General features: G+C 66.8%; 35 protein-coding genes and 3 pseudogenes (1 of these 38 only partly in view). 18 read left to right on the forward strand and 20 right to left on the reverse strand.

Annotation, left to right across the window (positions count from 1 at the left end; genetic code table 11):
- The 5 genes from pqqD to ACYVD0_RS23390 form a co-directional block, all read left to right on the forward strand.
- Positions 1-68, forward strand: partial view of a pyrroloquinoline quinone biosynthesis protein PqqD gene (gene pqqD, locus ACYVD0_RS23370; protein ID WP_460429009.1) — the 3' end only. It extends 211 nt beyond the left edge of the window; 68 of the gene's 279 nt are visible here — the last part of the coding sequence; the start codon falls outside the window, past its left edge; the stop codon is at positions 66-68.
- Positions 40-1,194, forward strand: a complete 1,155-nt coding sequence (gene pqqE, locus ACYVD0_RS23375) for a pyrroloquinoline quinone biosynthesis protein PqqE (RefSeq protein WP_460429010.1) — start codon at positions 40-42, stop codon at positions 1,192-1,194. Before pqqD ends, pqqE begins: the two co-directional genes overlap by 29 nt.
- Positions 1,195-1,273: 79 nt before the next feature.
- Positions 1,274-3,262: an alpha/beta hydrolase family protein gene (locus ACYVD0_RS23380; RefSeq protein WP_460429011.1), complete on the forward strand. Its 1,989-nt coding sequence runs from the start codon at positions 1,274-1,276 to the stop codon at positions 3,260-3,262.
- A gap of 11 nt (positions 3,263-3,273) precedes the next feature.
- Positions 3,274-5,808 (forward strand): insulinase family protein, encoded by a 2,535-nt coding sequence (locus ACYVD0_RS23385; protein ID WP_460429012.1) that lies wholly within the window; start codon positions 3,274-3,276, stop codon positions 5,806-5,808.
- Positions 5,809-6,115: 307 nt separating this feature from the next.
- Entirely contained in the window at positions 6,116-7,087 is a 972-nt protein-coding gene (locus ACYVD0_RS23390; protein WP_460429013.1) for an ATP-binding cassette domain-containing protein, read from the forward strand.
- Positions 7,088-7,165: 78 nt separating this feature from the next.
- Here ACYVD0_RS23390 and ACYVD0_RS23395 read toward each other — a convergent pair whose 3' ends face one another.
- The 4 genes from ACYVD0_RS23395 to ACYVD0_RS23410 all read right to left on the reverse strand — a co-directional run bounded on the left by ACYVD0_RS23395 (position 7,166) and on the right by ACYVD0_RS23410 (position 9,262).
- Positions 7,166-8,044: a YsnF/AvaK domain-containing protein gene (locus ACYVD0_RS23395; protein WP_460429014.1), complete on the reverse strand. Its 879-nt coding sequence runs from the start codon at positions 8,042-8,044 to the stop codon at positions 7,166-7,168.
- Positions 8,045-8,106: 62 nt separating this feature from the next.
- Entirely contained in the window at positions 8,107-8,526 is a 420-nt protein-coding gene (locus tag ACYVD0_RS23400) for a YsnF/AvaK domain-containing protein (protein WP_460429015.1), read from the reverse strand.
- A 47-nt stretch (positions 8,527-8,573) separates the two neighbouring features.
- Entirely contained in the window at positions 8,574-8,750 is a 177-nt protein-coding gene (locus tag ACYVD0_RS23405) for a Kazal-type serine protease inhibitor family protein (protein WP_460429048.1), read from the reverse strand.
- Positions 8,751-8,920: 170 nt separating this feature from the next.
- Positions 8,921-9,262, reverse strand: coding sequence for an FKBP-type peptidyl-prolyl cis-trans isomerase (locus tag ACYVD0_RS23410; protein ID WP_460429016.1), 342 nt, complete (start codon positions 9,260-9,262; stop codon positions 8,921-8,923).
- Positions 9,263-9,998: 736 nt separating this feature from the next.
- On the opposite strand from ACYVD0_RS23410, the pseudogene ACYVD0_RS23415 reads away from it, so the two are divergent.
- Positions 9,999-10,442: pseudogene (locus ACYVD0_RS23415) on the forward strand (IS3 family transposase); the annotation flags it as partial.
- 1,435 nt (positions 10,443-11,877) lie between these two features.
- Complete coding sequence (locus ACYVD0_RS23420) at positions 11,878-12,366, forward strand: hypothetical protein (RefSeq protein WP_460429017.1); 489 nt, start codon at positions 11,878-11,880, stop codon at positions 12,364-12,366.
- On the opposite strand, the gene ACYVD0_RS23425 is transcribed toward ACYVD0_RS23420, so the two are convergent.
- Positions 12,348-12,680 carry an integrase core domain-containing protein gene (locus ACYVD0_RS23425; RefSeq protein ID WP_460429049.1) on the reverse strand — a complete coding sequence of 111 codons (333 nt, stop codon included), beginning with the start codon at positions 12,678-12,680 and terminating at the stop codon, positions 12,348-12,350. The genes ACYVD0_RS23420 and ACYVD0_RS23425 overlap by 19 nt on opposite strands.
- A gap of 237 nt (positions 12,681-12,917) precedes the next feature.
- On the opposite strand from ACYVD0_RS23425, the gene ACYVD0_RS23430 reads away from it, so the two are divergent.
- The 6 genes from ACYVD0_RS23430 (at position 12,918) to ACYVD0_RS23455 (ending at position 18,478) form a co-directional block, all read left to right on the forward strand.
- Entirely contained in the window at positions 12,918-13,046 is a 129-nt protein-coding gene (locus ACYVD0_RS23430; protein WP_460429018.1) for a hypothetical protein, read from the forward strand.
- Positions 13,047-13,082: 36 nt separating this feature from the next.
- Positions 13,083-14,603 carry an outer membrane factor lipoprotein domain-containing protein gene (locus tag ACYVD0_RS23435; RefSeq protein ID WP_460429019.1) on the forward strand — a complete coding sequence of 507 codons (1,521 nt, stop codon included), beginning with the start codon at positions 13,083-13,085 and terminating at the stop codon, positions 14,601-14,603.
- A complete protein-coding gene (locus ACYVD0_RS23440; protein ID WP_460429020.1) occupies positions 14,596-15,738 on the forward strand; it encodes an HlyD family secretion protein in 1,143 nt (380 codons plus the stop codon). The genes ACYVD0_RS23435 and ACYVD0_RS23440 overlap by 8 nt, the downstream gene beginning before the upstream one ends.
- Entirely contained in the window at positions 15,728-16,771 is a 1,044-nt protein-coding gene (locus tag ACYVD0_RS23445; RefSeq protein WP_460429021.1) for a DUF2955 domain-containing protein, read from the forward strand. Before ACYVD0_RS23440 ends, ACYVD0_RS23445 begins: the two co-directional genes overlap by 11 nt.
- A gap of 33 nt (positions 16,772-16,804) precedes the next feature.
- The gene (locus ACYVD0_RS23450; RefSeq protein WP_460429022.1) at positions 16,805-17,209 is read left to right on the forward strand and encodes an ion channel; all 405 of its coding nucleotides are present in this window, start codon (positions 16,805-16,807) and stop codon (positions 17,207-17,209) included.
- A 150-nt stretch (positions 17,210-17,359) separates the two neighbouring features.
- Positions 17,360-18,478 (forward strand): AI-2E family transporter, encoded by a 1,119-nt coding sequence (locus tag ACYVD0_RS23455; RefSeq protein ID WP_460429023.1) that lies wholly within the window; start codon positions 17,360-17,362, stop codon positions 18,476-18,478.
- On the opposite strand, the gene ACYVD0_RS23460 is transcribed toward ACYVD0_RS23455, so the two are convergent.
- The 10 genes from ACYVD0_RS23460 to ACYVD0_RS23505 are packed head-to-tail and all read right to left on the reverse strand — an operon-like array spanning position 18,470 to position 31,745.
- Positions 18,470-19,054, reverse strand: coding sequence for a PqiC family protein (locus tag ACYVD0_RS23460; protein ID WP_460429024.1), 585 nt, complete (start codon positions 19,052-19,054; stop codon positions 18,470-18,472). The two genes, ACYVD0_RS23455 and ACYVD0_RS23460, sit on opposite strands and share 9 nt — an antisense overlap.
- Positions 19,051-20,670: a PqiB family protein gene (locus tag ACYVD0_RS23465; RefSeq protein WP_460429025.1), complete on the reverse strand. Its 1,620-nt coding sequence runs from the start codon at positions 20,668-20,670 to the stop codon at positions 19,051-19,053. The genes ACYVD0_RS23460 and ACYVD0_RS23465 overlap by 4 nt, the downstream gene beginning before the upstream one ends.
- Positions 20,663-21,289 (reverse strand): paraquat-inducible protein A, encoded by a 627-nt coding sequence (locus ACYVD0_RS23470; RefSeq protein ID WP_460429026.1) that lies wholly within the window; start codon positions 21,287-21,289, stop codon positions 20,663-20,665. The genes ACYVD0_RS23465 and ACYVD0_RS23470 overlap by 8 nt, the downstream gene beginning before the upstream one ends.
- Complete coding sequence (locus tag ACYVD0_RS23475; protein WP_460429027.1) at positions 21,286-21,915, reverse strand: paraquat-inducible protein A; 630 nt, start codon at positions 21,913-21,915, stop codon at positions 21,286-21,288. Before ACYVD0_RS23475 ends, ACYVD0_RS23470 begins: the two co-directional genes overlap by 4 nt.
- On the reverse strand, positions 21,902-25,111 hold the full coding sequence (locus ACYVD0_RS23480; RefSeq protein WP_460429028.1) for an efflux RND transporter permease subunit: 3,210 nt from the start codon (positions 25,109-25,111) through the stop codon (positions 21,902-21,904). The genes ACYVD0_RS23475 and ACYVD0_RS23480 overlap by 14 nt, the downstream gene beginning before the upstream one ends.
- Positions 25,112-25,124: 13 nt before the next feature.
- A complete protein-coding gene (locus tag ACYVD0_RS23485) occupies positions 25,125-26,402 on the reverse strand; it encodes an efflux RND transporter periplasmic adaptor subunit (RefSeq protein ID WP_460429029.1) in 1,278 nt (425 codons plus the stop codon).
- Between the two features lie 44 nt (positions 26,403-26,446).
- Positions 26,447-27,229 carry an enoyl-ACP reductase gene (gene fabI, locus ACYVD0_RS23490; RefSeq protein ID WP_460429030.1) on the reverse strand — a complete coding sequence of 261 codons (783 nt, stop codon included), beginning with the start codon at positions 27,227-27,229 and terminating at the stop codon, positions 26,447-26,449.
- Positions 27,230-27,240: 11 nt separating this feature from the next.
- Positions 27,241-28,428: an acetate/propionate family kinase gene (locus tag ACYVD0_RS23495; protein ID WP_460429031.1), complete on the reverse strand. Its 1,188-nt coding sequence runs from the start codon at positions 28,426-28,428 to the stop codon at positions 27,241-27,243.
- Positions 28,429-28,432: 4 nt separating this feature from the next.
- Positions 28,433-29,395 (reverse strand): phosphate acetyltransferase, encoded by a 963-nt coding sequence (locus ACYVD0_RS23500; RefSeq protein ID WP_460429032.1) that lies wholly within the window; start codon positions 29,393-29,395, stop codon positions 28,433-28,435.
- Between the two features lie 25 nt (positions 29,396-29,420).
- Positions 29,421-31,745, reverse strand: a complete 2,325-nt coding sequence (locus ACYVD0_RS23505; RefSeq protein ID WP_460429033.1) for a DUF3141 domain-containing protein — start codon at positions 31,743-31,745, stop codon at positions 29,421-29,423.
- Between the two features lie 233 nt (positions 31,746-31,978).
- On the opposite strand from ACYVD0_RS23505, the gene ACYVD0_RS23510 reads away from it, so the two are divergent.
- The gene (locus tag ACYVD0_RS23510; protein ID WP_460429034.1) at positions 31,979-32,338 is read left to right on the forward strand and encodes a DUF5064 family protein; all 360 of its coding nucleotides are present in this window, start codon (positions 31,979-31,981) and stop codon (positions 32,336-32,338) included.
- Between the two features lie 48 nt (positions 32,339-32,386).
- On the opposite strand, the gene ACYVD0_RS23515 is transcribed toward ACYVD0_RS23510, so the two are convergent.
- On the reverse strand, positions 32,387-33,079 hold the full coding sequence (locus tag ACYVD0_RS23515) for a DUF3313 domain-containing protein (RefSeq protein ID WP_460429035.1): 693 nt from the start codon (positions 33,077-33,079) through the stop codon (positions 32,387-32,389).
- Between the two features lie 390 nt (positions 33,080-33,469).
- Positions 33,470-34,156 carry a polyamine aminopropyltransferase gene (locus ACYVD0_RS23520; protein ID WP_460429036.1) on the reverse strand — a complete coding sequence of 229 codons (687 nt, stop codon included), beginning with the start codon at positions 34,154-34,156 and terminating at the stop codon, positions 33,470-33,472.
- A 465-nt stretch (positions 34,157-34,621) separates the two neighbouring features.
- Between ACYVD0_RS23520 and ACYVD0_RS23525 the strand changes: the two genes are divergently transcribed.
- Both ACYVD0_RS23525 and ACYVD0_RS23530 read left to right on the forward strand, forming a co-directional pair.
- The gene (locus ACYVD0_RS23525) at positions 34,622-35,407 is read left to right on the forward strand and encodes a PhzF family phenazine biosynthesis protein (protein ID WP_460429037.1); all 786 of its coding nucleotides are present in this window, start codon (positions 34,622-34,624) and stop codon (positions 35,405-35,407) included.
- A gap of 217 nt (positions 35,408-35,624) precedes the next feature.
- On the forward strand, positions 35,625-35,864 hold the full coding sequence (locus ACYVD0_RS23530) for a type II toxin-antitoxin system RelB/DinJ family antitoxin (RefSeq protein ID WP_460429038.1): 240 nt from the start codon (positions 35,625-35,627) through the stop codon (positions 35,862-35,864).
- Between the two features lie 137 nt (positions 35,865-36,001).
- Here the strand turns inward: ACYVD0_RS23530 and ACYVD0_RS23535 are convergent, their stop codons facing one another.
- The 3 genes and pseudogenes from ACYVD0_RS23535 to chrA all read right to left on the reverse strand — a co-directional run bounded on the left by ACYVD0_RS23535 (position 36,002) and on the right by chrA (position 38,186).
- Positions 36,002-36,361, reverse strand: coding sequence for a helix-turn-helix domain-containing protein (locus ACYVD0_RS23535; protein WP_460429039.1), 360 nt, complete (start codon positions 36,359-36,361; stop codon positions 36,002-36,004).
- Positions 36,361-36,661: pseudogene (locus ACYVD0_RS23540) on the reverse strand (type II toxin-antitoxin system HigB family toxin). Before ACYVD0_RS23540 ends, ACYVD0_RS23535 begins: the two are co-directional and overlap by 1 nt.
- Positions 36,662-36,833: 172 nt before the next feature.
- Positions 36,834-38,186 (reverse strand): chromate transporter, encoded by a 1,353-nt coding sequence (gene chrA / locus ACYVD0_RS23545; RefSeq protein WP_460429040.1) that lies wholly within the window; start codon positions 38,184-38,186, stop codon positions 36,834-36,836.
- A 437-nt stretch (positions 38,187-38,623) separates the two neighbouring features.
- On the opposite strand from chrA, the gene ACYVD0_RS23550 reads away from it, so the two are divergent.
- Positions 38,624-39,814 carry a trans-sulfuration enzyme family protein gene (locus ACYVD0_RS23550; protein WP_460429041.1) on the forward strand — a complete coding sequence of 397 codons (1,191 nt, stop codon included), beginning with the start codon at positions 38,624-38,626 and terminating at the stop codon, positions 39,812-39,814.
- A gap of 288 nt (positions 39,815-40,102) precedes the next feature.
- Positions 40,103-40,727: pseudogene (locus ACYVD0_RS23555) on the forward strand (transposase); the annotation flags it as partial.
- Between the last annotated feature and the right edge of the window lie 108 nt (positions 40,728-40,835).

A 40,835-nucleotide genomic window follows, 5' to 3' on the forward strand; every position in this document is an offset into this window, starting at 1 on the left:
GCATCGAGGCGGACATCCTGGAATTCCTGGAGGTGGCGCGTGAGCGATTCTGGATCGAGCTTCGCTAAGCCCGGCTACACGCCCGGCCCGCCGCTGTGGCTGCTGGCCGAGCTGACTTACCGCTGCCCGCTGCAGTGCCCGTACTGCTCCAACCCGCTGGACTTCGCCCGGCAGGGCGAGGAGTTGTCCACCGCCGAGTGGATCGAGGTGTTCCGCCAGGCCCGCGAGCTGGGCGCCGCGCAGCTCGGCTTCTCCGGCGGCGAGCCGCTGGTGCGCCAGGACCTGACCGAGCTGATCCGCGCCGCCCGCGCGCTGGGCTACTACACCAACCTGATCACTTCCGGCATCGGCCTGACCGAGGCGCGCATCGGCGAGTTCGCCGAGGCCGGCCTCGACCATATCCAGGTCAGCTTCCAGGCCGCCGACGAAGAGATGAACAACCTGCTGGCCGGATCAAGCAAGGCTTTCGCCCAGAAGCTGGCCATGGCCCGCGCGGTCAAGGCCCACGGCTACCCGATGGTGCTCAACTTCGTCACCCACCGGCACAACATCGACCAGATCGAGCGGATCATCGAGCTGTGCCTGGCGCTGGAGGCCGACTTCGTCGAGCTGGCCACCTGCCAGTTCTACGGCTGGGCCGAGCTGAACCGCGCCGGCCTGCTGCCGACCCGCGCCCAGCTGGAGCGCGCCGAGCGCATCACCAACCAGTGGCGAAAAAAGCTCGCCGCGCAGAAGCATCCGTGCAAGCTGATCTTCGTCACCCCGGACTACTACGAGGAGCGGCCCAAGGCCTGCATGGGCGGCTGGGGCAGCCTGTTCCTCGACATCACCCCGGACGGCACGGCCCTGCCATGCCACAGCGCGAAGATGTTGCCGGTGCCGTTCCCCAACGTGCGCGAGCACAGCCTCCGGCACATCTGGTTCGACTCCTTCGGCTTCAACCGTTTCCGCGGCGACGACTGGCTGCCCGCGCCGTGCCGCACCTGCGACGAGAAGGAGCGCGACTTCGGCGGTTGCCGCTGCCAGGCCTTCCTGCTCACCGGCGACGCCGAGGCGACCGACCCGGTGTGCGGCAAATCGGCGCACCACGGCCTGATCCTCGACGCCCGCCGTCAGGCGGAAGAGGCGCCGCTCGGCCTCGACGAGCTGGTTCGCCGCAACGTCCGCGCCTCGCAGATCATCTGCAAGGGCTGAGGGGCGAGGCAGATGAGCAGTGCCGGGGTATCGGGTAGGGTGGAAAACCGCGTCAGCGTTTTCCACCGTGGGGACCGTGGTGGATAAGGCTGCGCCGTTATCCACCCTACGCCCCGTGGCGCTGCCGACACCCTGTGGCGACTGGCCCAGTCGCTGGGCGGCCAGCGACGCCGCCGCGGCCAGCCGCGACTTCGCCGAGCTGCAGGTCGGCCTCGGTGGACTGCTCTGGCTGGAATACCGCCCCGAGGAGGGCGGCTGTAGTCTGTGGCTATGGCGGGACGGCGTCGCGCAGTGCCTGACCCCGCCGGGCCTGTCGGTGCGCAGCCGGGTCTACGAATACGGCGGCGGTGCCTTCTGCGTCATCGAGGACGGCGTGGCCTGGGTCGACGAGGCTGACCAGCAGGTCTACCGCATGAGCATCGCCGACGCCACCGCCCCCGAGGCGCTGACCGTGCGTTCCCATTGCCGCTACGGCGACCTGCACTACGCGCGGGGCTGGAGTGCCGTGCTGGCGGTCGAGGAAAGCCACGAGACGGAGGCGGTGGTGCATCGGTTGGTCGCCCTATCACTGCATGACGGCACGCGGCGGGTACTGGCCGAGGGCGCCGACTTCTATAGCGCGCCGCGCCTGAGCGATGACAGCTGCCGCCTGGCCTGGATCGAGTGGGGTCGTCCCGAACTGTCGTGGACCGCCACCCGCCTGTGCCTGGCTGCCGTGGAAACGGATGGCCCGGTCGGCAAACCAGTGACAGTGGCCGGCGTCAGCAGCGACGAGTCGCTGCAGCAGCCCTGCTTCGCTGCTGACGGTCGCCTGTACTGCCTGAGTGACCGCGCCGGCTGGTGGCAGCCCTGGGTGGAGCAGGGCGGTCGGTTGCAGGCTGTCGACCGGGTGGACGAGAACGCCGGACGTAGGGTGGACAACGGCGCAGCCTTGTCCACCAGCGGCGTGGACTGGAGCGAACCACGCCTCCTGGCCGCCGCCGACCATGCCCCGGCGCCTTGGCTGCTGGGCATGGTCAGTTATTTGCCGCTGGCGGGCGGCGGCCTGCTGCTCGCCCGTCAGGAGGAAGGCTGGGGCTTGCTGATCGAGCGCGATGCCTCGGGCCGTGAACGGCATCTGGCGCCGGAATTCAGTCGCTTTCGCCAGCTGGCTGCCGACGACCGGCACTTCTACTGCATCGCCGGCTCCCCGGCGCGGCTGCAGGCAGTACTGGCCATCGAGCGGGCCAGCGGGACGGTGCGCATCCTCGTCGGTGGCGACGAGCCGCTGGCCGAGGCCGAACTGTCGCGGCCGCAGGCGATCCGCTTCGCCAGTGGCGATGGCGAATCCGCCCAAGCCTTCTTCTATCCGCCACGCAATGCCGCCTGCTCGGCGCCCGCGGACGAGAGGCCGCCACTGGTGGTGTTCCTCCACGGCGGGCCGACCTCGGCCTGCTACCCCGTGTTCGATCCGCGCATCCAGTTCTGGACCCAGCGCGGCTTCGCCGTGGCCGACCTCAACTACCGTGGCTCCAGCGGCTTCGGTCGTGTCTTCCGCCTGCGTCTCCAGGGTGAGTGGGGCCGCATCGAGGTGGACGATGCCTGCGCCCTGGTCCGCCACTTGGGCGATGCCGGACTGATCGACCCGGCGCGTGCCTTCATCCGTGGCGCCAGCGCCGGCGGCTACACGGCGCTGCGCGCCCTGGCCTTCCACGACCTGTTCCGCGGCGGCGCCAGCCTGTACGGGGTCAGCGACCCTCTGAGCCTGCGCCGGGTCACCCACAAGTTCGAGGGCGACTACCTCGACTGGCTGATCGGCGATCCCGAGCGCGACGCCGAACGCTACCGGCAGCGCACGCCGCTGCTGCACGCCGGGCGCATCGAGGCGCCGGTGATCTTCTTCCAGGGCGGCCTGGATGCGGTGGTGGTGCCGCAGCAGACCGAAGCCATGGTCGCCGCCCTGCGCGCGCACGGGGTGCCGGTCGAGTACCACCTTTATCCCGACGAGCGCCACGGCTTTCGCCAGGCCGCCCATCTGGCCGATGCGCTGGAGCGCGAATGGCGCTTCTATCTTCGCCTGCTGGACTGAGGAGTCAGGCCATGCGGGAATTGCCGCCGCTGCGCCAACGCAGCCTGCGCCTGGACAACGGCGTGCAGGCGACCCTGCTGCACGACCCGCAGGCCAGCCGCGTGGCCCTGGCCGCCGGGGTGGATGCCGGCAGCCTGCACGAGCCGCCGGCGTGGCCGGGGCTGGCGCATTTTCTCGAGCATTGCCTGTTCCTCGGCAGCGCCGGCTTTGCCGAGGCGGACGCCTTCGCCAAGTATGTGCACGGCCAGGGCGGCCGCTACAACGCTTGCACTCTCGGCCTCTATACCCAGTACTACCTGGAGATGCCGGCGCGCGAGCTGGTCCCGGCCCACGAGCGGCTGTGCGCCCTGCTGGCGCGGCCGCTGCTGCTGCCCGAGCGGTTGCTCGCCGAGCGCGAGGTGCTGCATGCCGAGTACCTGGCGCGCTGCCAGGACGGCGACAGCCAGCTGTTCGGCGCGGTGGTGGGGCTGCTCGACCCGGCCCATCCGCTGGCCCGCTTCCATGCCGGCGCACGCGATACCCTCGATCCGCAGGCGTCCGGCTTTCTCGCCGACCTGCACGCCTGGCATGCCCGTCATTACCGGGGGGAAAACCTGCGCCTGCTGCTCTGCGGGCCGCAGTCCCTGGCGGAGCTGGAGGCGCAGGTCCGCGCCGTCGCCGGCTCGCTGCCGGGCGGCGCGCGGCTGCCGGCGCCCGCCTGGCCGGCACCCTGGCCGGCAGGGCAGGGCCGTCTGCGCCTGGAGCTGGAGCAGCCGACACGCCGGCGCATGAGCCTGTGGTGGTCGCTGGAGCATGTCGCTGGGCGCGATGAGCCAGCCCTGGAGCTGCTGCGCCAGGTCTTGCTGCGCAGCGACGCCGGCAGCCTGCTCGGCGTGCTGCGCGCCCGCGGCCTGGCGCAGCAGGCCCGTCTGGAGTTGCATCCGGCTGCGGCCGGGCAGGCGCTGCTGGCCCTGCATCTGGAACTGCTGGCGGACGGTTGCGGTCGCGAGGATGAGATCGCTGCCTTCTGCCGTGACTGGCTGGCCTGGCTGCGAGACACGCCGGAACGGGTTTGCGATCCGGCCCTGGCCAGGGGCCTGCGCATCACCCAGGCCTGGGACGAGTACGAGCGGGCACCGATGGAGCGCGCCGCGCTCTGGCTGGCGCGCTGGCAGCGCCAGGGCGGCGCCGTCCCGACGCTGTGGCCAGCGCCACCGGCCAGCACCGTGCTGGGCGAGTGGCTGAAACCTCTGGCGCAGCCGCCGCTGCTCCTGCAGTGCAGCCGCGCCTCCCTGCCGCAGGGCGAGCTCACCCCGCGCTTTCCGGTGCGCCGGGTCGTGATGCCGCTGGCCGAACTGCCGCCGGTGTATAGCGCCTGGCAGGCAGCGCCGATCAATCCTTTCCAGGCACCACCGCTTCAGGCTGATGAGGGAGACTGGCCGACGGGCTGGCGCAGCGGTGGCGCGGACTTGCTGCGTCCCGGTCATGCCGCACTGCTGCTCGCCTGGAAGGCGGCAGAGCCGGGGATGGACGCGCAGCTGGCGGCCGAACTGGCGGAGCTGGCGCTGGCCGATCGGTGGGCGGCATTGATCGGCGTGGCGCGGCCGTTCGGCTTCGACTGCCAGGTGTCGAGCCGCGTGGGATGCCTGAAGCTGTGCCTGAGTGGACCGCCGGCGGCTCTGCCGCTGATGCTGGCGCGCCTCCTGGCGGTCCTGCGCGAGGGTGGTGTGACACGCTGGCGCGAGGCCTGGCGGCAGCGGTGCGACGAACAGGCCCAGCAGATCCTCCTGCGCCGCCTGCTGGCGTATCCGGCTGTCCAGACGCGCGAGCTGCCCGCCGACGAAGCCGTGCTCGCCGGTCGGCTGGCGGCGCTGGACGCCACCGGCCTGGCAGCACTGGTTGCCGACTACCTGGCGGGCGCCAGCCTGCGGGGCTGGCGCCTGGGCGAGGTGCCGTCCGCCGTGCTGCCGCTGCTGCAGGGGTTGGGCTGCCCCGCGGCGGCGGCGCCGCAGCGGCAGGCCGCAGGCGGCGAGCGGGAGCTGCACCTGGGAATCGCGGGAACCGAACAGGCGGTCCTTTTGCGCCTGCTGGCGCCGCCCGGCGATCCCCGGCTGGAGGCGGCCTGGCGCCTGCTGGCGATCCTCCAGCAGAGCGCCTTCCATCACGCCTTGCGCGTCGAGCAGGGGCTCGGCTATGCGTTGTTCAGCCGCTTCGTCTCCGCCGAGGAGGGCGCCGAGCTGCAGTTCGGCGTGCAATCGCCACATGCTTCGGCCGCGTGCCTGCAGCAGGCGATCCGGGGCTTTCTTGCCGAGCAGAGGCGAACCCTCGCCGGTCTGGACGCCACGCGCCTGGAGTCGGCCCGCCGGGCGGCGCTGGACGCCCTCGACGAAGGCAGCCGCCCGGCACGTCTGCAGCGTGCCGGCACGGCCTGGCTCGGCGGCCAGCCGGACGACTGGCTTCAGCGGCTACGTGCCGAACTGGGGCAGCTCCGGGCCGGCGACCTGCACGAGGCCGTGCAGGCATTGTCGAGGCCGGACACAGGATGGCAATGGGTGATTTCCAGCTGACCGCGCGACATGACGAATTTGCCAACGGGCCGGGTAGAGGCGCCAGCGGTTTTCTGGACAATATCCGTAACCATCGGGCTTTCCCCGAGGCGATTGCTGTGGAGCACGGCGTGGACAAGCGGAGCGGGCAGGAACTGCAGATCGTGCAAGCCTTCTCCTCCGTGGAGGTTTCGGAGCGGATCATCCGCTCAGCCGATATCAAGGACTTGGTCGGCGGCATGCTATCCGCCCAGGAAGAGGTCGGCAGGAGTGCCGAGATCCTGGAGGGGGCACGGCAAAAGAAAGGCGGCAGCCTCTTCGGCAACTGGTGGAGGGACCGCGACGACAAGCTCCAGGACGCCCGACGAGGCATGAGTCGCGGACGAGGTCGGCGCGGACGGATCAGGCCTTCGGCAGATCGCAGAAGCAGGCCTTCATCCCGCTTCGTGCGCCTGCAACGGCCGCCCAGGAGAGCGCCTACTGGGCGCTGAAGGAGGCGATCGATACCGCCCTGGCCGATGCCGAGCCCGGCGGCGGCAAGCGGGTTCCCAGCCTACAGGACGAGATCGTCTTCGAGCGCGTGTCCTTCGGCTATGGCGAGCGGCCGATCCTCGATGCCGTCGACCTGACGATCCCGGTGGGCACCTTCACCAGCCTGGTGGGCCCCTCGGGAGCGGGCAAGACCACGCTCCTCGACCTGCTCTGCGTGCTGCTGACCCCGCAGTCCGGGCGCATACGGGTCGACGGCGTCCCCCTGGAGGCGCTGGACCGCAGGCGCTGGCGGCGGCTGATCGGCTACGTGCCTCAGGAAACCCTGCTGCTCCACGACAGCATCCTGGCCAACGTGACCCTCGGCGATCCGGCGCTGACCGCCGCGGATGCGGAGCGAGCGCTCAGGCAGGCCGGCGCCTGGGAATTCGTGGAAAGGACTTCCCACGGCCTGCAGACGATCGTGGGCGAGCGGGGCGGCAAGCTGTCCGGCGGCCAGCGCCAGCGCCAGCGCCAGCGCATCGTCATCGCTCGGGCGCTGGTCCACCGGCCCCGGCTGCTGATCCTGGACGAGGCGACCAGCGCCCTCGACCCGGAGGCGGAAGAGGCGATCTGCCGGACCATGAAGCAGCTGACCCCGGAGATCACCGTCATCGCTGTCTCGCACCGGCCGGCGCTGATCAACGTCGCCGACCAGGTCTGGCGCCTGCAGGAGGGACGGCTGGTGCGCATCAAGGGGCCCCGCGAGACCTGGCGGCGTTTCGGCGAGCGGGCCCCGATCGGGCCGGAAGGCGGCGCGCCCACGGCCTGAGGGGCAACCAGGCGCCTGCGGACTGCGAAGAAAGGAGCCCTCTCCCACAGATGAGAGAGGGGCGATGGCGAGCAGGCTTCAGGGCCGGTCGCGGAAGGGCGTGTCGGGATTGATCGGCCGGTCGCCGGCGGTCGGCCGGGTTTTGCGGATGTCGCTGTCCCTCTCGATGTCCACGTCGGTACGCCGCACCGTGTCGTGCACGGTTTCCTCGCGCTGGGTGGTTTCCTTGCCGACCATGACCTCCTCGACCACCCGGGCGGTCTTGGAGACCACGGGTTCTTCGGAGGTTTCCTGGATCTCGACGGTGCCCTCGTGGAAGGTGGACAGCTCTTCCTGCGAGGCCGGGCGATCGACCGGGCGGCGCTCGACCACGGCGTGCTGCTCGGTCAGGCTCACCGTCTCCTCGACCGGGCGCTCGCTCATCCGCGACACGATGCGGACGCGCCCCAGGGCGTTCTCCCGCTTGCCGACCTTGAGCTGCTCCTCCATGATCGGAATGGCCGTGCGCTCGGCCGTCCCGCTGGTGGTCGTGGCGGTTTCGGCCGAGCCGACCTGTTCCGTATGCTGCAGGCCCCAGCCGGCGCTGCGCTCGTCGATGTCGATGGCGCCGTTGCGCTCCATGATCTCCTCGACGACGGGAACCTGGTCGTCGTCGTTGACGGTGACGGTCACCACGGTGGAGCCGTGGCGTACCGCCTCGGCATAGCGCCGGCTGGTGGCGTCCTCGTCGCTGAAGATCGAGTGGAAGAACTCGCTGATCCTGTCGCCCAGGGACTGGTCCTCGCGGCGCGTGTCGTAGGTGGTGTCGGTGCGCAGCGCCGTGTCCTCGCTGATGCTGACGTCGTTCGAGGCAGCCAGCTGGATATCGGTCTGCGACACGCCCCTGCCCATCAACTCGCGCTTGACCTGTTCGGCTTCGTCGTAATGGTCGAATGCACCAATCAGAATGTGTTGCATGGTCCACCTCTATAAGTTCGGCAGCCTGGGCTGCAATGCGATAGCGGTGTTGCGGTAGGTGTCTACCGGGTTTGGGAGGGCGGGACTTCCGCGGAGGTGCGCTCGACCGTCACCTGCTCGCGCCGCAGCGTGACGGGCACGCTGTGAGGCTCCTCGTGCACGACTCGCCGGACACGCAGCTCTTCCTTGAGTACCAGCCGTTTCTCCACGACCAGCACTTCCTCGAGCACGGGAATGACGGTGACGTCGCCTTCCTGGCGAACCTGCGGCGGATGGGCCGGATCGACTTCCGTCCCGCAGGGAACCCGCTCGACCCGTACCTCGTCGTGGCGCAAGGACTCCTCCAGGAGACAGTCCTCGGTTTCCACCGACTTGCTGATCCGCACGCGGCCGGACTCGACCTGGCGCTTGTGCAGGACAGCCTCCTCGGCCATCACCGGAATCGTCTCGCTTTCCAGTCTCTTGGGTTCGTCTGCAGGCATCGTCTCCCATCCTTCGCTCGGCCGAGCGTTTCACGCCCTCCTGGGAACTAGAGTTCGCCCCGACTTTGTTGGTTCAGGTAACTTTGCAGTCGATCCGACAGGCTGTCGGATTGGCGGTGACGAATGAACGAACAGCGGAAATCGTATGTCTTGAAGTTGCCGCCACAGGCAGGCTGAAGTTCCGCCGGACAGCGGCCCGCCTGCCTTCCGGCCACTTTTCGCACAACTTTGCGATTGCGGAAAGACGCATGGTTTTTGATTTGATGGGCATCGCCCTTGACGCGGCGAAAGAGCAAAGATAAATGACGGGAAAGTTCCGCGAAGTCGGGTCTTGCATTGCAAGTGGAGGACCCGGAATACCCGCTTTCCTTTCTCCGAAAGTGCCGGGGATTGTTCAATCGTCCCGCGTCAGCACTTCCAGCAGCTCGATCTCGAAGATCAGGTTCGAATTCGGCTTGATGTGCGCGCCGATCTGCCGCTCGCCGTAGGCGAGATGGGCCGGCACGAAGAGCCTGCGCTTGCCGCCGACCTTCATGTCCATCAGCCCCTGGTCCCAGCCCTTGATCACCCGGCCGGTGCCGATCACGCACTGGAAGGGCTTGCCGCGGTCGTAGGAGGAATCGAACCTGGTGCCGTCCTCCAGAAAGCCGTTGTACTGGGTGGTGATCAGGGCGCCCTTGACCACTGCCTTGCCGTCGCCCGGCTGGATGTCCTCGATCTGCAGTTCGCTGCTCATCGCTCGCTCTCGTTCAGTCGGCGGCCCGTCAGGGGCCGCCCGGGTGGGCGGCTTTTTCTCAGGAATCGCCGGGATTGGCAATCGCCGGCGCCCCCTGGCAGGCGCACGGCGCAAGCACCGCCCTGAACTATGCTCTATCAGCCTCCGCAAGCCCCGGCGGGAGCATTCGGCCCGACTTTTGGAGAGTCGCCCAGACCGCCCGGACAGGAAGCGCCGCGCCGCCAGAAAGGGACTCTTCGATGCCGCCGAAACGCTCTTTCCGCCAGCAACTGCCGAAAACCCTGCTGGACGTGCTGATACAGGCCGCCCTGATCGGCGTCCTGGCCGTCTATTGCTATCGGGTCTTCCGGCCCTTTCTCGAGCTGATGCTCTGGGCGCTGATCCTCGCCGTCATGCTCTATCCGCTGCAGCGGCGGATCGCCAATCGTCTGGGCCATTGCGAAGGCCAGACGGCCAGCCTCATCGTGATGGTCGCTATCCTGATCCTCATCATGCCGACCTACCTGCTGGGCACCTCGCTGATCGACTCGGCGCAACAGGTCATGGAAACCGTCGGGAACGGCACTCTGCGCATTCCGCCGCCGTCAGTGGCCGACTGGCCGACTGGCCGACTGGCCGACTGGCCGCTGATCGCCGATCGCCGATCCGCTGTACGCCGCCTGGCAGGAGGTCGCCTCTGTAGTGGCCTAATGATCCTGGGCACCTCGATAGGGCGGTACCCTACCGCCAGACAGCGAGCTGTCAGAAGCGCCGCACGCACCGCTACAGCCGCGATGGCGATGAAGCCCGGAGCGCGCCAGACCTGCTGGATCAGGGCTTTGCCGTCAACGCGCCGAATCGGGTGTGGTGCGGGGATGTGACGTATATCTGGGCGGGAAAGCACTGGATCTACCTGGCTGCCGTGCTGGACCTGTATGTCCGCCGGATCATGGGTTGGGTGATCTCCGACAGTCCTGAGTCGCGATTGGCCTGCCGGACCCCGAGCATGGCCCTCGAGTCCAGAGGACGCCCTCAGGGGGGGCTGTTCCACTCGGATAGGGCCGCCATTACACCAGCCGGATGTTCCGGCAGGCACTGTGGGGCTATCGCATCCGGCAGAGCATGAGCCGGCGCGGCAACTGCTGGGACAACGCCCCGATGGAGCGCTTTCTGAAGCCTGAAGTCGGAATGGGTGCCAGCCTCGGAAGGGTCTACCCGGCCCGGCATGGGAACTCTTCGCGGCACCGGCTCGAACTGGACCGACAGCATCCGCTTCCTGGCGAGATTTCCCTCGATCTGTCCGGACAGGTAATAGACCCCCGCCAACACCCCGGTGTCGGGGCTCCACATCAGATCGGACCATTTTTCCTTGAAGGCGGCGTTCAGGCTCTTCCGAAGCAGCGCCTCCATTTCCGGGCGCTCGTCCTCGCGCATCATGGCGCTGATACCCGCCACGCCCAGGGAAATCACCGAGCCCACCGCCCGGCCGACCGCCATCGAGATAACGCTCGAGGCACTGCTGGTGGCGAGTTCGGTCATCAGTCGCTTGCTGGTCCGCCGCACGACCGGGGATATGTCCGCGTCCGATCTCCAGGTTCTCGCGCTGCCGGAAGTCGTGCGGATTCGCGCGACCAGGACCCCATAAGCTGGCAGCTTGTCGATCGGCTCGCTGTGGATGATCTGATGGACCGAAGCGACATGAGTGGGGGGCGGCCCCAGTGCGATCGCCGGAATGCCCTTGAGCCGGCGCTCGAATTGATCGAGGGGTACGCCGTAGCGCTGCGGGATTTTCCGGAGCAGCTCGCCGAGGAGCCAGACGTAGAACTTCATCGCCTTTTCCATGATCCGGTCGGGATCGATCTCCCGGGCGACGGGCTCCAGCACGCGATCGTGGTATTGCTCCTGCAGATAGATGGCCAGGCGATCCACGGCCGGATCTTTCTCCTCTCCTGCGTTCAGCCTGTACCACGCCACCTTCATGGTCAGCCATTGCTGGGGCCAGTAGCCGGAAAACCAGGGGATGAAATCCGTATCGGTGCGCTTGTAGACGAGGCCCATCCATTCCCGCATGACGTCGCGCGCGTAATTTGTGGTCTGCCTTGTCGCCTCCTTCGAGGCGGCGACGATGTCGCTATCGACCTTCCGCCAGGTACTTTCCGAAACCACGATCGGCGGCTGCCTGGGGGTATGCTCCCGAGAAGCGCACCCTGCCAGCATCGCCATCAGCAAGGCGACGCCCAGGGAGCGCCAGCTCAACATCGCAAGCGCCTGAAACGACAGACGCAACAGCGGTGACGACCCGCCGCTGCGCATGTTTCGATCAAGCCCTTCATGCTGCTCATGGGATTTGTTACTCCGCCGCCTCCGAGGGGCGGCTCTCTCCCTCCTGACACGACAAAGTGCATACGGGCCTTTGCAGTCTCGCCAGCCCCTCCACTTCAGCGCAGCTCTGGCACGTTCGTCCAGGATGTTTTGAGTATAGATGCCGAGAGCAGGCTCAAAAAACTCAACGGGAAGGCGCGGTTTCGACATGCCGCGGAGGCGGCACGCCCTACCGGGAAGACGCCCGGCGGTCGTTCGTGTTGGGATCGCTGGACTATAGTCCTACTGCTTCAGGTTCTCGGAGGACTGTTCCCATGTCTCGCCTCTTTGCCGCATACGCCTTCACGGGACTGATGCTGGCCGGTGCTCTGCTCGATGCCCGGGCGGCCACTGTCATTCCTTTGCAAGGCCAGAGCTCGCAACAGATCCAAGCGGACGTTGCCGCCTGTCAGTCACAGGCCGGCGCCCAGACCAGTTCGTCCAGCCAGAGCGATGACTCCCGGGGAGGTGGGCGCGTGCGTGGCGCGGCGAGCGGGGCTGTGGCTGGTTCGGTGGCCGCCGAGGCACGCGGTCGACAGCATGAGGATGTCTACGATCGGGCTGACGATGAGCTTAAGGAGGAGTACCGGCAGGAGCAGGCACGCCAGGCGGCCGCTGCTGGTGCGGCGGTCGGCGCTTCCCGGCAGCGTCAGGAGCGCCGTCATGACCGGCGTGCAGACCGAAACAGCGAGCAGAGCAGCGCAAACACGGAGCAAGCCTATGCCAACTGCATGAGCGCCCGAGGCTATTCGATCAGCCCCTGATCCGGCACGGTCGTCGCGCAGATGCCTGGTCCTGGGATGAGAGGGTATGGATCAAGCTCGAAACGCATAGCTTGAGTTCGTGCATTACAGATTGCGTCAAAAGGGATTTTCCACCTCAACGACTTCGGGGGCCTGGCAAAGTTGTAGCGAGTGACAAAAGCCCGCACATGAGCCTTGAGCGCCACGAAGTCCGGATAGGGGAGCGCTTTGAGGGGCGCCTTTTTGATCGTGCAACTCATGCGTCCAGCCTGTCCATTGGTCCAGGGGAGGGAGGGCTTGGTGGGCCGATGCTCGATGCCCTTGGCCTGGCACATACGATCAAAGATAGATTCGATAAAGCGATGGGTTGCACCGTTCCTATAATGCGCCTGCTCGGTGAGAGCTATGCCGTTGCCAGTGAATTCCGTGCCTCCTTCTGAAAGGAGGGATGTCAATGCCTGAACTATGCTCTATCGACACCCGGCCCTTTCAGCGGGAGTATTCGGCCCGACCCCTGCAGCGTCGCCCAGACCGCCCGGACAAGACGTGTCGTGCCGCCAAGGGAGCGTCTTATGTCACTGAAACCCTCTCCCGACCAGCAACTATCTAAAGACCTGCTCGATGTGCTGATCCAGGCCACCCTGATCGCCATCTGGACAGTGAATAGAAAAGCATGCCAGCGCAAGCGGCAAGCCGGATAGCCAATAGGTGCTCTTGCCTCACTCGCCGATGCCGACATGAGGGTATGGCCCCACCGTTTCCTGCTGTTGGCGGCCCACGCCCTGGGTGGTTGCATCCGCCTGGGGCCGGACTTCCAGTCGCCCCGGGAAGCCTGGATCGACCACTGGAACAGCGAAATGCTGGCTCAAGCCAGCACCATGCGCATGCAACCGGACAGCCGCCAGTGGTGGACGCAGTTCGGCGACCCGTTGCTCGATCGGCTGATTGCCCACGCCGATGTACACAATCCAGACCTGCGCATCGCCGGCCTGCGCATCCTGGAGGCACGGGCACAGCTCGGCATCGCCCTCAGCGGCCTCTCTCCGCAGCTACGCCAGGCCAGCGCCGATGCGCTTTACCTCGACCGTCATCAATACGGCGGACGCAATCCACGGGACAGTCATTTCTGGCAGTACGATGCCGGCTTCGACATTGCTTGGGAACTCGACTTCTGGGGCCGCTACAGCCGCGCGATCGAGTCCGCCGACGCAGCCTACTTCGCCAGCCAAGCCAATTACCAGGACGTGCTTGTGCTGCTGCGCGCGCAGGTCGCGCAGACCTATTTCGCCCTGCGCACCGCCGAGGCCCGCCTGCAGATCGCCCGCGACAACGCCAAGCGGCAGAGGCGCAGCCTCGAGATCACCGAGCGCCTGTTTCTGAGCGGCAACAGCGACGAACTCGACCTGCAGCAGGCCAAGACCCAGTACCTCGGCACCCTGAGCACCGTTCCGGAGTTCGAGACCCAGGTGCGGCAGACACGCAACGCCCTCTCGGTGCTGATCGGCGTCCCCCCTGACGCCTTGCCCGAGCTGGCCGTGCAGACCGGACTGATTCCCCTGGTCGACCGCGCCCTGCTCGACGACGTGCCCGCCAACCTGCTACTGCGCCGTCCGGACGTGCGTGCCGCCGAACTGGAGGTGGCCGCACAGTCGGCCCAGGTTGGCGTGGCCGAAACCGATCTCTATCCCTCCCTGAGCCTGCTGGGCGTGATCGGCTGGTCGGCCACCTCGCTGGACGGCAGCTCCGATACGCGCGATCTCATCGGTGGTCCCAGCCTGGTGTGGAACGTCTTCGACCAGGGGCGCCTGCGCAACAACGTGCGCGTCCAGGACGCCCGCCTGCAGCAACGGATCGAAGCCTATCGCGACCGGGTGCGCCAGGCCGCGCGCGAGGCCGACGATGCCGCCACCGGCCTGATCAAGGCCCTGGAGCGCGAGCGCATCCTGCGCGAGGCGGCGATCAGTGCCCAGCGCGCCCTGACCCTGGCCAGCGCACGCTATCGCGAGGGCTATTCCGACTTCCAGCGTGTGCTCGAAGCGCAACGTGCCCTGCTGACCCAGCAGGACAGCTACCTGGTCACCCGTGACGTCGCGGTGAACAGCCTGATCGCCCTGTACAAGGCCCTTGGCGGTGGCTGGTACAGCGAGCGCCCGCCGATCGATGCGCGCACCCGCGAACAGATGACAGGGCGCACCGACTGGGGTGACCTGCTGGACGAAGTCAGTCCCCCTGCCGAGGAGGCAGACCACCATGACTGAAGAACCGCAGACCCCTGCTGCCCCGCCGGCGCCCCCACCTGTGCCCGCCGAGCCGGCGGTTCCGGCCGATCCCAGTCGCCGCGGGCTGCGCTGGACCTTCGTGCTGATCGTGTTCAGCCTGCTCTGGTACCTGCTCGCCGACCGCTACACGCCTTATACCCAGCAGGCCCGGGTGGAGGCCTATGTGGTGGCGGTGGCTCCCGAGGTGGCTGGCCGCGTGATATGGGTCGCGGTGCGCAACAACCAGACTGTGGAGGCCGGCCAGTTGCTCTTCGAGCTGGAGCCGGAGCCTTACCGGATCGCCGTCGAGCGCGCGCGGGCCGAGCTGGAGAACATGCGCCGGCAGGTCGGCGCCAGCACCGCCGGCATCGACTCCGCCCTGGCCTCGCTGCGTGCCGCCGAGGCCAACGCGCTCGAGGCCCGGCAGGATCGCGATCGTCTGGAGCGCCTCTACCGCGAGGACCCCGGCACCATTTCCCTGCGTCGCCTGGAAATCTCCCGGGCGAGCTTCGCCCAGGCCACCAGCCAGGTTGCCGCGGCCCGGGCGGAAGTCCAGCGTGCCCGCGAACAGGAGGGCGGCAGCGGCGAGGACAACGCCAGGCTGCGCAGTGCCGCCGCGGCCCTGGAGCAGGCCGAGCGCGACCTGGCCAACACCCGCGTGCGCGCCAGCTCCGCGGGCCTGATTACCGACCTGCGCACCGAGGTCGGGCTGTATGCCGGCGCCGGCGCGCCGGTGCTGACCCTAATCGCCATCAACGACCTGTGGATCAGCGCGGAAATGACCGAAAACAACCTGGGCCATCTCGAAACCGGCACGCCGGTGCGGATCGTGCTTGACGCCCGTCCCGGGGAGGTGTTCGACGGGTATGTGCGTAGCATCGGCTTCGGCGTCAGCGTCGGCCAGCAAAGCCCGCCCGGCAGCCTGCCGACGGTGCAGAACAACCGCGACTGGCTGCGGGCCGCCCAGCGTTTCCCGGTGATCGTCGAGTTCGCGCCGGGAGCGCTGCGCGACCGGAAGAGCCTGCGCATCGGCGGCCAGGCCGAGGTGATGGCCTTTCCCACCCGCAACAATCCGCTCAATCCGCTCGGTCGAGCCTTTCTGCGCCTGATGAGCTGGTTGTCCTATGCCTACTGAAGCGCCCGTCCGCCGTATCGATCCGCGCCCCCGGCGCGCCCTGCGCCTGGCCTTCGGCACGGCCGCCTGCCTGGCCGCGAGCTTCGGCCTGGCCCTGCCGATTCCCTTCCTGCCGCCCGTGCTGACGCTGTTCCTGCTGGCGATGAGCAACCAGCCTCTGTCCCTCAAGGCCGGTCTCGCCCTGGCCGTGCTGGCGGCGGTCACCACCGGCGGCGGCCTGTTGCTGATCCCGCTGCTGCGCTACTACCCGGCTAGCGGCGTGCTGCTGGTCGCGCTGTGCCTGTTCCTCAGCTTTGGCTATGCGCTGCGCGGCGGCAACAGTCTGGTGTCGACCTTCCTGGTCATCGGCCTGACCCTAGTCTCCGCCACCGGAGCCACGGACTTCGCCATCGCCCTGACGGTCATCGAGGCGCTGGTCAAGGGCCTGCTGCTGACCACCCTCGCCACGATCCTCGGCCACTGGCTGTTTCCCGAGCCCGCCGGCCTCGCCGAGCCGCCACCCAAGCCGTCGCCCGATCCGCGCCAGGTCACCTGGATCGCCCTGCGTGCCACCCTGGTGGTGATCCCGGCCTTCCTGCTCGCCCTGATCGACCCCGGCAGCTATGTGCCGCTGGTGATGAAATCGGTGAGTCTCGGCCAGCAGGTATGCGGCACGAGCGCCCGCGATGCCGGGCGCGAGCTGCTCGGCTCGACCCTGCTGGGCGGCCTGCTGGCGGTGTGCTTCTGGTCGGCGCTGAGCCTGTTCCCGCACCTGTGGATGTTCTTCCTGTGGACGCTGCTGTTCGTCCTGCTGCTGGCGCGCCGCCTCTACCGCCTGAGCGCCACCCGGCAGACCCCGGGCTTCTGGCTGAACGGCGCCGTCACCCTGATCATCCTGCTCGGCCAGTCGGTGCAGGACAGCGCGGCCGGCAAGGACGTCTACACCGCCTTCGCGGTGCGCATGGGGCTGTTCGTCGCCGTCACCCTGTACGCCTGCGCGGCGGTCCGCCTGATCGACCGGCGGCACCCGCGCCGGCCGCTCTCCAGCCCCTGAAAGGTGCTCAACCTGTTGATCGGAATCGCCGTCATGCTGGTCTGCCTGCTGTTCCAGGCGATCTTCGTGGGCATCTGCGTGCGCCAGTACGTCCGCTTCCACTGGCGCCGCGGGGGGCTGCTCGGGCCGTTGCAGCAGATCGTCCTGCTGGCCGTGGTGATGCTGCTGGCGATGTTCGGCAACTTCCTGCAGATGGCCACCTGGGCCTGGGTGTTCGTGCTGGTCGGCGAGTTCGCCGATTTCGCCAGCGCGCTGTACCACTCGGCGGTGAACTTCGCCACCCTGGGCGACATCGTCATGTCCGAGCGCTGGCGGCTGCTCGGCGCGCTGGAGGCGGCCAACGGCATCCTCATGTTCGGCGTCTCCACGGCGATGATGACCGCGGTGCTGACCGGACTGATCCGGCCCGCCAGGCACGACCCGCCCGACAGGGCATGAGTCGCGGAAGAGGGGATGCCGGCGCCTGGGCTATGCTCTATCGGCGCCCGGTTTCCCCAGTGGAAGCATTCGGCCCGACTTTCCGCGTGTTGAAGAGTCGCCCAGACCGCCCGGACAGGACGCCCCGTGCAGCCACGAAAGGGACTTTTCATGTCGCTAAAATCTTTTTCCGACCAGCAACTCTCCAGAAACCTGCTCGATGTGCTGATCCGCGCCGGCCTGGTCGCCGTGCTGACGATCTACTGTTACATGGTCTTCCGGCCCTTTCTCGAGCTGATGCTCTGGTCGATGATCCTCGCCGTCATGCTCTATCCGCTGCAGCGCCGGCTCGGTGCCCGCCTGGGCCACCACGAGGGCCGGACGGCCAGCCTCATCGTGGTGGTCGGCCTGCTGATCCTGATGGTGCCGACCTACCTGCTCGGTATCTCGCTCGTCGACTCGGCGCAGCAGGTCATGGAAACCGTCAGGAGCGACTCCCTACGCATTCCGCCGCCGTCCGAGTCCGTGGCCGACTGGCCGCTGATCGGCGAGCCGCTGTACACCGCCTGGCAACAGATAGCCTCCGACCTGTCGGGCACGATCCAGAAGTTCAGGCCGCAGATCCGGGAACTCCTGCTCGGCCTGCTGGGCAGGATCGCCGGCATCGGCGCCGGCTTTCTGCTCTTCATCGCTGCCCTGATCATTGCCGGCATCATCATGGCCTTCGGCGAACTCGGCCATCGCAGCGCCCATCGCATCGCCGCACGGATCGTCGGCCCGGAAAGGAGCGAGCCGTTCGTCGAGCTGTGCACCGCCACCATCCGCACCGTGGCCCAGGGGGTGCTCGGCATCGCCTTCATCCAGATGCTGCTGGTCGGTGTCGGCTTCGTGTTCATGGAGGTACCGGGCGCCGGTCTGCTGGCGCTGGCGGTCCTGGTGCTCGGCATCATCCAGGTGCCGGCGAGCCTGATCACCGTGCCGGTGATCATCTACGTCTTCTCCAGCGAAGGCGCCAGCCTGGCCACCATCGTCTTCGCCGTCTACAGCGTCCTCGCCGGCCTGGTGGACAATGTGCTCAAGCCGCTGCTGCTCGGCCGCGGCGTGGATGTGCCCATGCCGGTGGTGCTGATCGGCGCGCTCGGCGGCATGGTGGCCAGCGGCATTCTCGGCCTGTTCATCGGACCGATCATCCTGGCCGTGGGCTACCGCCTGTTCTGGCAGTGGGTGGACAACCAGCCTGCCGAGGTCGAAGTCGACAAGCCAGATGGCGGTCAATCCCGCTCAGGGTGAGGCCATCGCCGGCAGGGCGCGGGCGATGTCCCGGCTCAGCGCCGCCAGGGCGCGGTCATGGGCTGCCACCAGGGCTTCGGTGTCGCCGCCCCTGGCCGGCTCGTCGATCGTCGAGCGGCCGGCCTTGACCAGCGCGCCCTTGGCACTGCGGATCGTCCACAGGGCGTCGAGGCTGGCCGCGGTGCCGGGTGCCGACTCGAAGCGCTGCACGTCCACTGCCACCCGGTAGTCGGGATCGGACACGGCGCTCTGCGGATAGGCGGCCACCCGGGTACCACCCAGCAGCCGGGCCAGATTGGCGGCGACGACCTGGCCGATGCCGCTCGGCAACGGGGTCGCCCAGCGCGCTTGCTCGAGGATCTCCACCCGGTTGGCGGCGAGCCGCAGCACCAGCTGCGGCCGGTCCACCATCTCGGGCACGCTGACCGGTCCCACGCTCACGGTATAGGCCCGCGTGGCCGTCGCCGGTTCGGCCACGGCGCTGAGGGTGTAGAAACGCTCCTCGAGAGCGCTGGCGCAGCCGCCGAGGGCCGCCAGGGCCAGGCTGGCAACAAGGACCAGGGCATGGCGCTTCATTGCTCATCCCCCTTCTTGCCCCAGAGCAGCGCTTCGGGATGACGTTCGAGATAGTCGGCCAGGGCACGCAAGGACTTGGCGGTGCGCCCCAGCTCGCGAATGGCCTCGCGGGTGTCCTGCTGCAGGGGCTCGTCGGCGGCCATCATGCCCTGGGCGGTGTCCACGGCCTTGCGCGCCTCGCTCAGGGTGGCCACGACCTCGGGGGTCACCTGGGTGTCCAGGCGGTGCAGCAGGCGACTGGTGGTCTGCAGGGTCTGGCGCAGGTCGGCGCCGATCTGTTCCAGCGGCAGCTTTTCCAGCTTGCTGGCGACTCTCTGGAGGGACGCCTGAAGTTCTCCCAGGCTGCCTACAGTGGTGGGCAGTTCGGGGGGATCGCTGTCCCAGTCGATCCTGGCCGTGGCCGCCTGGGGGAAGAAGTCGAGGGCGATGTAAAGTTGGCCGGTGAGCAGGTTGCCTGTGCGCATCTGGGCGCGCAGGCCTTTGGCGACCAGCTCTTCCAGGAAACGCTTGCGCGCCTCGCCCTCGAACCTGGGCCGCTGGCTTTCCCGGGAGCGCAGCCGCAGCCGCTCCGGATAAAGGCTCACCTCGACCGGCATGACGATGCTGTGGCTGACCGGGTCCAGTTCCACGCGGATGGCGGACACCTCGCCGAGGGCGATGCCGCGAAAGTCCACCGGGGCGCCAGGCTCCAGGCCGCGCAGGGATTCGTCGAAGAGCAGGACCATTTCCAGCACGTCGCGCTCGGGATTGCGCATGGCCTGGGTCCGGTCGCTAAACAGCTCGAAGGCGGTGTCGGGCGCGGCGGCCGGCAAGGCGGTGGATTCCTCCGGCGTCTCGAAGGCCACGCCGCCCAGCAGGAGCGAGGCCAGGGACTGGGTATCCACCTCGATGCCGCCGGCGCCGAGCTTGATGTCCACCCCGCTGGCGTTCCAGAAGCGGGTATTGTCGGTGACGAACCGGTCGTAGGGTGCATTGACGAAAATCCGCAGGCTCACCCCTCGGCCGTTCTCGTCGAGCCGATAAGCCACCACCTGACCGACCTGCAGGCGCCGGAAGAAGATCGGCGAGCCCATCGCCAGGGAACCCAGGTCGGCACTGCGCAGGGCGAATTCCCGGCCCGGCGTGTCGACCTGGATGACCGGTGGCATCTCCAGGGCGGTGAAGGCCTTCCGCGCGCGGGTGGATTTGCCCACGCCCACCCCGATGAAGGAGCCGGACAGCACCGTGCCGAGTCCCGACACGCTGCCCCCGGAAATGCGCGGCTTCACCAGCCAGAAGCTGGTGTCCTCCACCAGATGGGGCTGGAAGTCCTTGACCAGCTCCGCGGTGGCGACCACCTGTCCGAGGTCCTCGGACAGGGTCACGGCGGTGACCAGGCCGATCTCCACGTCCTTGTACTTGAGCTTGGTCTTGCCCGCCTCCAGGCCTTCGGCATTCTTGAACACTAGGGTGATGACGGGACCCTGCTCGAGGATGGACTGTACCGCCAGCCAGCCGCCGATGAGGGCGGCCACCAGAGGCACCAGCCAGACCAGCTGCGGCTTCCAGCGCGACCGGGGCGCCGCCTCGGCCTCTGGAAGCGTGGACAGATCGGGGGTAGGGGGGGCGTCAGGCATCGTCTTTCTCCATGGAATCCCAGATCAGGCGGGGATCGAAGCTCATCGCCGCGAACATGGTCAGCACCACCACGGCGCCGAAGGCCAGGGCTCCGGCGCCGGGGCGGATGGTCGCCAGGGCATCGAGCTGCACCAGGGCGACGAGCAGGGTCACCACATACACGTCGAGCATCGACCAGCGCCCCACCAGTTCCACCAGGCGGTAGAGCCGGGTGCGCTGCACCGGTTGCCAGCGGGAGCGCAGTTGCACCGACAGCACGAGGACGATCAGGGCGAAGAGCTTGGCCATCGGCACCAGGATGCTGGCGATGAACACCACCAGGGCCAGGTGCCAGGAGCCGGAGACCCACAGGTACACCACACCGCTCATGATGGTGTCGTCCTGGGCGCCGAACAGGGAGCTGGTCTCCATGATCGGCAGCAGGTTGGCGGGGATGTAGAGGATCGCCGCGGCGACGATGAAGGCCCAGGTGCGGGCGATGCTGTCCGGCTTGCGCGTGTGCAGGGGCGTGCCGCAGCGCGGGCAGCGGGCGGCGTGGTCATGGCCTGCGCGGCTCAGCAGGCCGCAGCCGTGGCAGGTCGCCAGGTGCCAGCGGGCGGCGCTCGCCGGGCCCCTCACCGCGCCGCCTCCAGTCGTGCCCACAGGTCGCGGGCGTCGAAGGAGGACGTGGCCGCCGCCATCAGCAGCATCACCCCGCCAAAGGACCACAGGGCGACCCCCGGCACCACGGTGGCGAGGTGGGCGAGTTTGACCAGGGCGACCAGGATGCCGAGCACGAATACCTCCAGCATGCCCCAGGGCTGGACCAGCGTCATGCCGCGGAAGACCAGCCGGGCATGGGGCGGCTGGCGCTTGAGGCGTGCCGGCAGCAGCAGGTAGATCATGGCCAGCATCTGTGCCAGGGGCGCGGCGAAGGTGGTCGTCAGCACGAGCCCGGCGACCAGGCGCATGTCGTGGCGATACATGACCTGTGCCGCGCCCAGCAGGGTGGTCTGGACAAAATCGCCACTGAGCTTGAGGCCGACGATGGGGAAGACATTGGCGATGAGGAAGAGGAGGAGGGCGCCGAGGGTGAAGGCCAGGGCGCGCTCGGTGCTCTGCGGACGACTGCGGAACAGGGTGGCACCACAGCGCTGGCAACGGGCCACGCCGCCCTCGGGCAGGCGTGGCTCCCGCTGCAGGAGGTCGCATTCGTGGCAGGCGATCAGGGCCCCCTCCGTCATGGTCATTTCAGTCGCCCTCATGCCGGTTCTGCGGCGCGCTGCCCAGCGCCCCGCCCGGTGCCGCCGGCTCGGCAGGCTGCGCCGCCTTCCCGGCGCCCTCGGCTTTCTCGGAAATCCGCTCCACCAGGTAGTAGAACAGCGGGATGAAGAAGACCGCGATCACCGTCGCTGCCAGCATGCCGCCGATGACCCCGGTGCCGATCGAGTGGCGGCTGTTCTCGGAGGCGCCGACGGCGATGGCCAGGGGCACGCAGCCCAGGATGAAGGCCAGGGAGGTCATCACGATGGGCCGCAGGCGTTCCCGCGCCGCGGTCATCGCGGCATCGAAGACCGACATGCCTTTTTCCCGGTTCAGCACGGCGAACTCGAAGATCAGGATGGCGTTCTTGGCCGCCAGGGCCACCAGCATGGTCAGGCCGATCTGGAAGTACACGTCGTTGACCAGGCCCCGCAGCAGGATCGCCAGCAGGGCCCCGAACAGCGCGAAGGGCACCGCCAGCAGCACGCCGACCGGCAGCGACCACTTCTCGTACTGGGCAGCGAGGATCAGAAACACCATGACCAGGCCGAAGACGAACACCTGGGCGCTGGTGCCGCCGGCCTTCTTCTCCTCGAAGGCCTCGCCGCTCAGGGCCAGGGCATAGTCGCTGGACATGCTCTCTGCGGCCACCGCCTCGAGGGCCGCGAGCGCCTGCCCGGAGCTGAAGCCCGGCGCCGCGCTGGCGGTGATCTTGACCGCCGGGAAGTTGTTGAAGCGGGTCAGCAGATCGGGGCCGGTGACGTAGCGGGTGGTCAGCAGGGCCTTGAGCGGGACCATCTCGCCGCTGCGGTTGCGCACATAGATCTGCTGCAGGTCCTCGACCCTGAGGCGATAGGCGGGCTCGGCTTGCAGGATCACCTGCCACAGACGGCTGAACTTGTTGAACTGCGAAACGTACAGCGAGCCGAACATGGTCTGCATGGTGCTGTACACGTCCTCCACCGGCACGCCCAGGGTTTCCGCCTTTTCCCGGTCCACGTCGGCCAGCAACTGCTGGGAGAAGGCGTTGAAGGTAGAGGTGATCGCGCCGAGCGCCGGACGCTGCCTGGCCTTGGCCACGAAGTCGTTCACCAGCTCGGCCAGCTGGCGGACGGTGCCGTCGCCCTTGCTCTGAATCCACACCTCCATGCCGCCCGTGGTGCCCAGGCCGGGAATGGAGGGTGGATTGACCGGCACGATGATCCCCTCGCGCACCCGGGAGAACGCCTGGCCGGCCGCCTTGATGACGGCAGAGGCACTCTGGGCCTGGGTGGTTTCCGCATCCTGGTAGCGCTCCTCGAAATCCTTGAGGCCGACGAAGAAGGCGCCGGCATTGTTCTTGTTCTGGCTATCCAGCAGGCTGTAGCCGTTGACGATGGCCACCCCCTCGACGGCCTCGTTGCTCATGAAGTAGTCGCTGGCCACCTTGCCCACCTCGCTGGTGCGATCCAGGCTGGCGGCATCGGGCATGATCACTGCGCCGAGCAGGTAGCCCTGGTCCTCCGGCGGCAGGAAGGCGCCGGGAATCCGCTGCGCCATCAGCACCGTCAGGACGATCATGCCGGCGAACAGCAGCAGCGCCAGCAAAAAGCGCTTGATCATGAAGGCCACCGCGCGGGAGTAGCCCTGGGTCATGCGCTCGAAGCTGCGTTCGAACCAGCGGAAGAAGCCGCGCTTCTCCCCATGCCCGGGCTTGAGCAGGAGGGCGGCCAGGGCTGGCGACAGGGTCAGGGCCACCAGGCCGGAGATCACCACGGAAATGGCAATGGTGATAGCGAACTGCTTGTAGAGCTGGCCGGTGATGCCGCCCATGAAGGCCACGGGGACGAACACCGCGCACAGCACCAGCACGATGGCCACCACCGGCCCCGCCACCTCGTCCATGGCCCGCTTGGCGGCGTCCTTGGGGTGCATCCGGTGGACCTGCATGTTGCGCTCGACGTTCTCGATCACCACGATGGCGTCGTCCACCACGATGCCGATCGCCAGCACCATGCCGAACAGGGTCAGCATGTTGATCGAGAAGCCCAGGGCGGTCATGCCGATGAAGGTGCCGACGATGGACACCGGCACCGCCAGCACCGGGATCAGGGTGGCGCGCAGGCTCTGCAGGAACACGTAGACCACCACCACCACCAGCACCAGGGCCTCGAAGAAGGTGTGCACCACCTCCGTGATGGAGGCGCGGGTGAACGCCGTGGTGTCCATCACGATCTTGTGCTCGATGCCCGCTGGAAAGGTCTTCTGCATCTCCGCCAGGGTCGCGGTGACGGCCGCGGACACATCCAGGGCGTTGGCGCCGGGCTGTTGGTACACCGCCATCAGGGTTGCCGGTCTGCCCTGGTAGGTGCTGCGCAGGGAGTAGTCCTTCTGGCCGAGTTCTGCTCGGCCCACGTCCCGCAGGCGGACGATGGCGGCCCCGCCGCTGGCGGCGCGGATGATGATGTTCTCGAACTCCGAGGGTTCGGTCAGCCGGCCCCTGGTGGTGACGGCGAAGGACTGCTCCACCGCCTGGCCGGTGGGGGACTGGCCGATGCGGCCCACCGCGAACTGCTGGTTCTGGTTGGCCACCGCCTGCTGCACGTCGGCGGCGGTGATCTTCAGCTGGGCCATGCGGTCGGGCTTGAGCCAGATGCGCATGGCGTAGTCCGGGGTGCCGAAGATGCTCGCCTGGTTGGCGCCCGGGATGCGCTTGATCGCATCGAGCAGGTACAGGTTGGCGTAGTTGGCGATGTAGGTGCTGTCATAGCGGTTGTCGGGCGAGTACACCGCGATGACCATCATGAAGGCCGATGACTTCTTCTGCACCTGGATGCCCTGGCTCTGCACCGCAGACGGCAGCTGCGGCAGAGCCAGGTTCACCCGGTTCTGCACGTCCACCTGGGCCAGCGAGGGATCGGTGCCGATCTCGAAGAAGACGTTGAGGGTCATGTTGCCCGTCGCCGAACTCGACGAGTTCATGTAGATCATGTTGTCGGCGCCGTTGACCTGCTGTTCGATGGGCGCCGCCACATTGTTGGCCACCACTTCGGCGTCGGCGCCGGGATAGGTGGCCGATACCGTGATCTGCGGCGGGGTGATGTCCGGATACTGGGCCACGGGCAGATTGAGCATCGCCACCGCCCCGGCCAGGGTGATGACGATGGAAATCACCGAGGCGAAGATCGGCCGGTCGATGCAGTAGTGGGAGATGCTCATTGGGGCGGCCCGCTCATGGCGCCGACCTTTCGCCGGATGGGCTGGCCTTCAGCCGCTCCTGCTGGCCGGGCCAGGCCTCGGCCGCCTCCGGGCGCTGCTTCCTACCCGCTTCTTCTGCCGCGGGGCGAGCATCGACGATCTGCAACGGGACTCCGGGTGCCACCCGGATCGCGCCATCGACCACGATGCGCTCGCCGACGCGCAGGCCCTGGCTGACGAACCAGTCGTCGCCGTGCCAGTCGCCCATCTCCACAACGCGCTGCTCGGGATTGCCGTCACTGCCGATCACCCACAGGTAATGGCTCCTGGGACCCTGCAGGACCGCTCGCTGAGGCACCAGCACGGCGTTGGGCCGGGTCGCGCCCTTGACATGGGCGCGCACGAACTGGCCAGGACGCAGCAGGCCCTTCGGGTTGGCCACCACCGCCCGGATCAGGAAGGTGCCGGTTTCCTCGCTGAAGGAAAAATCGGCAAAGTTGAGGCGGCCGCGATCGGGCACCACCGAGCCGTCCGCCAGTACCACTTCGACTTCGAAGTCGCTGTGCGGCGGGAACCTGAGCTGGCCGGCGGCAATCTCGCTGCGGAACTTCAGCATCTCGTTTTCCGAGAGGCTGAAGTTGATGTAGATGGGGTCCACCTGCGACACGTAGGTCAGCAGGCCGGCCTCGCCCGGCGTCACGTAGCTGCCTTCCTGCAGTTTGGCGAAGCTCGACACCCCGGTGAGGGGCGAGGCGATAGTGGTGTAGCCGAGATTGATCTGCGCCGTGCGCACTTCGCCCTCGGCGGAGAGCACGGCGGCCTGGACCTGCCGCTCGTTGCCGATGGCGTCGTCGAGGTTTTTCTTGCTCAGTGCGCCCAGCTTCACCAGGGGGCGGATGCGGACCAGGTCAGCCCTGGCCATCTCCAGGCGTGCCTGTTGCTGGGCGAGTTGTCCCTGGGCCGACTGCAGCGCCGCCTCGAAGGGCTTTCGGTCCATCTGGAACAGGGTCTGTCCGGCCTGCACCAGGTCGCCTTCGTTGTACAGCCGCTGTTCCAGGAAGCCCTCGACGCGGGCGCGGATTTCCACCTCCCGGGAACTCTGGGTCTGGGCGACGAATTCGAAGATCACCGGGGTGTCTCGCGCGGCCACCGTCATGACGGTCACTTCCGTGGGCGGACGCGCCAGAGGGGCGGGCGTTTCGCCGCAGCCGGCCAGCAGAGTGAGGGTCCCGGCCAGGCAGGCGATCCGCCAGCCGAATCCTCGACGCGCCGCTTCGCCTGTTTGAAGACCAGCGACCGCAGGGTCACGCAACGGGCATGGCCATCCTTTCAGGATATCCATGGTTTGCCCAGTGCTCAGGCCATGATGTTCACACCGCCGTCCACATACAGCGTCTCGCCGGACAAACGACGGGCATAGGGGCTGGCCAGGTAGGCACAAGTGAAGCCCACGTCCATGATGTCCACCAGTTCCCCCAGGGGCGCGCGCTGCGCGGCCTCGTTGAGCATCAGGTCGAAATCCTTGAGACCGGAAGCGGCCCGGGTCTTGAGGGGGCCGGGGGAAATGGCATGCACGCGGATGCCCCGAGGGCCGAGTTCGTAGGCGAGATAGCGGCAGGACGCCTCCAGCGCGGCCTTCACTGGTCCCATCAGATTGTAGTTGGGCACCACCTTGTTGGCCCCGTAGTAGCTCATGGCGAACAGTGTCCCGCCGTTGCTCATGAGGGGCGCCGCCAGGCGGGCCATGCGCACGAAGGAGTGGCAGGAGATGTCCATGGCCAGGCCGAAGCCTTCCGCCGTGGACTCGAGCAGCCCGCCCTGCAGGTCTTCCTTGGGCGCCCAGGCAATGGAGTGCACCAGGATGTCCAGTTGCCCCCATTGCCGGGCGATCGCCGCGAACACCGCTTCGAGTTCGTCGGCTCTGGTGACATCCAGCGGCATGAAAATCGGCGCATTGAGTTCCCGGGCCAGGGGTTCGACATAGCTGCGGGTCTTGTCGTTGGCGTAGGTGATAGCCACCTCGGCACCGAGTTCGGCGAAGGCCTTGGCGCAGCCGTAGGCGATGGAGTGTTCGTTGGCCATGCCGGCCACCAGTGCCTTGGCGCCCTGCAATATCGGACGGGGAGTTTCCAGAGTCATTTCCGTTTCCCTCAGTTGGCCAACATCGTCTGCCGGGTATGGCGGGCGATCATCAATTCTTCGTTGGTGGGAATCACCCAGGCCGAAACCGGGCTGGACGCCGTGCTGATCCGTGGTCTGCCGACCGTATTATTGGCGACCGCGTCGAACTCCAGCCCCAGCCATGCGGCATCGCTGCAGACACGCTCGCGGATCGCCGCGGCGTGCTCGCCGATGCCCCCGGTGAACACCAGGGCGTCGAGTCCGCCCAAGGCCGCGGCGAGGGAGCCGAGCTCGCGGCCGATGCGGTAGACGAAGAGGTCCACCGCCAGGGCGGCGCGCGGTGCGTCGCTGGCCAGGAGCTCGCGCATGTCGCTGGAAATCCCCGACACGCCGAGCAGTCCGGATTCCTTGTAGATCAGTCGCTCGATGGCGCGGGCGTCCATCTTCAGTTCGTCCATGAGATAGAGGATCACTCCCGGATCGATGTTGCCGCAGCGGGTGCCCATCGGCAGGCCGTCCACGGCAGTGAAGCCCATGGTGCTGGCCACGCTTCTGCCGGCGCTCATGGCGCACAGGCTGGCGCCGTTGCCCAGGTGGGCGACCACGACCCGGCCGGCGGCGGCCTCGGGGGCCAGTTGCGGCAGCACGCTGGCGATATATTCGTAGGATAGACCGTGGAAGCCATAACGCTGCACGCCGCGCTCGGTGATGGCCGACGGCAGGGCGAACAGCTGGGCGAGCTCGGGCTGCCGGCGGTGGAAGGCGGTGTCGAAGCAGGCCACCTGGGGCAGCTGCGGCATCCGTTCGGCCAGCGCGCGGATCGGGGCCAGGTTGTGGGGTTGGTGCAGAGGCGCCAGGGGGATGAACTTCTCGAGCTTCGCCAGTACATCGGCATCCACCCGTGTCGGCTGGGAGAACTCCAGACCACCGTGGACTACCCGGTGACCCACGGCCATCAACTGGTAGCGGTTCCGGTAGTTCTGCAGGAACTCGACCAGATGGTGAACCGCGCCGTCATGGCCTAGGCGGGTGCCGTTGGCCCAGCGCCGCTCGTCGAGGCTCGCTCCCGCCGCGTCCGTAACGATAAAGTGAGGCGCGCCGTAGAGCCCCTCGATCTGCCCCCGCAGCCTGAGTTCCGGTTCCCCGGGATGGTCGGTGAAGAGGGAGAACTTGAGGCTGGACGAGCCCGCGTTGAGTACCAGGATCACCTTCTGCATGGGCTCATCCGATCACCTTCCCGGTGCTCTCGCGCCGAGCCTTGGCCACCAGTGTCGCCACTGCGCAGGAGGCCAGGCGGGTGGTCAGCGAGTCGGCACGGCTGGTCAGGATGATGGGAACCCGCGCGCCCAGCACGATGCCGGCGGCATCCGCTCCGGCGAGAAAGGACAGGCTCTTGGCGAGCATGTTGCCCGCCTCCAGGTCGGGCACCACCAGCACGTTGGCGCGGCCCGCGACCGGCGAGTCGATCTTCTTGATCTGCGCCGCCTCCAGGTTGATGGCGTTGTCCAGGGCCAGGGGGCCGTCGAGGATGGCGCCGGTGATCTGGTGGCGATCGGCCATTTTGCACAGGGCGGCCGCCTCGACGGTGGAGGGAATGCCGGGATTGACGGTTTCCATTGCCGAGAGGATCGCCACTCGCACCTCCCTGTTCTTCCCGCCGACCTGCAGCAGGGCATGGGCCAGGTCGATGGCGTTCTGAGTGATGTCCATCTTCTCGGCCAGGGTCGGCGCGATGTTCACCGCGGCGTCGGTGATGATCAGGGTTTCCTCGTGTCCCGGCACGTCCATCACGAAACAGTGGCTGACCCGGCGCGCGGTACGCAACCCGGTGTCCCGCTTGACCACCGCGCCCATCAACTCGTCGGTGTGCAGGCTGCCCTTCATCAGGGCTTCCACCTTGCCCTCCCGCACCAGTTCCACCGCCCGGCTGGCGGCGGCCTGGCTGTAGGGGGCGTCCTCGATGGGCAGCCCGGCGATGTCGATGCCGTACTGCCCGGCCAGCGCCTCGATCCGCTCCCGGGGGCCGACGAGGATCGGCGCGATGAGGCCGCTCTTCGCCGCATCCACCACCCCCTGCAGGGAACTCTGGTCGCAGGGATAGGCCACCGCCGTGGGGGTGGGCGGCAGGGCGTTGCAGTTGCAGTAGTCGATCAGGCGTCGATATTTTTCGTGCTTGCCGGTCATCGGGATACCTCCGTCCTCGGGGAGCTCAGGCGCTTCTCGCGGCAGCGATGTGCTGCCGGGCGGCGGGCTCGCGGCCCAGCACGCTGCGGATGCGCTCGAGCATGGCGTACTGCTCGGCGGTCGGCCCGGCCCGCTGCACGCGTTCGTCCACCACCAGGCGCTCCAGCAGGGTCAGCAACCGATCGCGGTCTGACTCCTCGGCCAGCAGGTCCGGCAAGGTGGCGATGGCCCGTTCGGGCTCATAGTTCACGATGATTTCCTGCTCGCCGCGAATGCGCCGCCAGGCCTCGGGCGGTAGCTGGGGCAGCAGGTCGGCATAGTCCCGGGCGATTTCCTGCTTTGCCGCCAGCCGCGACAAGGGTACGTCGCCCTTGCGCGCGAGCAGGGCCGCCACCCGGGCGAAGGCTTCGCTGTAGCCGCCTTCGCCGATGGCGGCCAGGACCTCCTGGACGAAGGGCAGCTCCCGCGGCTCGGCCACGCCGGCCGCGACCGGCTGCTCCGCCCCGGGCCGGTCGGCCAGGTACAGGCAGAACAGGCTGCCGTAGGTCTGGAAGAACAGCGCCTCTCTGAGGGCATCGCGCATCGCCCGGTAATAGTCCAGGGAGGCGCTGATCAGTTCGGAAGCCAGCCTCTCGCTGTGGTGCGGCAGGTCGTTTGCATCCGCCGCCTGGCGCTGCGCCTTGACCGCCGCGGCGGCGGGACCCAGCCACCAGAGCCAGGGATTGCGGTTGGAAACGCCCCAGTGCTGCACCCGCAGGGGGTGAAACTGCCGCAACAGCTTGGCGGAGCGCTCGCTGGACAGGGCTTGCACCAGGGGCTGGGCGAAGATCTGGTAGGCACGCTGGTTGAACTCGGACAGCGCGGCCACCGCCTCGAAGGGCTTCTCGTCGACCCGCTGCAGGCGATTGAGGCGGGCGCTGACCTCCTCCAGGCGGTGCTCGTGGAACTCCACCTCATACTCCACCCGGCCGCCGCTGCCCCGGCGCTCGTCGATGGACATGCCGTACAGGCCGGGCGGCAGCATCTCGATGGATTTCAGCACCTCGACGATCTGCGCGTGTTCCTTGCGGGCCACCTTGCCGGACACGAAGATCCCTAGGTGGCCGACATCCTGGTGCAGCAGGCCGACGATGACCTGGCCGCGCGCCTTGATCTCTTCGGTGCTGCCATAGACGTCCGCCACCCAGTTGAAGGCCTGCTGGGGCGGGGTGATGTTGTCGCCCAGGGAGGCGAACAGGATGATCGGCGACTTGATGTCCCGCAGGTCGAAGGCCTTGCCGCTGCCGCTGCGGGTCTCGCCGGACCAGAGCTTGTTGCCGACGAAGAGGTTGCGGGTGATCCACTCGATCTCCTCGCGGTTCATCAGGAAGTAGCCGCCCCACCAGCGCTCGAACTCCAGGAAGCGCGGCGGCTCGGTGTCGATGTTGGCGAACAGGTGGTAATACTTGTCCCAGTAGGTATTGGCGGGATTCAGACTCTCGAAGTTCTCCACCAGGTAGGCGCCGTCGAAGAGGCCGTTGCCCAGGTCGGAGGCAAAGGAGGACAGCCAGGTGCCGCCGAGCAGTCCGCCGGCGTAGCGCATGGGGTTGTCGCCTTCGCCCTCCTGCCAGGCGCCGCCCCAGTAGGACATCGGCGAGCCGTTGATCACCACCGGGCCGGTGGCGTCCGGGTCCGAGGTGGCCAGCATCATCGCCGCCCAGCCGCCCTGGCAGTTGCCCACCAGCACCGGCTTGGGACTGTCCGGGTGCAGCTCGCGCACCTTGCGCACGAAGCGCTGCTCGGCGGCGCACACGTCCAGCAGGGTCTGGCCCGGCTCCGGCTCGCGGAAGAAGATCACGAAATACACCGGATGCCCCTCGCGCAGGGCCACCCCCACCTGGGAGTCGTCCTTGAAGCCGCCGATCCCCGGGCCGTGCCCCGCCCGCGGGTCGAGGATCATGTAGGGCCGCAGTTTGGGGTCCACCTGCCCTCCTGGGAGCGGAAGGATGCGCAGCAGGGCGTAGTTGACCGGGCGCGCGAAGGTGCGCCCGTCCAGCACCGTCTCGTGGTCGAAATGCAGCAGGGGCGGCTGGCCCTGTTGGAGGTGTTCCAGGTAGTTGTCGCCGCGCTGGCGCAGCGTGTCCCAGAACAGTACCGAGCGCTGGGCGGCGTCCACGCCATAGCGGTACCAGTCGTTCCAGAGGCTCCAGGGCGTGAGGGGCCCGGCCGTCAGGCCGGCCATTTCCTTCTCCCAGGCCGTGCGCACCCGTTCCCGGAACTGCTCTCGGGCAATCTGGGTGCGTTTTTCAAAGAGCTTCCTGGTTTTGTTGGAAATGCCATGGCTGCGTGCCAGCCGGGCTGCGATGTCCATGCTCATGGTCCCTGCGGTCAGGTCATGTTTCGGGGCAGAGTCTAGGTTGAGCCAGCAACTTGACCATGTCAGTCGTCGCCTGCCGGGCAATATCCGGCCGGGTCATGACAGATCTCCGCCGGATGTCGCCTGCCGGCGCGGGCGGCGACGGAGTACCTACACTGAGGCCGGACGGAACTCATCGGCCGGCGGTGAGGCTCCAGAGTTGGGTTTTCACTTGCGAGGAGACTCCCATGTTCACACCCGGTTATGTGCATCGCGAGCAGAAGGTGGATAAGCTCAACCGCCAGGCGTTCACCTGCGACGTCTACTACGAGGTGCGCGAAGATCCCAAGGAAGGACAGATGCTGCACATGCGCATGGAGGGCGAGATCGACGGCAAGCCCTTTGCCGAGGAGTGCGATCTGCACCGCGACATGGCCTTCGACTTCATGAACGCGCTGACCCAGATCGCCGTGCGCAATGGCTTTCAGCCGCGCTTCGGGCCGGTCCTGCGCGAGCATGGCGAGTACGACGCCATGTTCCAGGACATCCGCGACAAGCTGGGGCTGCATCCGGGCGATCCGATCGACCTCGACCATCTGCCGCGATAGGTCAACAAAACGCCCCGCTGGCCGCCGTCAGGCAGCACGATTTTCCGCTCAGCGCGAGGCCCTGCCCTCGACCTCGCCATAGGCCCGGTCCAGGCGTTCGCGCACCTGTTTTGCCCAGTCGTCCAGGGCTTGGTAGGTGTCGCTGGCGCTGGCCTTGACTGAGGGCGAGACCTCGTTGCCGCTGGCGGCGCTGACCGACTGGGCGATGACTTCCCCGGTTTTGCCGTTGCTGATCTCGGTTTCGAAGAAGATCCGTACCTGCTGGTCACGCACGCCGGTGAGCTGCATGCCGGCGCCGATCAGGAAGCCGATCGGAATGTATTCGGTAGGCTTCATGTCGCGGGCGTTACGGATCAGGCCGGTGATGGCCGGGCGTAGGCGCAGGCTGCGCGCATCGCCGGACGTCACCAACTGGTAGCCGCCGGCCTGCAGTTCGCGGCGCAGGGCCAGATTGAGATGGGACAGGACCTTGGCGGTTTCCTCGCCGCGCTCGGCGATCAGCTTCTGGGTGTCGGGGTCCACGTAATAGCGGGCCGGTTCGAGAACGATCCGCTTGTCGTAGCTCTGGCGCAGGTTCAGGCCCGGCTTGACCCAGTACTCACTGTTGTCCCAGTACGGGTCTTTGACCAGCTTGCTGTAGTCGCCGAGAAAACCCGAATGGCGGGTTTCGGCGGAGGGGATGTTGCTGCAGGCGGCGACGGCGAGCACCAGGGCGACAGCCATGAGTCTCCAGGAGCGCATGCTCGATCTCCTTTCAGGTTTCCTTGGGAAGACGAGTCTAGATCGTCCTTGGTCGGGGCCCGGCGATTCCGACGGGCAGTACTTTCTCTTCGGGCTGGCCCGGCGCGGACATGGCGATCCGCCCGTTCTCCAGCCTGGAGCCGCGGTCGACGCCCTGGGGCCAATCAGTCTCCCTGTCACTCGCGTTGCCGGCGTTTCCTGCCTTTCAGCGAAGTGCCAGATGAGTCAGCAAACCAGGATCACCCCCACCACGGCGGCGGTGACGCCGGTCAGTGGGGCGGTGAGTTTGGATCGTGCCTGGAGATGCTTTTCCACCGACACGGGGGCGGGCTGCTAAGGGAGATGAACGGTCACTATAGGTTTCTTTCGGTCTCGGTCCGCAGCACAACCTCAAGAGCGAAACTTTTCCGCAATCCAGATGGTGTGCCGGGTGCCCTTGTTGCCGTGTGCGAAGACCTGAACCTCTTCCGCCCGGAAGCCGGCCTTGGCAAGCCGTCCGGAAAAAGCTTGATCGGCGCTGGCTGACCAAACGGCAAGAACGCCCTTTGGCCGCAGGGCCTGTGCGCATGCGTTCAGGCCGTCCAGAGAGTAAAGCCAGCCGTTCACTTTCTGAGTCAGCCCCTCGGGCCCGTTATCGACGTCCAGCATGATCGCGTCATAACCCCTGGGCTCACGCTTGAGGACTGCCGCGACGTCTTCGTTGAGCAGGGTGGTGCGTGGGTCACTCAGCGGGTGGCCGGCCTTCTCACCCAGAGGGCCGCGGTTCCACTCGATCACGCCGGGCACCAGCTCCGCCACCTGCACTTCGGCATCGGCACCCAGCGCCTCGAGCGCCGCGGCAAGGGTGAAGCCCATACCCAGCCCCCCTACCAGCACACGAGCCTGCGGACGTGACGCGATTCTGCGGCAGGGGATCTGGCCAAGGGCGTCCTCTGATCCGTGCATACGGGTATTCATCAACTGATTGCCGCTGCCGCCCTGGATCTTGATGACAAAATCCTCGCCATATTCGTATAGGCACAGCGCACCATCATTTTTCGGGATGAGGGCCGTGTCGATCAGGACGAAACGTTTCATGGGTATCTCTACAAAGAGGACGGCAGTGAGCCGGGGAGCGGGGCAGTCAACGCCGACGCGAAGAACGTCGCCAGAATGCAAGAGGCGACCGGTGCGGCAGCTTGTCATGGACGGCTGGCGGCCTCAAGGAGAAACCGGCCCGTCCCGGCCCGGAGCCGGCCTTGTGGGTTCAGGCATTGCGCGTATGCCTGCGGTGGGCGATGAGTCCGATCATTCGGTGATTGAATGGATGGACTGCGTGGGCTTTTGCCGGGCCATCTGAAAACCTGCAGAGATTTGTCCTTTTATGGGGCGTGCCTGCTTTCGACCCAATGCGGAAGCCGAGCACAGGTAAGCTCGATGTCTGTAAACAACTCAGTAGCCGACTGATGACTGATATATCTCTGGTCAGGTAGCTTGTCGATGCAGAATGCCCTGAAGCGTTCATAATCTGGCGCTCAGGCCAATCGCATCAGGAACAGGACTATGAGACTTAAGCAATATCAGGTCGATGCATTCGCGACACGTGTTTTTGAGGGTAACCCGGCAGCCGTGTGCCCCTTGGACAACTGGTTGGACGATAGCTTGCTCCAGGCGATAGCTAACGAAAACAACCTCTCCGAAACCGCTTTTTTCGTTCCCACCGAACGGGGTTTTTACCTTCGCTGGTTTACACCGATAGCTGAAGTTGACCTCTGCGGGCATGCAACGCTGGCCGCAGCCCATGTCCTTTTTGAAATCCTTGGCTTTCCCAAGAAGCAGATAACTTTTCAAACCAAAAGCGGGGAACTCGTCGTCGAGTCGAAAGAAGGACTACTGACGATGAACTTTCCTGCGCGGCCGCCCATCTTGCGGCCAATTTTCGATGCCCTGGTTGACGCACTCGGACGCACTCCTCAAGAAGTCTGGACTGCGAATGACTACATAGCAGTTTTCGAGAGTGAAGAAATTGTGCGCTCCATAGCGCCAGATTTTGCAAAACTTCAGGAATTGGACCTGCGTGGTGTAATCGTCACCGCACCTGGGAAGGACGTTGATTTCGTCAGCCGCTTTTTTGCGCCGAAAATCGGGGTGCCAGAGGACCCGGTAACTGGCGCTGCCCACTGCGAATTAACGCCCTACTGGGCACAGCGGCTCGGTAAAAACACCTTCGAGGCAAGACAGGTTTCGGCCAGAGGGGGACGTCTTTCCTGCCAACTAGAGGAAAACCGCGTGATTCTCGCTGGAAAGGCCGTCACGTTCATGGTCGGTGAAATCGACTTGGGCACCTAAGAAACGAGATTTTTGAGGCCGCTGCACGACAATAGCAGACACCTGTCCGAACGAAGGCAAGCGGCGGCTCCTGGCCGGAATCCTGCCCGCCAACGCAATTGCCCAACCCTCCGGCGATTCGCCTGATCGGCATGATGCGAGATGCCTCGTTGCTTTCTTGCAGAAGGGCTTCCAGAGCGCCAATGTAATGACAAATGTTTTTACATGGAGCTTCATCATGGCCTCGATCAATATCCGCGTGGACGATGACCTGAAGGCGCGGGCCTATCGCGAGCTGGAGCGCTTGGGCGTGACGCCCTCCGAGCTGATGCGCCAGACCCTGCAGTATGTGGCCGAACGGGGGCAACTGCCCTTTCGTCCCGTATTGCTGACCGAGGAGGACGAAGCCTTGATCGCCACCGTGCGCGAGCGACTGGCCGCATCGCAGCGCGTCAAGGTTTCGCTGGATGACCTATAGCCTCGAGTTCGATCAGGTCCTCGATCATGAGGTGGTGGTCTTCGTGGTGGCCGTCGACCAACGGGGAGGCTCGGCGGCCTGTCGGAAGGTCGCCGAACTGTTCCCGTCAGATGTTTCCGGGATTCGGGAAAGTGTTGTCAGACAGCACCAGCCAGCAGGCTTTCATAGGGAATGCGCAGCCCCTCATGAAGATGCTTGATCATCGCCAGACTCAATTTGCGCTTTCGGTTCAATACTTCGGAAACCCGACCGCTGGAACCGATGTACGGCTCCAGGTCGCGCGGAGTCAGCCCTTGCTGATCCATACGGAACTTGATGGCCTCGATGGGATCGGAAGGCGGGATCGGATAGTGCTCGTCTTCGTATTTCTCGATCAGTACCGCCAGCACTTCCAGCTCATCGCCCTCCGGCGTGCCGATTTCGGCACCCCATAGTTTCTCCATGCGCGCAAAGGCCGCTGCCAAGTCTTCCTCGGAGCGAATCGGCTTGATGTTCATCACACTGTCTCCGCGTTGATCTGGTTGTACTGGACGTGAGTGCCTACGAATCTCACGAACCCAAGCTGTCGTTCGTAGTCGATTGCCAGGATTAACCGATACTTGATCCGCGATGTTAAAAACCACACGGCCGCCTTTCAGGATGCTTGCTGTACGCAGCTCTGCCTTGACCTCCTGCGGTGTGCGGTAAGTGGCTTTCTCCATGTGCCGATACCACTCCACCAGAGGTGTCATGGCGTCTGCGTAGGCCGGGCTGCTTTCCCAGAAAGCGCGCAACGTACCTCGCGCAATAATTCTCATCGCCACGTATCTCCCGGTTTGGGAGGAAGTCTAGCCAGCCTACTTGGCCGTGGCAACCAACGGGATTACCCGAATACCCGATGTTTCCACGGCCTACCTGCGCGCACGGGTACAGGCAGGCCACATCTTGCGCATCGGTGGCGTCCGGTTTCCGCCGACGCTCTCCAGCCCCTCAGCGCAGCCCCAGATGCACCAGCAATCCCACCCCCGCACAGCCCATCAGCACCTCGATCACCCCGCGCTTGAAGCGCAGCAGCGCGACGGCGGCGGCCAGGGCGATCAGCGCCGAGGGCCAGTCGAAGCGGCCGGCGAAGCCCTCGGGCCAGAGCACGTGGTAGCCGAAGAACAGCGCCAGGTTGAGGATCACCCCCACCACGGCGGCGGTGACGCCGGTCAGCGGGGCGGTGAATTTCAGTTCGCCGTGGGTGGACTCCACCAGCGGGCCACCGGCGAGGACGAAGAGGAATGATGGCAGGAAGGTGAACCAGGTGACCAGGCAGGCGGCCACCGCGCCGGCCAGGAAGGCCTGCTCGGCGCCGAACAGCTGGTGGACGTAGCCGCCGACGAAGCCGACGAAGACCACCACCATGATCAGCGGCCCTGGCGTGGTCTCGCCGAGGGCCAGGCCGTCGATCATCTGCGTCGGGGTCAGCCAGCCGTAGTGGCCGACCGCGCCCTGAAAGACATAGGGCAGCACCGCGTAGGCGCCGCCGAAGGTGAGCAGCGCGGCCTTGGTGAAGAACCAGCCCATCTGCGTCAGGGTGTCCTGCCAGCCGAACAGCGCGCTCAAGAGGCCCATCGGCAGCAGCCAGAGGAGGGCGCCGGCCAGCAGTAGCCGCACCAGATGCGACCGGCGAAAGCGCGCATGCTCGGGCGGCGGGGTGTGGTCGTCGATCAGCGCCGGGCCGAAGCTGCGCCCGGCCGCCGCATGGCCGCCGGCGCTGAATCCATCCGGCGCCAGGCGCCCGCCCAGGTAGCCGAGCAGTGCCGCGCCCAGCACGATCAGCGGGAAGGGCACGCCGAGGGCGAAGATCGCCACGAAGGCGGCCGCGGCGATCGCCCACAGCCAGGCGTTGCGCAGGGTGCGCGAGCCGATACGGTGGGCAGCATGGACGACGATGGCAGTCACCGCCGGCTTGATGCCGTAGAACAGCCCGGCCACCGCCGGCACGTCGCCGAAGGCGAGATAGACCCAGGACAGGGCGATCAGTATGAACAGCGAGGGCAGCACGAACAGCGCCCCGGCGATCACCCCACCACGGGTGCCGTGCAGCAGCCAGCCGAGGTAGGTGGCGAGTTGCTGCGCCTCGGGGCCGGGCAGCAGCATGCAGAAGTTCAGGGCATGCAGGAATCGGCGTTCCGAGATCCAGCGCCGCCGCTCGACCAGCTCCTGGTGCAGGATCGCGATCTGTCCGGCCGGACCGCCGAAGCTGATGAAACCGAGCTTCAGCCAGAACCGCAGGGCCTGGCGCAGGCTGGCGGACGCGCGGTCCGGGTGGGGCTGTTGCTGGGGCGTTTCAGGCATGGGGGGACTCTTTGCCGAGGTGTTTGCGCTCGGAAGACTGCCGCGGAGGGCGAGTCACAGATTTCCGGCGATGACTGCGCAATGAGGCGTTCGGCGCAGCATAGTCGGCGCCGATTGCGCAGGTCTGACAGCCGCTCTGCCGGGCGGCGCTCAAATGTGCCGGCGTTGGTGGCCTTTTTCTACTGCACGTTGGTCGCCGCACTGCTGTTCGATCTGTAACCGGCAGTTGAAAAATGCCCCACCCCGTCAGGTTCGATGTTTTTCTCCTTGCTCGAGCCTGATCTATCCTTCATCAGGCCCGCTTGCAAGCCTTGTCGACTGCTGACAGCGCAGTTTCGCACCTTTCGGCGTTTTCGGGCGCGGCCGATCCCGCTCCGCTTGGCGGGTCGCCTCGGTGCAGCGTCCGTGCGTCGGTACTCCTGTCCAAGGATTTCGCCATGTCCGAACGCTTTCCCGGTTTTTCCACCCGCGCCGTGCATGCGGGCAACGATGTCGACCGGCAGATGGTCACCCACCCCAAGACGCAGCCGATCTACCAGACTTCGGTGTTCGTTTACGACTCGCTGGCGCAGGTCGACGATTTCCTCGCCGGCAATCCCGATAACTATATGTACACGCGCATCGGCAATCCCAACTCGGCGGCGCTGGAGACGCTGATCCGCGAACTGGAGGGTGGTGAGGCGGCGCTGTTTTCCGCCTCCGGCATGGCGGCGATCAGCGCGGCGCTGCTGGGAAGCCTGGGCGCCGGCGACCACCTGATCGCCAGCCGCGAGCTCTACGGCACCACCCAGAGCCTGATCGAGAAGGAGCTGGACCGCTTCGGCATTGCCGCCACGCTGGTGGATATCGGCGACCTGGCCGCGGTGGAGGCGGCGATCACCCCGCAGACCCGGCTGATCTACACGGAAAGCGCATCCAACCCGCTGGTGCGGGTCAGCGACATTCCGGCGCTGAGCCGGCTGGCCAAGGCCAATGGCCTCAAGCTGGTGGTGGACAACACCTTCCTCTCGCCGGCGCTGTACCGGCCGCTGGCCGACGGCGCGGACCTGGTGCTGCACAGCACCACCAAGTACCTCAACGGCCACAGCGACGCCACCGGCGGCATCCTGGTCGGCGACGCCGAGTGGGTGGCCCGGGCGCGGCGCTTCCAGATCAACGCCGGCGGCAGCGCCAGCCCGTTCGAGGCCTGGTTGACCTTTCGCGGCGCCAAGACCCTGGCCCTGCGCATGCAGGCCCACTCGCGCAACGCCCTGGCGCTGGCCAAGGCGCTGCAGGCCCATCCGCGGGTGGCCAAGGTGCATTATCCGGGGCTGCCGTCACACCCGGATCATGCGTTAGCGCAGCGGCTGTTCCCCAGGGGTTGCTCGGGCATGCTGAGCTTCACCCTTAAAGGCGGGCTGGCCGAGGTCGACCGGCTGATCCATAACCTGCAGATCGCAGTGTTCGCTCCCTCGCTGGCTGGGGTGGCGACCAGCATCAGTCATCCGGGCAAGACCTCGCACCGCGCCCTGGCACCGGAAATCCTCGCCAGCCTGGATATCCATGACGGCACCGTGCGCATCTCGACGGGCATCGAGGAGACCGAGGACATCGTCCGCGACTTCGTCCAGGCGCTGGATCGGCTCTGAGCGACCGTAAGGCGCCAGCGCCGCTGATAGAGCCGGGCGATCTGCAGGGCATCGACCTCCTCGGGCCGCTTGCTCCACAGCCAGAGCCAGACTCGGTCGGCTGGTCCAGGCGCGGCTCGATCCGCCGCCAGGGCGCCTGTTGCCCGTCGATCCGAATCGTCTGTTCGAGGACCGTCCTTGAGTGATTCCAAGAAATTTTCTCGAAAAATCAATTAGGTAGGGCTTGAAGAGGCCTGCATGGGCGGGCGACGTTGGTTGTCGCCAAACTGACCGATGTCCCCAGACCCCATGCAGACCGTCCAGTTCTTGCACGCCGCCTTCGCCAAGGCACTCTCCACGATCCATGCCCGCCGTCTCGAAGCCCTGATGGCGGCGGTGGCCGCCCTGCTGCAGGGCCGCCGCCTGACCCTGACCGCACTGGGGCGTTCCCTGCCCAGCTCCGCCTGGCCATCGAGCGGGTCGACCGCCTGCTCGGCAACCGCCAGCTGCAGGCCGAGCGGGGGTTGTTCTACCGGGTCATGCGCCGTGCCCTGCCGGGCTCGCTCCGGCATCCGTTGCTCCTGGTGGACGGGTCGCCGATCGATGCCGCCGGCAAGCGGTTCCTGCTGCGCGCCGCGATCCCGCTGGCCGGACGCTCGCTGCCGGTCTGCGAAGTCGTCCACCTGCGCGAGGGCTGCCCGCGTTGCCTGCGGCGCCTGCTCTGCCCGAGGCGCAGTGGAATGCCGCGCAGGTCGTGGCGATCTACCAGCGGCGCATGCAGGTCGAGGAGGGCTTCCGTGACCTGAAGAGCCATCGGCTGGGGATCGGCCTGGAGCTGCATCGCAGCCGCTGCCCGCGGCGCATCGAGATCCTGCTGCTGATTGCCGTGCTGGCCAACTACGCGCTGTGCCTGCTGGGTCTGCAGGCGCGGGACGAGCGTAAGTGATCCATGAACCCCGTCTGTTAACGGCCGAGCCGGTCTTTTACAGTGGCGCCGTCGGAGTGCAGTTCCACGGCAGCAGCGCCTCGTAGTCTTCGACGC

It is taken from the genome of Azotobacter armeniacus, from assembly GCF_054779355.1.

Bases quoted from the DNA above. Each gene is read 5' to 3' on its own strand.
- ACYVD0_RS23385 (WP_460429012.1), top strand. From the start codon at position 3,274: ATGCGGGAATTGCCGCCGCTGCGCCAACGCAGCCTGCGCCTGGACAAC.
- ACYVD0_RS23395 (WP_460429014.1), bottom strand. From the start codon at position 8,044: ATGCAACACATTCTGATTGGTGCATTCGACCATTACGACGAAGCCGAA.
- ACYVD0_RS23400 (WP_460429015.1), bottom strand. From the start codon at position 8,526: ATGCCTGCAGACGAACCCAAGAGACTGGAAAGCGAGACGATTCCGGTG.
- ACYVD0_RS23410 (WP_460429016.1), bottom strand. From the start codon at position 9,262: ATGAGCAGCGAACTGCAGATCGAGGACATCCAGCCGGGCGACGGCAAG.
- ACYVD0_RS23420 (WP_460429017.1), top strand. From the start codon at position 11,878: ATGTCTCGCCTCTTTGCCGCATACGCCTTCACGGGACTGATGCTGGCC.
- ACYVD0_RS23425 (WP_460429049.1), bottom strand. From the start codon at position 12,680: ATGTGCCAGGCCAAGGGCATCGAGCATCGGCCCACCAAGCCCTCCCTC.
- ACYVD0_RS23430 (WP_460429018.1), top strand. From the start codon at position 12,918: ATGTCACTGAAACCCTCTCCCGACCAGCAACTATCTAAAGACCTGCTC.
- ACYVD0_RS23435 (WP_460429019.1), top strand. From the start codon at position 13,083: ATGAGGGTATGGCCCCACCGTTTCCTGCTGTTGGCGGCCCACGCCCTG.
- ACYVD0_RS23440 (WP_460429020.1), top strand. From the start codon at position 14,596: ATGACTGAAGAACCGCAGACCCCTGCTGCCCCGCCGGCGCCCCCACCT.
- ACYVD0_RS23445 (WP_460429021.1), top strand. From the start codon at position 15,728: ATGCCTACTGAAGCGCCCGTCCGCCGTATCGATCCGCGCCCCCGGCGC.
- ACYVD0_RS23450 (WP_460429022.1), top strand. From the start codon at position 16,805: ATGCTGGTCTGCCTGCTGTTCCAGGCGATCTTCGTGGGCATCTGCGTG.
- ACYVD0_RS23455 (WP_460429023.1), top strand. From the start codon at position 17,360: ATGTCGCTAAAATCTTTTTCCGACCAGCAACTCTCCAGAAACCTGCTC.
- ACYVD0_RS23460 (WP_460429024.1), bottom strand. From the start codon at position 19,054: ATGAAGCGCCATGCCCTGGTCCTTGTTGCCAGCCTGGCCCTGGCGGCC.
- ACYVD0_RS23465 (WP_460429025.1), bottom strand. From the start codon at position 20,670: ATGCCTGACGCCCCCCCTACCCCCGATCTGTCCACGCTTCCAGAGGCC.
- ACYVD0_RS23475 (WP_460429027.1), bottom strand. From the start codon at position 21,915: ATGAGGGCGACTGAAATGACCATGACGGAGGGGGCCCTGATCGCCTGC.
- ACYVD0_RS23480 (WP_460429028.1), bottom strand. From the start codon at position 25,111: ATGAGCATCTCCCACTACTGCATCGACCGGCCGATCTTCGCCTCGGTG.
- fabI (WP_460429030.1), bottom strand. From the start codon at position 27,229: ATGACTCTGGAAACTCCCCGTCCGATATTGCAGGGCGCCAAGGCACTG.
- ACYVD0_RS23495 (WP_460429031.1), bottom strand. From the start codon at position 28,428: ATGCAGAAGGTGATCCTGGTACTCAACGCGGGCTCGTCCAGCCTCAAG.
- ACYVD0_RS23500 (WP_460429032.1), bottom strand. From the start codon at position 29,395: ATGACCGGCAAGCACGAAAAATATCGACGCCTGATCGACTACTGCAAC.
- ACYVD0_RS23505 (WP_460429033.1), bottom strand. From the start codon at position 31,745: ATGGACATCGCAGCCCGGCTGGCACGCAGCCATGGCATTTCCAACAAA.
- ACYVD0_RS23510 (WP_460429034.1), top strand. From the start codon at position 31,979: ATGTTCACACCCGGTTATGTGCATCGCGAGCAGAAGGTGGATAAGCTC.
- ACYVD0_RS23515 (WP_460429035.1), bottom strand. From the start codon at position 33,079: ATGCGCTCCTGGAGACTCATGGCTGTCGCCCTGGTGCTCGCCGTCGCC.
- ACYVD0_RS23520 (WP_460429036.1), bottom strand. From the start codon at position 34,156: ATGAAACGTTTCGTCCTGATCGACACGGCCCTCATCCCGAAAAATGAT.
- ACYVD0_RS23525 (WP_460429037.1), top strand. From the start codon at position 34,622: ATGAGACTTAAGCAATATCAGGTCGATGCATTCGCGACACGTGTTTTT.
- ACYVD0_RS23530 (WP_460429038.1), top strand. From the start codon at position 35,625: ATGGCCTCGATCAATATCCGCGTGGACGATGACCTGAAGGCGCGGGCC.
- ACYVD0_RS23535 (WP_460429039.1), bottom strand. From the start codon at position 36,361: ATGAACATCAAGCCGATTCGCTCCGAGGAAGACTTGGCAGCGGCCTTT.
- chrA (WP_460429040.1), bottom strand. From the start codon at position 38,186: ATGCCTGAAACGCCCCAGCAACAGCCCCACCCGGACCGCGCGTCCGCC.
- ACYVD0_RS23550 (WP_460429041.1), top strand. From the start codon at position 38,624: ATGTCCGAACGCTTTCCCGGTTTTTCCACCCGCGCCGTGCATGCGGGC.